Source organism: Psychromonas sp. L1A2, assembly GCF_009828855.1.
Lineage (GTDB): Bacteria > Pseudomonadota > Gammaproteobacteria > Enterobacterales > Psychromonadaceae > Psychromonas.
The window spans coordinates 1,960,828-2,018,498 of sequence record NZ_WUAG01000001.1 but is presented as its reverse complement, the minus strand read 5'-3'; the positions used below and the strand labels follow the sequence as shown (position 1 = coordinate 2,018,498).

Here is a 57,671-nt window from a genome sequence, read left to right as displayed (position 1 = left end):
GCTCCATTACATGAAGGCGCAATACGTTATTACAAAGAAAAAGGCTGGATGTAATTAATTAAGTTACTGTTTTTTAAAGTAAATATACCTAAGCCTCTTCTCCGTGTCATTTGGTGAGGTGGTTGGGTATCAATACAGATAAAGCAGAACTAATTGATAGCTACTCAATAACTAATCAAGATAGACACCATTTAGTATTATCATTCACCATTCACTATAAGCAATTAACAATAAAAGCAATAGCTACGTCTGCCATCAAGAAACTTTAGGCTGAGTATCAACACCGTTGGCAAAATAATACTGCTTAATACAACATAATAAGTACGATTAAAATTTCATTTTTGACTAAGAGAAAGTCATTACAGAACCACTTTACTTTCAATTAAAACGGCACCATCACCGAGTGTAGCGAGCTTATCGTTTTCGTTGTATAACGGACAAGCATCCATCGATAAACAACCGCAGCCAATGCAACCTGTTAAGTAGTCACGTAACTTTTGCATACTCTCAATGCGTTGATTTAAGCTTTCTTTCCAATGCATCGACAAACGTTGCCAATCTTTCTGGTTTGGGGCTGTTTTGCCCTGTAATGTATCTAATTGTTCTTTAATCTCCGATAGTGTTATTCCCATCTTTTGTGCCGCTTTAATGAGTGATACACGACGTAGTACTTGTCTGTTATAACGGCGTTGGTTACCAATATTACGAGTACTTTTAATAAGCCCTTTGTTTTCATAAAAATGTAACGTAGACACTTTTACACCACAACGTTTAGCCACTGCACCTACAGTTAGGGCATCTTCATGTACTAGTTTTTTATCCATTTTGTGCTCACTTCGTTCATTATTGTATTCATTATTCGGCGTTGAATTTAAATAACTAGTCCACCCGAAGATTGAAGTTCTGAAAGCACTTGATGCTTATACCAAGCACTTAGTTAATGTAATCAGTATTAAAACGATATCTCTATTTTAACATTATATTAATTAGGCCTTGACCTCAAGTTAGGTTGAGGATTTATAGTGTATGAAACTCAATACCTTTATGGAGAAAATCATGTACTTAGAACACTTAAATTTAACGGTTAGTAATATAGAAGAAATATTAAAATTTTACCGCGTTGCATTTCCTAATTGGTATGTAAGGGGAGAAGGTGACCAAATTTGGAATGGTAAGCCCCGAAAGTGGTTACATTTTGGTGATGATAATCAATACCTGACATTTTGTGATGATGGTGAAGGAAGTAATCGTGATTTAAGTGGCCACCAAGTTGGATTAGCCCACTTTGCATTTGTCGTGACTAATTTAGATGCTATGCAAGCACGTTTATTAAAAGCGGGCTTTAAACAAGCGAAGGATGGTGCAGGAGAACCTTATCGCTCGAACTTATATTATTTGGATCCTAATGGATTTGAAGTGGAGTTTGTGGAATACCACAGTGACTTGAATGAACAACGAAATGCGTATGCATCATAACAATTAGGTTAAAATAAAAGTTAAAATAAAAGTAAAAATACATTGCATTGAATTGTAATTATTTATGGTTCGATGGAGACTGCAATAAAACCGTGTAGATCATCAAGAGCATTAACGCTGCATTGAGCTAAGTAGCACAATGCAGCGTTAATTAAGCAATGTTAAAATGCAGTCTTATTAATTAGGTTGTTCGTTGAGTCGGGTAATAAGTACCAACACCAACATCAACATCAACAGAAAATTAAAAGTCTCTTTTGATAAAGAAATTAACGAGTTTCTACTTCGATAACTTTCAAGCTCAGTAATTTATTTGTCCAATTAGTTTTGTCGATTCCATCAACCCAAATAATACGACTATTTCGGGACTCACCTTTACGTAAATAAGTATCAGGTAATCTATAGCTTGCTTGCCAAACATTAATGATTTTTTCAGTTATTTTATTAGCATTATCATCATAAAAACTGACAGCGACCTTAACAATTACAACGCCATCAGCATTATCACTAGATAGGATAAACTTCAAACCAAGCGCTTGATCTCGCCACACAGAATCACTGTAGGCAACTTTTATATCATATTTTACCGCAGTATTTAATAAGCCAGAATGTAACAGGGAAGACTTATTTTTTGAAACTTGTACTGAATTAGAAGCGGTTATTGCAGTTAAATCAACAATGTCGTCTGACGGAATAGCATTATTTGCCTCTTCTACAATATCAGTATTAATAGCGATATATTCCCAAGTGTAATCATCATGCAGTAAGACTGTTGCGCCATTATCAAGCGTAACGGTAGAAACGTTAGCTGCGGATGAACCTAAAGTGACAGAGGCGAGCAATAAAAATAGTGAGTACTGTAGATAACGTAAAGACATAAATTTCAACTTTTATAATTTGATTTGGTATGAAGCATACAGGATATTTATATGAATAATCAAAGTCCTATATAACTATATAACTAGATGAAAATTGAAAAACCTGGAATATCTAAATCTTTGAAGGTTGATATTGTCAGTTATGCATTTATCTATTTATAATATCAAATCTATTAATGGGTGTTCTATTAGTTATTGGTTATTGGTTTTTTAGAAGCGATAGCGAGTTATGCAAGCAATAAAGATAAACCCTAGATGGCCAGTAAAAATCAATTACAGGGTCATTATGATGGCATTAACCAATCTATCTTTTCAATTAACAACCCAATAAATACGTTAATTAGCGACAGCTAAAATTTTTAATATTTGAAAAAAATGGTCATTTTGACAAAACTTCTATTAATTTTAATCCTGTCAATAATCCTGTTATCAATTAGTTTATTTTTATTATCTATTTAATTTTTCTTCACTAAGAAACAACGTTATTTTTAAATTTTAAATTCATGGATGTCTGAGTTTATTTAGCACTTTAAACACAAATACCTTAAAAAACTTTCAAATATGAAGTGTTTTAGGGATTAAACCAAAGTATTAACGTAAATAATGCATGCAAATTACTGTAATCTATACTGCAAAAGATATTGAAGAACTAGTTATGAAACTAATTTATTACGGCCATTATTCTTAGCCACATACAGCTTTTCATCGGCGAGTATTAACATAGATGTAATATCATTTTGTATTCCATGAAATAGACCAATAGATACCGTAATATTAATTTTAACACCCTCATTCTCATAAGGTGTTGATTCTATTTTTTATCTCAAATTTTCAAAAAGATCAATTGCTTTCTTTAATGATAAATCATCAAGAACGACACAGAATTCTTCTCCACCATTTCTCGTAATAAGATCTTTTTTTCTAAAGTTAGATTTTAAAATTTGACTCATTAATCTTAAAACATCGTCACCAATGATATGACCATAGGTGTCATTTACCCGTTTAAAATGATCTATATCTATCATAGCAACTGATAAAAGGCTGTTTGAAATAAGCGCTGATTGTATCATCTGTTTAGATTCAGCTTCTAAAGCACGACGGTTTTTTAATTGGGTAAGGGGATCAATTATCGCTTCAATATTTTTTTCTTTGATGGTATCTAATACTTCAAGAACTTGCATAATACGAAGGTTTAATTGCTCTTTTACAAATGGCTTAGTGATGAAATCATTTGCTCCTTTTTTTAAAAATTCAATAGAAAGTTGGCTATTATAACCATGAGGGGTGATCCCAAGTACTCCAAGTATGGTAGAAGGGAACTGTTCTCGTATATCTTCAACAAGGTCTATACCTTGAATATCACCGCTTATATCTAAATCAATTAAAACGAGTTGAATATCCGCATGAGTTTTTAATAACTCTAACGTCGTTTTTGCATCACTGCTTTGTAAAGAATTTAACCCAAACTGCTTCAAATTATTTGCTAATTTATTACGGAAAGTCTCAGAACCATCTACAATCAATGCTTTTATAAAACTATTTTTATAAACCCGTTCTATTAATCTTGTACTATAAAGTAGATCACTATTCGGCTTTTTGATTAGATATTCAAATACACACTTATCCAGTAATATTTCTCGAATTTCAGCAGAGTATTCTTGTGTATATACAATTGTTGGAATTTTATGTTCAAGTAACAAATCTACACTTTGTCCTTCCATTGCTCCATCAAGAAAATAATCAAGTAGGGCGATAAATACATTCTCTTTATTTATTGCTAGATATTCCTGTAACTGTTCAAAATTTTCTACGCTATCTATAGAATAAGTAAAATTTTTCCTTAGCTCTTCAATCTTACTTTTTAATAATTGAGGATTATCTTCTATTAATAGTATTTTTTTCATTTGAACCTTTTACTCAGTCATCAATTTTTTTTCATATTACATCAAAATCTCCATGGGTGTTACTCGTATGTAAGCTATTGATACATATTATTTAGTTATTAATTACAATAAAAATGGTTCCCCATTTACTTTAAATTATGGTAATCGGTAAACTATCTTTTAGGCATGCTATTTTGCATTTTAGCGGTGGTTTGTTATGAATCAATCTCGCCAATCACAAGTGCCGTTATCTGGCTCGCATGCATTACCTTGATCCAATTTTCAATATCTCTCTTAAAGCTCCCCTAATGAGGCGACTTTATTGGGGTTCACCAATAGAGCACTTATTCCGAAGTTTAAAGTATGAGTAATTGAACTATGAAATATTAAAAAAAAGAAAGCAGTTGAGCTAAGCATTTAAGATTATCTTGATTATCATAATGGTAAACACCCGCATTCAGCTAATGGGTATTTATACCAATCTAAGTAATTATCTAGTCATTTATGCTTGTTAAAATAAATGCTAGCTGCGTTGTTGATTTTATAATGAGAATACTAGTTACTGTAATCAACGTCTTGCTAACATCCATTTTCCCTAACGCAAGAATAGATCATTTATTTATCCAGATTGGTATTATCACCAATTTAATATGAAAATAAAGTCGCTAACTAAAATACTCGATTTTTATTGACCATTGACAAATTAACTAGATAGCTAGATGTAAAGAGTAAGTTGTAAACTAATTATTTAAAATAACGGTCGTTTTTTCACGCACTTGAAAAACGTAAGAAATAATTAATTTAGAAAGGTTTTTTATAAAAACCTTTTCAGAGGAAAAAGTGGCACGAATCTTCCTTAATTATATTCATATATAACATAAATGAGCATTCTGTATATATATGCACCAATTTGACACGATTTAAGAGCTAAAAGTGTGCAAGATATAAGCCTCAAGTAAAAATACATTGGTAACGAAGCCTAAAATAAAGCTATGACACAGCTTTATTTTAGGCTTTTTTTTTAATTTTTTTAGGGATACTTTTTGTATGGAAGACATTTCAGTAGGGCTATTATTTTCAACTGAAGGTTCATATCGTCATATGGGGCGTAGTGCGTTAGAAGGTGCTCTTTTTGCTATTGAACAAATAAATGAAAGTAAATCTTACCCTTTCAAATTGATAGGAGAGTCTGAAAACCCAAAAGGAATTGATGATTCATACATTTCTTCTATTAGACATCTTTTAGATAAAGAAGTGACTCACTTTTTTGGACCGATTACCTCTAGTGCTCGAAAAATATTACTGCCAGAAATTCAAAAAAATAAAGCGATGTTGTGGTTTAGTAGTCCTTACGAGGGGTATGAATGCGAAGAGCAAGTTGTTTATATCGGTCCATGCCCTAATCAAAATCTTATGCCTCTAATGAATTATGCTTTACCAAAATACGGTAATAAAGTCGCTTTAGTCTCTTCTAACTATGTATGGGGCTGGGAAAGTAGCCGGATTGCTAAAGAAATCGTGAGTGTTAATGCTGGAAATGTTGTTTTTGAGGGATTGTTTCATATGCAAGAGACTGATTTTACTCTTTGTATAAATAATATCTTAAAAGACAAACCAAGTTTTATTATTAATAACCTAGTTGGTGAATCAAATTACGCTTTCTTAAAGCAACTTAATGAAGCTTTAAAATATACAGTTATGACAGTGCTTAGCTGTAACTTGACTGAATGTGAACTAGACGTTTTAGGTGAATTACCTAATTTAGCGTTATTAAGTTCAAATCCTTTCTTTGAAACAACGATTCTGCCTGAATTATCTAATAATAATACTTTAACTTCACAAGTAAGGCGCTCTGGATATTTTTGGGCAGCATATCTTTCGATATTTGCATTTGCAAAAGCGATTAAATTATCTGCTTCATTAGATATTGAAAGGGTTCAATCAATTTTACCTGATATCGAATTGGTTAGTCCTAATGGCGAATTAATTAAAATAAATAAAAATCAACATACAAGTTTACCTTGCACTGTTGCCTTAAGAGTTAACGACTACTTTGAAAGCAGGTTAGAAACTCAAATCATAGACCCTAATCCATTTATGTCTTTTCAAAATATAGTCGTAAATCCTAAAGTTATTGAACTTTCAACTTATTCTAAAAGGTTAAAAGCTATATGAAATCTGGAAACCAAGAAATATACGTTTTATCCAACAAAGACCGAGACATTTCTAGCCTGAATAAAGTTGCTAATCGATTGGGTTTTGATATTACTCCATTTAGTCATGCCAATTTACCTAAGAATAATAATGCTGTCATTTTTGACGTTGCAACGGTCCTTGAGTTTAAATGCAAAGCTATTTTTGAGCATAACAGGCCATTAATTGCACTTGTTTCTCATGCAACGCCTTCTGAAATTCAACATGCAATGGAATTAGGTGCATATGCCGTAATAACAAGACCTATACATCAATTAGGGTTGTTATCAGCACTACAAGTTTCCTCTATTTTATCCAAAAAAACAGAGGAAAAAGAAAAGCAATATAACAATCTAAGGCGTAAACATTTATCACGTTGTTCAGTTATTAAAGCGGTAATTTCATTTATGGATGAATTTAACGTTAACGATCAAAAAGCTTATGAAATGATCCGTACCATTTCAATGTCAAAGAACATAGAAGTTGAAACTCTTTGTGAAAATTTAGTTAAAAGTACGAGTTGTAATGATGTTTACAACAAAGGAGCTTAACAATGTTCTTAAAGTTACTTTGTAATAGGCCTTCTAACATTTTTGCTTTGATTGTTGTAATGGTACTTGTTAGTTCTGCAATATTTGCTCCTTTGTTAGCCCCATTCGATCCAACAGAGCAATTCTTTGATGGATTAACTATTGAAGGGGCGCCTTTACCGCCGAATTCAAGGTTTCTTTTAGGTACTGATTTACTAGGTCGAGACCTCTTATCTAGAATTATTTATGGTTCACAAACTTCTTTAGTCATAGGGTTAGTTGCTAATAGTGTTGCCATTTTTATTGGTGTATTAGTTGGGGTAATTGCTGCATATGTAAAAGGTTTTGTGGGCTCAGCATTAATGCGATTTACTGACTTAATAATGGCATTTCCAGCCTTATTATTAGCTATTGCTTTAGCTGCGATATTTACTCCAAGCATCTGGATTGTAGCGATGGTAATTGCATTGGTGAACTGGGTACAAATAGCACGTGTCATTTACTCTGAAACATTAGCTATTAGTGCTAAAGACTTTGTAATGGCTGAAGTATCAATTGGTATTTCCCCTATTAAAATATTGTTTTACCACATACTTCCCCATCTTTTACCTACTATTTTAGTTTGGGCCACATTAGGTATTTCAACGACAGTATTACTTGAAGCAACGCTTTCATATTTAGGTGTAGGTGTTCAGCCTCCTACACCTAGTTGGGGAAATATTATTTTTGAAAATCAAACCTATTTTACTATTTCGCCTTGGCTAGTGTTTATTCCTGGTTCAGTGATTATTTTGCTTTCTTTGAGTTTTAATATTCTTGGGGATGCTTTACGTGATGCATTAGATCCAACACTCAATGGGAGAGATGACGCATGATTAAGTTTCTTATAAAACGAATTTTTTACGCATTTATTATTCTCATCGGTGTGTCAATGATTACTTATGCATTGCTATATCTAATACCCGCAGATCCTGCAAGACAAATTGCTGGGAGAAGTGCAACAGCTGAGACAGTCGCTAATATACGAAGTCAGTTAGGTTTAGACCTTCCTTTTTACCAACAATACCTTCAATACCTGCTCAATATATTACAAGGGGATTTTGGTAGGTCTTGGTTACAAAAAACTGAGGTGTCTACTTTAATCGCTGCGCGCTTACCTGCTTCTCTGGAGTTAATGGCAGCAGGAATTTTAATAGAGCTAGTTATTGGCCTATCACTAGGAATTGTTGCTGCACTTAAGCGAAACACTATTATTGACCGAGCTGTCATGATCTCATCATTTGTCGGTGTTTCGGCTCCTCAGTTTGTAGCTGCCATGTTATTTCTTTATATATTTTCCATAAAACTTGCTTGGTTCCCAATCGGTGGTTATGGAGAATTTAAAAATCTTATTTTACCTGCTTTCACATTGGGCATTTTAGGATGTGGTTGGTATTCACGTATGTTTCGCTCTTCAATGATAGAAGTGTTACATCAAGATTTTGTTCGTACAGCTAGAGCAAAAGGCCTGAGTAATTTTCAGGTAATAACTCGTCACATTATTCCAAATTCATTGCTCCCTATCATATCAATGATAGGGATTGATATTGGGATTTTTGTTGGAGGGTTGGTTGTGGTTGAGTCAGTTTTTGGCTGGCCAGGAATAGGTCAATTAGCATGGCAAGCAATACAGAGAGTAGATACGCCAATTATCGTTGCAGTAACGTTGGTATCAGCGTTTGCAATAGTAATTGGTAATTTAATTGCTGATTTGATTGCACCATTAATAGACCCAAGAATCGATATTAAAAGTATGTAAATTCAAAAAACAAGGAAGAACTATGAAAAAATCACACTTATTAAATACGTTGTTTTTATGTTTAAGCGTAGGTTCAGTTCAAGCAGCAGAAATCAAACAAGGTGGCTCTATGATCGTTACCTATAAAGATGATGTTTCAACTTTAGATCCTGCCATTGGCTACGATTGGCAAAATTGGTCAATGATTAAAAGCATTTTTGATGGTTTGTTAGATTACAAACCAGGAACTACTGAATTAGAACTTGATTTAGCTAAAAGCTATACGATCTCTGATGATGGACTAATTTATACGTTTAAATTAAAACCTAGTGTTAAATTTCATAATGGTAGAGAAATGACCGCAGTTGATGTTAAATATTCAATTGAACGAACAATCATGCCAACAACTCAAAGTCCTGGTGCGGGTTTTTATGGTTCAATTGATGGTTTTGATGAACTTAACCAAGGCAAAGTTAAAACACTTAATAGTATTAAAGTCATCAATGATCATGAAATTCAATTTAACCTTAAACAACCAGATGCAACCTTTTTACACGTGCTTGCCTTAAATTTCTCATCCGTTGTTCCAAAAGAAGAAGTTATTAAATGGGGGCTCGATTTCGGTAAACATCCTGTTGGAACAGGTGCATTTTTCCTCGATGAATGGAAAACCGGACAATCTCTATCCTTAAAACGTAATACGAGCTATAACAAAAATGGTTTACCTTACTTGGATGATATTAAATTTGAGTTTGGCCAAGAGCCTGTCGTTGCTTTACTACGACTTGAACAAGGAGATGTTGATTTAGCAGGGGATGGGATCCCACCTGCAAAATTTTTACAGCTTAAAAACGATCCTAAATATAAAGATTCAATCGTAGTCGGAGATCAATTACATACTGGTTATGTCACTATGAATGTTGAAATTGCTCCTTTTAATAAACTAGCTGTACGTCAAGCCGTTAACATGGCAGTTAATAAAGATCGTATCGTACGAATTATTAATGGGCGAGCAGTACCTGCAAATCAGCCTTTACCACCTGCAATGCCTGGTTACTCAAAAGAGTATAAAGGCTATGAATTTGATATAGATAAAGCAAAATCACTACTTAAAGAGAATGGTCTTAGTGATGGTTTTACTACACAACTATATGTTTCCAATACAGAGCCTCAACCTCGTATAGCACAAGCTATCCAACAAGATTTATCTAAAATAGGCATCACTGTTGAAATTAAATCGCTAGCCCAAGCGAATGTAATAGCAGCAGGTGGGGATAAAACCCAAGCACCGATGATATGGTCTGGTGGTATGGCTTGGATTGCTGATTTTCCAGATCCATCTAATTTTTATGCGCCAATATTAGGTTGTGCTGGAGCAGTAGAAGGCGGTTGGAATTGGTCTTGGTACTGTAATGAAGAGTTAGATAAGAAAGCAAATTTAGCTGATTCTATGGCGAAGCCAGAAGACCAAGATAAGCGTACTAAACTTTGGGAAGAAATATATTTAGAAGTGATGGCTGATGCTCCTTGGGTACCTGTATTTAATGAACGCCGTTTTACAATCCGTTCTCAACGTTTGGGTGGTGCAGATGCAATCTTCGTAGATCCAGTACATGTTCCTGTTAACTATGATCATGTGTGGGTGAAAGATGTGCAATAAATGTAATGATTTAATAAGAACAATCCATAGTGAGAACCATCACTTTGGTTGGGATAATAGTATTGAGCCTGTGCACAGAATAAAACCTGGTACGACATTGGAGTTCCAATGTTTAGATAGCTCAGGAGGGCAGTTAAATAAGCACTCAAATTTATCAGATCTTACTGATTTAGATTTTAGTCTTATAAACCCTGTTACAGGCCCCATTTATGTAGATGGGGCTAAACCTGGAGATTTATTAAAAGTCACCGTGCACGAGTTTAAAGCAAGTGGATTTGGTTGGACTGCTAATATACCGGGGTTTGGTTTACTGTCAGATCAATTTAAAGAGCCTGTATTAAATATTTGGGACTACGATGCAAATAAACCTACAACCAGTGCTTTTGGTAAATTTGCTAATGTGCCACTTAAACCTTTTGCTGGAACAATGGGAGTTGCACCAGCCGAATTAGGCTTACACTCAGTTGTACCGCCTAGGCGTGTAGGTGGTAATCTTGATATTAGAGATTTAAGTGCAGGAACAACGCTATATTTACCGATAGAAGTGGAGGGTGCTTTGTTTTCAGTCGGGGATACTCATGCAGCTCAAGGCGATGGTGAAGTCTGTGGCACTGCGATTGAAAGCCCAATGGATGTCGTATTGGAATTTGATGTCGTCAATAACAAATCAATAACATCACCTTTCTTTACCACGCCAGGTCCAGTTACTAGGCATCTTGATGGTAAAGGATACCAAGTAACAACGGGTATAGGGACTGATATGTTCGAAGGGGCGCGTAATGCTCTAATGCAAATGGTCGATTTGTTAAGTCATCAGCATAATATGCCTCCAGAACAAGCATATATGTTGTGCTCTGTTTGTGGAGATTTACGTATCAGTGAAATAGTAGACGCACCTAATTGGGTTGTCAGCTTCTATTTTCCTAATATTGTCTTTGAGTAAAGAAATAAGCGCATTGTTTTTCAATGCGCTTTTTTAATGGGATAACAATATTTATGGATAAATTATTATCAGTCGACGGCTTACATATTGGTGTAGGTAAAAAAGATAAATATATTGAAATCGTAACAGATTTAAATTTTACTCTGGAAAAAGGCAAAACCCTATGTATTGCGGGTGAATCAGGCAGTGGTAAATCATTATCAAGTTTAGCCATTATGGGGCTTTTACCGAAAGCGGTTAATGTATCTAAAGGATCAATTAACTTTAATAATAAAGACCTACTTAAATGTTCAGAGAAACAGATGCAAAAAATTCGTGGTCAAGATATTGCCATGATATTTCAAGAGCCAATGACATCATTGAATCCTTTAATGACAAATGGCTATCAATTGATAGAAGCGATAAGATCAAATCAAATCTGCTCATTTTCAGAAGCGAAACATAAAGCGTTACAAATATTTGATGCTGTAAAAATTCCACAAGCAGCTAAAAGGTTCAATCAATATCCACATGAAATATCAGGAGGAATGAGGCAAAGAGTGATGATAGCCATCGCTTTATCTTGTAATCCGAAAATCCTAATTGCTGACGAACCAACAACTGCGTTAGATGTAACAATTCAGGCCCAAATTTTAACGTTATTAAGGGAGTTACAGCAAGATTTTAATACTGGTTTGCTGATGATTACCCATGATATGGGAGTGGTAGCTGAAATGGCAGATGATGTCATTGTCATGAATAGAGGTATTGTTGAAGAAACGGGTAGTTTAACTAAGGTTTTTTCTTCACCCGATTCAAAATATACACAAAAATTATTGAACTCAGTGCCTAAATTAGGGGAAGCCCAACATTTAAAACAAATAGAACATCAAGAACCATTATTAGAAGTAAAGGATTTGTCAGTTAGATTTCCTGTAAAAAAATCTTTCTTAAGCCGAATAAATTATGAAGTAAGGGCGGTTAGTAATATTAATTTTAACATCATGCCAGGTGAAACATTGGGACTTGTGGGGGAAAGTGGGTGTGGAAAATCAACAACCGGCAAAGCAATCATGAACTTAATTGATTTTGAAGGAAGTGTTAAATTAGAACAATCAGAAATGAATGGTTTATTGGGCGCAACATTAAGGAATAAACGTAAAGATATACAAATGATTTTTCAAGACCCATATGCTTCATTAAATTCAAGAAAACGAATCGTTGATTTAATTGCTGAGCCATTATTACTACATAAAATAGTAACAAAACATAAAGTAAGGCAGCGTGTGTCAGAGTTATTAATTCAAGTTGGTTTAGATGACAGTGCTTTAGACAGATATCCCCATCAATTTTCTGGCGGTCAACGCCAACGTATTTCTATTGCTAGAGCAATTGCATCAGCACCTAAAATAATCATCGCAGATGAGTCTGTATCGGCTTTAGACGTAACAGTTCAGGCACAAATTTTAACGTTATTACATGATTTGCAAAAAACACTAGGTATTAGTTATCTATTTATTTCACATGATATGGCTGTTATTGAACAAATATGCCATCGAGTAGCAGTAATGGATTGTGGTAAAATAGTTGAAATGGGGCCCACTGAACAAGTTGTTCAGAACCCTCGACATAGCTATACACAAAGGCTCATGCAGGCGGTGCCTATCGCTAAATTGAATAGTAGACGTGATTTTAAGTCATTGCTAGATATTCATGAATTAGTGAATCCTATTTATTTGAGTAATGCAAAAGAAGAGTTAGTTCGTTATCAAATTTTCAATGGTAACCATCAAGTCGCAATTAATTAGTTTGTAGCTTATTTTGTGATGCTAATGATGCTAATGATGCTATTTTGCGACAGCTATCAACTAATCTATCGGTTCTAATAACAGGTTTAGTGATAATGTGACTTCAGAAATAAATTATTAGCAAGTTGTTAACATAGATAATGAAGTGATGGCAATGCTGAGCGGTAATAATCAATCAATATCAATTATTCTCCTTTTTATCAAATACATGAAGATGTTCATAAATGGATCATCGTGGTGCTAGCTGCACTTTTAATGCTCCTTATCTTCACTCAAATAAGCTATTTTTTGTACTCTTAATATATTGCCATTAATAATGATATTTCCTCATAAGTTGTTAATTTAAATAGCGTTGTTTTTAATTTTGTGAGCTCGTCTTTGTGTTGGCTCCAAATTTGCTTTAACAAAATAAATATGAAAAAACTTACAACAGAAAATTAAAAAAACAATAGCAAATTGTTAACACTCTCCAACATTAATAATGGAGTTTTGATAATGCTTAGATCAAACGAAAAATGAGACTTATTCTACTTATCCACCACCAATTTGACTGAATATTAGAGAAGTGAAATTCTTAATGATGTTCTTAATTATCAGCCAATAACTCTGCTCTAACTTTAATAAATCACTGAACTAACTGGAAACAAAGGAATGAACATGAAATCACTTAAAAAACTATTAACAATGTCATTAATCGCCACTGCGGTAATGTCTACTAGTACCTCCATTAGTGCTGCTGAAAAAGATTGGCGCATGGCAACACCATGGTCAGGCGGTCCTTGGTTAGAGCGTGATGCTCAAAATTTTGCAAATCACGTGAACATGCTGAGTAACGGTGACTTTAATATCAAAGTATTTCCAGGTGGCACCTTAGGCAGTGCATTAAAAGTGACTGAAACGGTAAAGTCAGGAGTCGCACAGTTAAGCCATAATTATATTAGCTATGACTATGGCGTAGATCCAACGACATCATTACTCGCTGGACACTCAAGTGGATTAACACCAGAAGAGTTTATGTTATGGATATATAAAGGTGGCGGTCTTGAACTATACGAACAATTTCGTTTAGAAAAATCTAAAGTTGTCGCGTTTCCTTGTTCAGTTTTAGGTACTGAAATTTTTCTTCACTCAAGTAAAAAAGTGCAAACGCTGGAAGATTTTCAAGGTTTACGTCTAAGAACGTCAGGTGCATGGGCTGAAATCGCCTCTCGCTTGGGAGCATCTACGGTTGTTATGGCAGGTAGTGAAATTTATAGTGCACTTGAACGTGGCGTAATTGATGCTGCTGAATGGGGAAGCCCAGAACTGAATAAGCCGACTGGTTTTCATGAAGTTGCTAAATACGTAATGGTTCCTGGTGTGCATCAATCTGGTGGTGTACTTGAATGTCAGGTAAACAAACGCAAATGGGATAGTTTAAACGAGCAAGAGCAAAACGTGCTACGCAGCTCAGCTAAACTCTCTGTATTCGATTCATGGCTTGCATCTTCATACGCTGATTTAGCCGCTTACCAAGAATTAAAAGATGGTAAGAACGAAATCGTTAATTTAGACCCTAGCTTTATCACCAAAATTCTTGAAGAAACAATGGCATGGGAAGACGAAAACGCTGCAAAAAATCCTTGGTTTGCAAAAGTGCTGACTTCTCAGCGTAAGTTTAAAGAAGATATGAATAACTGGTCAGAGTATCGCCTAAAAATTGGAGAATCAGAACTATAAAAAATAAGGGAAGTGGCTGAATTACGGTCTCTTCCCTTTTTTTCACCTATTCGGATCAGTCACATTAGGAATACCATGATTCATATCAAGATAATAAAAATAATAGAAATGACAACACGGTTTTTTGGTGGCATTGCAGCACTATTAATACTACCGCTTGTTGCTGCATTGATTATCGAAGTTTTTAGCCGACATGTTTTAGGCTCGCCGACTGTTTGGGCATTTGAAATTAGCTATATGGTAATGGGGACTCTTTTCGTACTTGGAATGGCGAATGCGCTTCGCCTAAAGCAACATGTAAGTGTAGATTTACTCACCATGAAAATGCCAATCAGAGTCGTTGCGTTTATTCGAATGGTATTTTACTTCATGTTGTTGCCAATCCTCATGTGGCTAACATGGGAGCTGGCTTATTATTTTTATGAGGCTTTTGAAAGTGGTGAACGTTCTGGACGCTCAGCATGGAATCCAATCGTTTGGCCTATTTACTTTACTTGGTTCTTAGGATTTTTATTGCTAGTTCTGCAACTGATTGCAGAGCTTATTAAAGCCATCTCCACCCTGACTAGTGGAAAAGAGGATGACTTAATATGAATGAGTTTCTACCTATTTTAATGTTTCCTGTACTTATCTTATTTATCTTTGCAGGTGTTCAGATTGCTTTTGCAATGCTTCTAACAGCCGCTATTTTCGGCTTAATAATGTTTGGTGACGTAACAGCCTATCAACTACTAACAAAAATTGAAGAAACTGCATCCAACTCTATATTGGCTGCGGTTCCGTTATTTATATTTATGGGGGCTATGTTAGAAAAATCTGGCATAGCAGAGCGACTGTTTCACGCTATACATTTATGGACAAAGCGTCTTCCGGGTGGAATTGGTGTAGGGACTATTATCCTTGGTGCTATATTTGCAGCGTCAAGTGGTGTTGTCGGTGCAACCGAAGCGGTTATTGGTCTACTGACTATTCCTGTCATGCTGAAACACCAATATGATAAACGCTTACTATCAGGGGTCATTTGCGCAAGTGGTTCGTTAGGTACTGCTATTCCGCCTTCTATTACCGTCATTGTGCTAGGGCCAGTTGCAGGAATATCAGTGGGTCAGTTATTTAATGGTTTGCTTATACCTGGCCTATTAATGGCTGCTTTATTTATTATCTATGTCATTGCCATCGCGTATTTTAAACCCAACATGGCACCAAGAGAAATAGATAATGAACCCGGCGTCTCATTGGCTGAAAGATTGAAAGTCACCGTTACAGCAATCATTCCCGCAGCTGCTCTGATCTTTACGGTTCTCGGTACTATTTTACTGGGGCTGGCAACACCAACTGAAGCATCAGCTTGTGGTGCATTAGGCGCTGTTATTTTGTCTGTTTGTTATAGAAGCTGCAAATTAAAGGTCCTTTGGGAATCGATGCTGAGCACCGTAAATATCACAGCAATGATTTTACTGATCGTAATGGCTGGTAACATGTTTGCAGGTATCTTCTTTGCGACAGGTGGCATGCAAACCGTGCAATCACTGCTAACAGGGTCTGGTTTCAGTCCAACTACCGTCCTTGGCTTGATTCTTTTCATTGCCTTTATTGCAGGTTTTTTACTGGATATGATGTCGGTTGTGCTGATCATTATTCCAGTTGCCATTCCAATTGTCCGTTTGTTAGGTTTTGACGACATTTGGTTCTGTGTTGCGTTCTTAGTGGTATTACAAACCAGCTACCTAACGCCGCCACTCGCCCCGTCAATCTTCTATTTAAGAGCTATTTCACCGCCGAGTATAACGCTAAAACACATGTACGCGGGTGTCGTTCCTTTTATCTGTATTCAACTGGTTGTTCTATTTGTCATACTCGCTTTTCCAGAAACAGCACTCTGGTTACCGCGTATTCTTGGCGCTAAAGACTGGTAATTTAGCAAAAGTATAACCCAGTAGCCATGTTGCTCTGGGTTATACAAAAGCTGAACACCATGACGAATAACTAAGTTGATGTCTCTATACCAATACAACATTCCCATAATTTACGACATGCTAGGCATTCAATTCATATTAAAAATATTGCTCTAGCAAATATTCGTGAGAACCACGTACACAATCATCCCCTGTGTCAGCATCAATTAACTATTGCGAAGTGCATGCATTATTTAAATTGATGGTGAAAATAGCGTGACGAATAATCACTATGCATGCCTAGTAGCTGTCAGTAAAACTCATTTGTAAATAATTATTTATCAAAGGAAATCATAAAATGCATGTAATCGAAGCGTCTGAAGTTCATCAGACAATGAATTTTGAAGAATTGATCCCTGCAATAGAGCAAACGTTTGCAGGTAATCACGGTATGCCGCAGCGTAATGTATTTTCTTTGGAAGAGGGCAATGACCATGGTGATGGATTTGCCGTATTACCCGCTTGGAACAACAAAGCAATTGGCGTTAAAGCCTTTACCCATTTCCCTGAAAACGGTCCTAAGGGGCTAGATCGCTTATATTCAAAGATTTTAATGTTTAAACGCGAAACTGGAGAGCCTTTAGCTTTAGTTGACGGTTCCAGTGTTACTTACTGGCGAACCGCAGCCGTCTCTGCTTTGGGTAGTCAATATCTGTCACGTAAAAATGCTAGCCGTTTATTAGTTTGTGGTACCGGTTATCTAGCGTCGTATATGGCATTAGCTCATTCTAGCGTTAGACCCATTACCCATATAAATATTTGGGGGCGTAGTTTAGAAAAATCTGAAAAAGTGGCAGAGCAGGTACGTAAAAAACGCCCAGACATAACCGTTGTAGCCATTACCGATCTTGAAAGTGCGGCAGGTCAAGCAGATATCATTAGCTGTGCGACGGGTGCTGGCGAGCCATTAATTTTAGGTGAATGGGTAAAACCGGGTACGCACACGGATTTTGTCGGAAATCATTCACCAAACCGTCGTGAATGTGACACAACTTTAATTACCAAAGCCAATGTTTTTGTTGATAGCCGCTTAAATGTATTAAGTGAAGCAGGTGAGTTATTAATACCTATCGAAGAAGGTGTGTTTAGTAAAGGTGATGTCAAAGCTGAGTTGGCCGAACTTGCCAGAGGTCAACATCAAGGACGACAAACAGAAGAAGAAATTACCGTTTTTAAAACCGTCGGGACTGCACTGTCTGATTTAGCGGCGGCTTGTTTAGTCGTAGATAAATTAACCCATTAATATGTTCAGGTGATCAAGGAGTGACTGGAATCAGCCATTCCTTTATAGAAAAGCGCTAATGGGTGAGCCCATTGAGATGTTGATAATAAAAAATTATTTTATTTGTTAAATAAGATAATTTAAAGATTTAGTAAATTTAAAACCTTAAAAAGATACTTTTATTATATCTTTAGTGATATTAAATAAGCGAGCTATGTCACATTTTTAATGGTAATGATTATTGTTGCTTAATTTGAGTAGGTAGTATGATCACGCTCTTTTAAGAGTATCGACCTTACTTATTAAGTTTTTTGATAAATGAGAATCATTTTTTAAATATATGAGTCTATTATGAATATTACAAAATTGTTAGGAGGAGGCCTCATCGCGATAGCCTCTTTTTCATCCAATGTTTCTTTTGCTGCTAGTTCAGTGCCTCACGATTCTCTTGAGCCGATATTTGGCCTTACAAATACACTTACACAACGTTATCTACCGTTATTAAATATTGGCGATGGTTGTCACCCTTATACGGCTGTTGATGCCGATGGTAACTGGAATGCAGGGCTAAAAGATTCGGGTAGTAATGGCGGGAATTGTAGCTTAGATACCAAGCAACAAGTTTATGTGCGTGGTGTTGAAATAAACGATACGGTAACTGCAATTATGTATGCCTATTACTTTCCTAAAGATAATGGATATTTAGTTGCCTCAATCGGTCATCGTCATGATTGGGAATATGTGATGGTGTTTGTTGAAAATTACAATGATACTTATAACTCAAGCAATGAAAAAATAATAGGTGCAGTGTATTCAGCCCATGGCGGTCTTTCTGCAAGCACAAACCCTAATCGTGGTGGCAATAACAATACCCATATATACATAAACTATGATTTTCATGGGAGTGTTACGCACAGCTTTGCTGAAGGGTCTAAAGGTTCAGTTGATAAACATAGAGCTATTATCTGGGGATTGATGACAGATGCTGCTAGAAATTCCTTAAATATTAGAGATTTTGGAAATGCGGTAGTACCAGTAAGAAATAGAGATAATAAATTTCAAAATGAAGTAGAAAAAGCGAAAGATGCTCTAGGGTTATAAGGTATTTTCGTAATAATAACTCACTCATTATATTTACTATTTACTATTTACTACTAAATGTTTGAATGATTTTTTTTGAGTTCAACACGCCTTAAAATCTACTCATGTTTTAAGGCGTTTTCAATCATCGACCTTAACTATTAAAGTGATGCTATTTTGATTCTTTCTCGTCTTATTAAAACGCTATTCATAGTACTGTTAACTACTTTTTTACTCATTGTATTACTTAAAAACGTCATCTTTGATGAGTCAAAAAAATCAACTATATCAACTACTCTTAATCATCAAACTACCTCAATGCTGCCTCATAATGAAATGAATCATAATGATAAAAATCGTTATCAAAACGTAAGTGATAGTTCGGAACCAATCACCTTACTTCAACAAGTTATTGTTGCTGGTAATAAGCAATACACAGAGACTCAATACAAGGCATTCTTTGTGCTATGGATGTCGAAAGAGCCTGAAAGTGTAATGGCTTATCTATTAAATTTAAAAGATGAGAATTTTCGTTTCTCCATGTTGTTATTAGCGATGACGGCTTGGTCTGATAGCGACTCTGATGCCCTCAATACATGGTTATTAACGACGAAGACGGGTACTACATTAGACTTTGTGATTGTTGAGTTGTCTCAGAATATTAGTATTTCACCGCAGTTGGCTATTCAATATACTGAAAAAATAAATGAGATTGATTTACGTAATAAATCAATCTTTAATATCATACAAAAATGGGTAGACACGGATATATTTGATGCAGTTGGCTGGGTTAGTCAAAACAATGTCGCATATCAACAATACGGACTACCAATATATAGTCTAGTGATTGAAGAGGATATAGATGTTGCACTTTCATCTTTGTATTTATTATCAGATAAAGACCCGTCAATTACTGCTGCCATCATCGATGCAATCACCACTAAAACATTTCAATTAGTTAGCGAAGAGGGATTTGATGCTGATAATATTGCTTTAGCGCTATTGTCATTACCCCATAATGACTTCAATGACACTATTATCGAAGCTATTTTGCCACTTATTTTATCTCATAGTACGACCGACAATACGATATCACTTATCGATAATATATCGAATGATGAAGTTCGTGATGCGATGCAACAAAAGATGGTAGGGATATTAATGCGTAGCGATATTCCAACAGCTTTAAATTATATTGATTATTTTGAAAGTGATGACAAGCGTCAGCAAGCATTTGATACGATCATCTATCATTGGGCGGAACAAGACTTGTCTGCAGCCAGTGATTGGCTATCATCCGTTGATATAGGTAATAGTGACGCAGGATTTTCTTTGGCTCAAATCGCTGTACAACAAAATGACATTAACATTGCTCAAAAATGGATAAAAGAAATTAAAAATAATTATGATGTAGACGAAATGCACTATCTTATTTTTACTCAATTATACCAAGAGAATACAGACTCAGCGTTAGATTATCTTAATGATCAGACTGATTTTTCTGAGCAAGAGATACACACGATTTTAAGCTCTATGAATAGTAACTAAATTACCTATTATCATGAGTGATTAAAGAGTATTTTGCATAGCACGATTGCTCATAAGGCTTCATCAGTTTGGTTAGGAACAGATGAATTGTTCGCTCTATTTTCAAGTTGTAGTGACAAAGTAGGCAAAGTAATACCGCTACAGCGCAAACTATTTTAGTTAGTTTCTTGATGTTCTTCGTGCAGCGAAGGGACTTTGTGGTTGCTTGTTGTCTTTTAAAATCAAAAACCGATTTAACCACGAAGGCTTTAAGGGTGGAGAAGGTTAATTCAAAACATTTATTGTAAGGGTTTTCTTCGTGTCCTTCGTGCAGCGAAGCTACTTTGTGGTTGCTTGTTGTCTTTTAAAATCAAAAAACTATTTAACCACGAAGGTTTGAAGGGTGGAGAAGGTTAATTCAAAACATTTATTGTAAGGGTTTCTTCATGTCCTTCGTGTAGCGACTTCGTAATTACTTGTCATCTTTTGAAATCAAAAATCGATTTAACCACGAAGGTTTGGGTTAATTCAAAACATTTATTGTAAGGGGTTTCTTAGTGTCCTTCGTGCAGCGTAGCGGCTTCGTGGTTACTTGTTGTCTTTTAAAATCAAAAACCGATTTAACCACGAAGGGTGGGGAAGGTTAATTCAAAATAGATATACAGAAAAAACTACCAATTCGAGTCTGAAAAATGAGTAAATACGATCAAGCGAAAAGTACTGGACACTCAGTGGATTTAGATCGTAAAAGATTGATTTTGTTGCGATCAACTATTGGCTGTCCACAACTTTATTTATAGACAGGCATAAAAAAGGCTACCGTTTAGATAGCCCTAATTACTGCGATTAACGCATGTTATGACAATAAGGAGTTATTTATGCGCTATTACTGAAATTTCAATTTGCGCTCCGAGTGGTAACTCTTTTACTGCTAATGCAACTCTAGCAGGATATGGTTTACTAAAGTATTCTGCGTATACTTTATTCATTTCTGAGTAAGCTTTAATATCTTCAAGATATACCGTTGCTTTAACAACATTACTTAAGTTTAACCCTTCTTTTGTCAAAAGCATTTTTATTTTATCAAGCACAATACGTGTTTCTTTTTGTATTGTAGGTTTTTCACCTCGTTCTGCTTTTAAAGCAATCTGCCCTGAAAGGTAAACTGTATCACCAGCTACTCTATAAGGTGAAAAAGGAAGTTCAGCAGAGACAACTTGTGAACCAAACAAAACCAACATTAAACTAAAAATAACTTTTTTCATAAAAAATCCTTTTTTAAAGGGGATATGCATGACGCATAAAAGAAATTTATACTATCTTAGAATAAGCATGATGTTAAGTATATTGTCGCCCCCATTGGAGTTTGTACAACCCTTTAATCCCATTTATGGCTCAATTTAATCAATTAGTTAATAAAAAAATAACCTATTTAATCTCAAGTAAATGTAAGTTACTGTTAATGTTATTTTTATTTAAATAAACAGGCTGAAAATGAGAAATTCTATAGCCTCGTTATGCAACTTAAAGGTAAGTGAGCATGAATAAATCAGAAATAATAAAAGAAGTAGCTAAACGAACAGGTTTTCCAATATTTGAAGCTAAGGTAAAAAAATGTTGGAGATCCAGTGACTTTAGATCCTAATAGATTGATTTTGTTGCGATAAACTATTGACTGTCCACAACTTTATTTCTAAATGGAACAGAAATATAAGATTGTTTATTTGTTCAAGTAGATAAAGGAAGTGACGGGTATATTAGTTAACGGTTACTTCAATTTTAATTGGATTGCTTAGATATCGCTCTGTTAGATGTTATCGAGTTAACAGCCCATTACAACTTAGAACCCTGTAAGTTATTGAACGATATGATTTGTCCATTGCAAAAAAATGATGTGATGAGTATGGTTTGATATGTTTGTGATGATCAATTTTTGAAATACAAGGTAGGATAGGGGGGGTTACTATCTTCGAATCGTCTATAGATTTAACAAAAACGTTTTTAAATATCCATTGCGATAGTAATACGTAAATTATAGTCTTTAAACCTAATCAAATGAATGCATTGAAAACATAAAACAGGTTGTGAATAATGAAGTTTTTTATACTCGTACTCGTTACACTTAACTTATTAATTTCACTTGCATTTGCGCAAGAAAATACCCTAGAAAAACAAGTAGTGGATGCAATAGATAGTGTTGAGCAAAACACAGAATTAGTTGAGGAACAAAAACAACAAGTTCTCATAACTCTTAAAGATGCACAAAAATCACTTATTGATGCAAATGAGCAAGTCAAACTAGCTGAAAATTTTGATGAAATAGCCACTTCCACACCACAACAAATATTAACTATTCAAAATGAAAATGAGCGTTTAAAAAATAGAACAATTGAAATTGATTCATCGTTGCCTGTTAATCAATTACAAAATCAGCTTTTACTAGAGCTTGCAGATCAAGAAAACCGTTTGAACAGGTTAAAAGAAAAGCAAAAAGAACAAAGTGATCTAAGTGTCCGTGGGAGTGCAGTTGCCAATGAGCTGAGCGAAGCATTAGCAAATAAAAAAATAATTAGTGAGGCGGTTAGTAAACAATCAAGTCAAAATACCAACCCCATTGAATTAGCAAATTTCTTAAAACAAAGTGCAAATGTAGATAAATATACTGCAACAATAAATAAACTAGAACGCGAACTCGATACTATATCGACAAGGCAAACTTTAGTGAATGCACAACTTATCCAGTTGCGAATGCAAAGCGAATTTTATGAAAAAAAAATTACGGCACTTAGTGATTATTTATCGCAGACTCGTAATATGGAAGTACAAGAGACGGTTAACAAAAACAAAGAAACGCTTGCCGAATTTGAGCCACAATCTCCACTTTATACTATTGCCAGTGAAAATATTTCACTGGCCGAATTGCTCATAAAAATGCAAGCCGACTCAACCAAAAACAAAGAAAATATTAGTACGCTAAGGAGCCAAAAGCTTGAAGTACAACAATCATCAGAAACAGTTGAACGTGTACTGGCAACTGGAAGAGTAACAGATGAATTAGGTGAATTATTACGTAAGTTGAGAACGTCTTTACCCAATGATAGTTTGATTGAGCAACGCAAATATACCATTGAGGAAGATGCAATTCGAAATCAACTTGATGTGATATTGTGGCAGGAAAGAGTACGTAATATCTCTGACGTTTCGGTTACTGCTAGACAGTTTCTGGAAGATGCGATGAAAAATAATCAGGAGAGTTTAGTCAAGCAACAAAGTGATAATAGCACGTTGTTTACCTACTCTGATATCGAATCTGCGCAAAAACTGGTTGAAACACGCCGTGAGTTATTAAGTTTATTAATTGAAGCATCAAATGAAAAGTCTGATGGTATCAATGAAGAAAAGTTACTTATTAATCAGCTTTTATTATCAAGCGCAGAATTAAGAGAACTCTTAGATCGTAGACTTATTTGGTTACCTTCAAACTCAGGAAATATGAGTAATCTTGTCAATAATTTTATTAACAATATTAAATGGTATGTTTCGCCAGATTCATGGTTAAACTCATTTAATCTTTTATATTCAGGCATGTTAAAAACGCCGACTTTGTTTTTAATCTCACTTATCATCCCAATTACTATTTTAGTCTTAAAATCTAAAATTATTCATGTTTTACAATCATTAGTTAATCAAGTTGGTAAAGTAGGAAAGGATACCTATTTTACAACGCCACTTGCTCTATTGTTAACGTTTGTTTTAGCGTTGCCTGTTCCCCTTGCTTTATGCGCTCTAGCAGGTTTTATTTTAAATAATGCTGAATCTAGCAGCTTTTCAGCTGCGATTGCTACAGGCTTAGCATTAGCTTCTTCAGTCAGTTTGATTTTACTTTTCTTTCGGTCAATGAGTCGCCAAGATGGTATATTTGATAAACATTTTGGATGGAGTGATATTGCACGAAATAAACTCAGAAAGATGTTAACGTGGTTTGTGCCGACACAATCCTTAGTCACTTTTGTATTTGCAAGTGCAATTGCGAGTGGTGAGCCTGAATTGCGTTATGGCATAGCTATTATTGCTTTTATCACTGGGTCGCTCTTTATTACCATATTTACCTACCAATTTTTTCAACCTAATAATGGTGTAGCAAATAGTGTCGAAGGCGATTCATCTACCAGTACATTTATGTATTTATCATTTCCTTTTATTGTTATTTCTCCATTTATTATAGGTTTACTTCCGTTATTTGGTTTTTTTGATACTGCAGTCGAATTACAATCAAAGATCTTCCTATCAGGTATATTATTGGTATTAGTAGCAGTTGTTTATGGCATTATGTTACGTATCTTTTTAGTTACTTTTCGTCGCCACATAATGAAAAAGAAACGCTTAGAAGCGAAGCTTCAACAAGAGGAACTTTTAGCACAAAGTCATGATGATTCAAATCCACCTCAAACTATAAACAATGAGGTAAATAATGAGGTAAACAATGATGAAGTAATAAGACAAAGTCGATCAATCATACTTTGGATCTCTCGATTAATATTTATAGCTTGTCTTTGGTTTGTCTGGAAACCTTTATTACCAGCATTAGGTATTGTTGATGATATTGTTCTTTGGCAAGAAGTGACTGTAGTAGGTGGTGTAGAGTTAGCTAGCGATGTGACATTGTTGCAAATTATTCTAGGCATCAGTTTTATAACAGGTGGGGTGGTTGCGGCTAAAAATATTCGTGGTGTTATTGAAATTGGATTTTTTGAACGATTCAAAATGGATAACGGGGCTCGTTATGCTTTAATTACTATTTTAGGTTACATCTTAGTAGGCACCGGTTGTGTTGTTGGTCTATCTCTATTGGGTATAGATTGGTCAAAATTACAGTGGATTGTTGCGGCTTTAGGTGTCGGATTAGGATTTGGCTTACAAGAAATTGTTGCTAACTTTGTGTCGGGTATTATTATCTTGTTTGAAAGGCCAATTCGGGTAGGGGATTTAGTCACTATTGGCGACCAATCAGGTACCGTGACTAATATTTCAATTCGAGCGACTACGGTTACAGATTTTGACAATCGAGAGGTTCTGCTTCCAAATAAATCGATTATTACTGAAAATGTAACGAACTGGACTTTAAACGATGCAGTGACTAGGGTTGTTATTAAAATTGGAGTCGCTTATGGCTCTGATGTGGAACAAGTTCGTGATTTATTAATGCAAGAGCTTAAAAATAAAACAGACATATTAACGCAACCAGCGCCGCAAGTTTTCTTTTTAGAGCACGGTGATAGCTCACTTAACTTTGAAGCCCGTGTCTATGTAGAAAAAACTGAATATCGCCTTCCAGTCACACATGCTATTAATAGTAGTTTTAACCAAGTGCTTGCAGAAAATAATATCTCTATACCGTTCCCGCAAAGAGACTTACATATTGTTTCTAATCAACTGGTCCCGTAATTGTGGTTGTCTAGTGTTAAGAATATCAAACGTTGGTTACATATTGCTTCTAAGCCTTACAACGTTAGATTCTATGCATTATAAATTTATCAAAGTGAGTTGGGTTAATGAGAAATATGGATTATAAAAATATTGAAAAGTGCTAGACACCCAGTGACTTTAGATTTTTTGACTCGCTTTGGGGCACAAAGCGAGTTAGGAACAAAATTAATTATTAAAAAGTAAGATGAAAGGTCTACCTCTCTAAACAATTCATTCTCAATTACTCTACCATTGACCCATATCGGAAAAATAGTAGAGTAGTTGTACAAAATCATTTATAAATTGCCCACCGTTTTTGTAATACTATCTGCGTTTTTTTAATGCCTTAAAGTAGACATCAAGTACTGTAATATCAGCCAATAATTCATCAATATCTGGCATTTCCGTAACACCCAAACCAGTAGCGGTATCGTGACCTTCAAAGTAAGTACTACATTTTCCCATTCCAGCATTAATGGTAGCTACATCCTCTGGTGTACTATCGACTATATATCGGATATTTTGCGTTTGAACAGTGCGGCTAAACCGCTGCACGACATTTCTAATTAGCCATTCTTCAACTAACCTTTCCCAGGTTTCACGTATTTTCCCATAGATATGTTTAGCATCTCGACTATACGTATCTTCAATAAAGTCATCACGTTTAGTGTATCGACGAAGGTCTACTTCTAACTGTTTCAACCGGCCTATCCTGTCTACAGTTTTTAAAGCATCCCAAGGTGGACTCCCTTGAGGGAACCCAGATAGCTTCCCTCTACGAGTGATAGACTGGATATTAATCGGGTTTGAGGATTCCTCACTCAACATCATCAAAAATGGCAAGTCGTGCGTAAGCACAATCACCTGCCTATGTAGTGCTTCATCTGCAATACGTTTAGCAAACTTGCGCCTCCACTTATGATCTAAGGAATTAACAGGATCATCAAAAATAATGGCAGACTTTCGGTTATCAATCGTTAACTCAGCCATAAAACCTGCTAGAGCTATACATTTTTGCTCGCCCTCACTGGCGATATGTCCTATCTTTGACACATTCCTTGAGATCTGTAGAGTCAATTTCTGTTGACCAGCAGAACCTTGAGTTTTAGTTTCTACATCAAAACTTTTAAAGTTCAACGCCGCTAACTCTTTGGTAAATGAAGCATTAATTAACCCCAAACTGCCAGTTTTAGCCAATTCGGATATAAATCGCGTAATAAGTGAAAGGTTGGTTGTAGCTAAAGCTGAGTTATAACAGTCAAATATCTTAATACGGTTTATTTCATTAAGGATATTAGCTTTATGTGCAGATAACCTTTGTCTATCTTCAAGCTCTATCAACCTGACCTGACTAAGCTTAATTGTCTGAGCTAACGTACCGTCATCAGCAACACCATTCCTTCTTACTTTTAGCGTTTCAACTTGCTGAGATAGTCGTTGTACAAATCTCATATCGAGTGCTGGATAAGTAAATGTTGGATTAGCAGAAATTAGGTTATTCTTTCTATCAAACAACTGCTGTATACATAAGTTGAATTGCTCTATGGCATCAGAAGTAGATTGCCGTATTTCCTCAAAAATACCATCATATGGTTTAAGGTCAAAACTCAATTGAGTTATGGTATTCGTCTGTAAAGTTAGAGTAGTAGTTGCCTTATTTGCATCTACTTGAGACTGATTCGTAATATAATCATTGAACCGAGCCATCCTTTCCGCAGCTTGACTTCCTATCGATTGTAAGCAAGTAGGACAGTGTTCATTTTCAACTGGCGGGAAAGTTCTATCATCACCATTACCAATTATGAAGTTCTGCACATGGCTCCACATTTTTTTCCAAGCATCATTGCCGATACCTTCAATTGGTAAACCATTTAAAGTGTTCTGCCTTACTTGTTCTGCAACTTTTAATTTGGTTGACTTATCATCATACAACGCCCCAATTTTAGCCACATTAACATCACCCAATTTTGCATACCGGTTGTTAAGGAAATCCAGTAACGGTTCACGGTGTTTTAATTTCGTTGCATAAAAAGCTTTTACTTGAGCTGGTGTTTTACCACTTAGATCTGCCACGTCTTTTTTTAATCGAGCGATTTCTTGCAACTCACTTTTATCACCACATTGAGTATCTAATGTAGCTTGAGTAGCAGTAACGAGGGAGTTACAGAAAGCACTCACCTTAGATAATGGATTTAAATCAGGTATTATGTATGGTGCGCTAAATGGAACCATTTCACGTGCCAATTCATCTTTCACAAATTGACAAGCACTACTCAACTCATCCAATAATTTTACTTCTGCTGGTTTATACTCAACACTATCTGTTTTTGAGATGTAGTTTGTTGCTGAATGAGAATCAAAAATTCTTATAGACTTTAACTCAGGACTTGGTTCTGCACCAATAGTCCAGATATTTTCAACTACAGCGGCACCGTCAACTGACACACCTAAGGTAGCTTGTGATGGAATAGCAGAAGGATTAAAAGCATTGGTCGAAATAACAGGAACATCGCCACGCGTTAAACACGCACTTTTCAATATCTTTGCATAACTTGATTTACCTGCGCCATTGTCCCCATATACAGCTGTTAATCCCTCAATTGGAAAGTTTAGTGTTACACCTTCAATTAATGATGAGACATTTTTAACATTACCTATACTTGCTAGGGTAACGGGTGCTTCTTCGGCTTCAAATCCAGCAACTGCAACTTCTTTTGTGTAATTAGGAAAGTTTGCGTCTTCGGGAAGTAAACCAAACTCCATTTTGGCGATTTGGTATATAAGCTGAAGGTCTTGCTGTTGAAGATCTCCTTGTTCCATTACCCTGCGAACTACCTGTCTCCACCATAGTGGCTTATTAGCACTATTTACCCACTTAACAACTTTCGCTATTTGTGTCATACAATCCCTATTTGTAAAATGTGTCCGCATATTAATATGTGGCTAAAAGTAAGTAATTGCTTTGATTTTAAACAACATCACTCATTTCTTAAATGAGTGATGTCTTTAATCTTAAATTCTCTAAAATTGTAAGTCGCTATGTGCTCCTTTGTAGGACATGGCAATAACTTTTTACTCCCTTTTCCTCAGCTCATCAAATAAATAAGAAAGTGATATAATATTAGCTTCTAGCAAATCGCATCCTGAACTCTTTAGGCGTTAACCCCATAGTTTTAATAAATACTTTCCTACAGGCGCTAGTGTCTCCGTAACCGACTTGATTAGCTATCCACTCAAATGAGTACTGCGAACTTTCTAGTAAATCACATGCTTTTTGAATTCTTAGTCGTTGTAAATAGTGGTTAGGGTTGTAGCCTGTAGCTCTCAGGAAGCGTCGTTGCATAGTACGCTCAGTAAGATTAACTTGCTTCGCTAATTCTTGAATTGATACTAATTTCGTATAGCTCAAATTGATTGTCTGCTGAATTACAATAATAGCTTGATCACCATGTAGAAGTAATGGGTTAAATTGCTGATAAAAGCGCTGTTTCCTTGATGCAGTATCGACAACAAGTACCTTTCCAAGTTGCCTCATTACATTCAAAGATGAATATTTAGCCACCAATTCAAAACTCAGGTCCAACCAAGACATCATCCCACCCGCACTAATCACATCGCCGTGATCAATTAAAATTTCATTCGTGTTGAGTAACATATTGGGAAACTGCTTTTGGAATAAATTCGATAAGCCCCAATGTGTAGTTATAGAGCGGTTTTTAAGCAACTTTGTCGTTGCTAGAATAAATGCACCTGCACAGGCTGAAGCAATAATTGCACCTTGGTAATGCTGTATTTTAAGCCATTCAATGAGATCTATTTGAGGGTTAAGGTAATCATCACTCTGCGAACTTGGGGGTAATAATATTACAGCAAAATTTTGTGACAGCTGCTTAGTATTATTGAAGATCATAGGTTCAAATTCTATTTCTATTTTTTGATCTTTACATACTCTATTCGCCATTAGAAACATTTCTTCTAAACCATAGACGGCTGATTTTAAAGCATTAGGATAATGGCAAATACCTATTGAAATCTTTTTCATTGATTAAATACACTCGCTGTCTATTTTGACTTGTTTTTAGTCACTTTAGACTCTAGCAGGATTATTACAAGTTAGCGATAATTACGATATACAGACAATAAATGCAATTAATGGAGAATTAAAATGAACAAAAAAGCACTACTTGTTATTGACCCACAAAACGATTATTTTCCAGAGGGAAAGTACCCGCTTTGGAATACAGAAAAAACACTCAGTAACATCATAATAGCGATTAAAAAAGCAAATGAAAAAGATATCCCTGTAATTTACATTCAGCATATTGCAAAGCCAGCAAAAGGTCTGGCACCATTTTTTAATCAGGGAACCGAGGGGGTAAAAATTCATCCCTTAGTCATGGATACTGCTCCAAAGCTTGAAGTAATAGTAAAAGCTTTTGCGGATAGTTTTGAAAAAACAGATCTAGAAGCAACACTCAAAAATCAAAAAGTAGATGAGCTACTAATATGTGGGATGATGACTCAAAACTGCGTGACACACACTGCAATATCTAAAGTAGCTGATAAGTACAAAGTATCAATTTTAATGGATTGCTGTACTACAGTAAATGAAATGGTTCATAATATCGCTTTGAACGCTATATCAACGAGAGTGCCACTAGTTACGATTGATGGAGTACTTTAGGCTTAATGTATTCGTGGTATTAGAAAACTAATTTTACGAATATTAATGAATAATTGTTTTAAAGTAATTTAACTAAAATGGGCTAGTTAATTTGGTGTTTTCCTAACTCGCTTTGGGGGCGAAAGTGATTTCGATACATATTCATAAAAAATTGTTTTGTTATGTCACTTTTAATTCATCAACAGTTACAAATGCTTTATATAGTTTGAAAAAACTATATGAATGAACATTGAAAATAGGTAACCATAAAATGGTTACCTATTTTTTAAATCTTAATAATTTGCCACAAACTTAATCTTCCATATAGCTTTCAATATTCGGACATGGACGAATCAAGTTGCGATCCCCAAACACATTATCTACACGATTTACGATCAGCCTGTATTTAGCGCCTTTACTGTATTCATTTTCATATTATATATGTTGTCTAAATGAATGAAATTAGTCATATCTCCGTACAGTTTCTATTGGTTTTTTAGGCTTATACTTTCTTAATTGCATAAGTTTTCCGTACAATAAACAGGAGAAAATTATGGTGACTGCACGGTTAGATATTAGATGAAAACATAAACAAGCTACTGATTTTTTTATTTTATTAATCATAATTCATTTCGTTTATCGGATGTTATCTAGCCCTAAAGCTCAGATAACATCGTTAGTAATACTCTTTCAATTAATGTTTTAGCATTAGCCATTCACCTGTTTATTTACCAAACACAACGGTTTTATTGCCATGAAGAAATATTCTATTTTCAATATGGTAACGCACAGCACGAGATAGGGTTAAGCATTCTATATGGCGTCCTTTTGCTGCTAGGTCTTCTGGGTAATAACTGTGATCAACCGTGTCTACGCTTTGCGTGATAATGGGACCTTCATCTAAATCGTCACTGACATAATGCGCAGTTGCGCCAACTAACTTTATACCGCGATCGTATGCCTGATAATAAGGTTTTGCACCTTTAAACCCCGGTAATAAGGAATGATGTATATTAATTGCTCGACCAGATAATTTTTTAGACATGTTATTTGAAAGTACTTGCATGTAACGTGCTAGTACGACTAAATCAGATTTACTCTCCTCAATTATTTTATAAACTTTTGCTTCCTGTTCTGGTTTCGTTTCTTTTGTGATCGGTAGGTGGTAATAAGGGATACCATGCCACTTTGCTAATTCCTCTAAATCAGGATGATTTGAAATAATGGCCGGTATTTCGATATTAAGATCACCCGTACGGTAACGATATAAAAGGTCATTTAAACAATGGTCATGTTTTGACACCATAATCACGACTTTTGATTTATAAGGTCTTGGTGCTAGTTGCCATTTCATTTCAAACTGACTCGCACGTTGCTCAAACTGCTCTGTGAAGTCATCTTGGTTAAATATTGCATCTGAATCGAGTCTAAATTCCACACGAATAAAAAATCTATTTTCTGTGGTGTCTACAAAAGAATGAATTTCGTTAATATAACATTGCTGTTCAAATAAAAAGCGAGTCACCACATCAACGGTACCCGTTCGACTTGGGCAATCTGCAGTGATGATGTAGGTTTGTGCTGCTGATTCAATATCCTTCATTTTAAATCCTTTTGGTATTTCAACAAAATTTGATGATTAAGAAGTATCTTCCGATGTATTTTAATTGTGTTGCTATAGAGATATTTTTGTCATGAATAGTGGTGAATAGACATTTTTTAACGTGTTAATGAATTGCTGTTTGAAATAATTGATATGGAAATCAATGAACTATATTTAACTGTTATTTAGAAAGTTCTATTTATGGAGCTATGTTTAGAGAATAATGTTTAGTAAATTATGTTTGAGAATAGTGTCTAGATAATAATGTTTAGAAAGGTCGATTAAAAATAACGGCTAGTAAGTCATTAGAGAGCTACATCATATTCAATGATTAACATGTAGCTCTCTTATATGCATATTGGTGATTGAAAGTATTAAGTTAACGATGTTTAATATTAAAAACCGTTAACTAATAGATTTCTAATCTTCCATATAGCTTTCAATACTTGGGCATGAACAAATCAAGTTGCGATCCCCAAAAACATTATCTACACGGTTTACAGTCGGCCAGTATTTAGCGCCTTTGCTGAATTCAGTCGGGAAACAAGCTAGTTCGCGAGAGTAAGCGTGTGTCCATTCAGCGTCCATTAGGTCGACTTGAGTATGTGGTGCGTTTACTAATGGGTTATCTTCTAGTGTCCATTCACCTGATTCAACTTTGCTTGCTTCATGGCGAATAGCAATCATTGCATCACAGAATCTATCTAACTCAGTGAGGTTCTCAGATTCAGTTGGTTCAATCATGAGAGTGCCCGCCACTGGGAATGACATGGTTGGTGCATGGAAACCGTAATCCATTAAACGTTTAGCAATATCCTCACCTGAAATGCCAGAAGCAGCTTCAATAGGGCGGATATCGATAATACATTCATGCGCTACTCGACCACCTTTACCACGGAATAAAATAGGATAGTGTGGACGTAAACGTTCCATTACGTAGTTGGCGTTTAAGATAGCCAGTTTAGTCGCTTCAGTTAACCCTTGCTCACCCATCATTGCAATGTACGCGTATGAAATAGGAAGAATTGACGCTGAACCTAACTCGGCTGCTGATACTGCGTAATGTTTGTTGTCTGCAGATTCAGTGACTTCGATGTGTCCTGGTAGGAACGGAATTAAATGTGCTTTAACACCGATAGGTCCCATACCTGGGCCGCCGCCGCCATGTGGAATACAGAATGTTTTGTGCAAGTTAAGATGTGATACATCAGAGCCGATAAAGCCCGGTGTGGTTAACCCTACTTGTGCATTCATGTTTGCACCGTCTAGGTAAACTTGGCCACCAGCTTCATGTACCCATTCACACACTTCTTGAATTGATTCTTCGTATACGCCGTGTGTAGACGGGTAGGTGATCATGATACAAGATAGGTTTTCACGGTGTTTTTCGATTTTAGCTTTAAGATCAGCGTGGTCGATATTACCTTCGGCATCACAACCGACAACAACTACTTTCATTGAAACCATGGCAGCAGAGGCTGGGTTAGTACCGTGTGCTGAGCTTGGAATTAAACACACATTACGGTGCGCATCGCCATTGTGTTGATGGTAGCGTTGAATCGCGATTAACCCTGCGTATTCACCTTGTGCACCTGAGTTAGGCTGTAAAGACATACCGTCGTAACCGGTTATTTCACATAACATGGTTGATAGTTTTTCAGCGAGTTCTTGATAACCAAAGCTTTGCTCTGTTGGTGCAAACGGGTGCATTTGACCAAATTCAGGCCATGTCACAGGTAACATTTCAGCGGCTGCGTTTAACTTCATGGTACAGCTGCCTAATGGGATCATACCGTGTGTTAATGAGTAATCTTTGTTTTCTAGTTTTTTCATGTAACGCATCATTTGTGTTTCACTGTGATGCGCTGAAAATACTGGATGTGTTAGGTATTGACTCGTACGACGACATGCTTCTGGAATCGCTGCAAATTCATCTTTTGCAATGGTGTCACTGAATTCACTAACTTGAAGTGCTTTGCCTGTGATCGCTAGTAATAGATCTTCAACATCTTTTGCAGTGGTTGTTTCATCTAAGCTGATGCCTAATTGCACGGGTGCATTGTCTGTTGTTGCATCTAATGATGGGAACTTACGTAGGTTCATACCTTCTGCTAATGCACGGTGGTAAATTGCTTTACTCTGTTCATTGGTATTAATGGTGATGGTATCAAAGAAAGCTGTATTTTCTAATTCAATACCTTCACTTTGCAAACCCGCCGCTAAAATAGCCGTGTAATGATGTACACGACGACCAATTTTCAATAGACCTTCAGGTCCGTGGTATAACGCGTAGAATGCCGCCATATTGGCGAGTAATGCTTGAGCAGTACAGATGTTTGAAGTGGCTTTTTCGCGGCGAATATGTTGCTCACGCGTTTGCATTGCCATACGTAACGCTTGCTTGCCTTTACTGTCTTTTGACACGCCAATAACACGACCTGGCATAGTACGTTTAAATTTATCACGTGTTGCCATAAAGCCGGCATGCGGACCACCAAAGCCCATTGGTACACCAAAACGTTGTGCGCTACCAATGACAACATCTGCACCCATTTCACCTGGCGCTTTTAATACAGTTAAGGCTAATAGGTCTGATGCTACGGTCACTAATGTCTTTTTAGCATGTGCTTGAGCAATCACGTCTGTTAGGTCTGTGACATTACCGGTTGTGCTTGGGTATTGTAGAATGGCACCGAATACGTCGTGGTTATCTAGCTCTTCACTTGAACCAGTAATTATTTCATAACCAATGTATTCAGCACGTGTGCGGATAACGTCTACAGTTTGTGGGTGTAGTTCATTACTGACGAAGAAAGCATTACTTTTGCTTTTACTTGCGCGCTTACATAAGGTCATTGATTCTGCAGCTGCTGTTGCTTCATCTAATAAAGAAGCATTTGCTAAGTCCATTGCCGTTAAATCCATCACTGCTTGTTGGTAGTTTAATAATGACTCTAAACGACCTTGTGAAATTTCTGGTTGGTAAGGCGTGTAAGCCGTGTACCAGCCTGGATTTTCTAAAACATTACGTAAAATAACGTTAGGCGTTAGGGTGTTGTAATAACCTTGACCTATAAAACTACGATTAACGACATTTTTTTGTGCAATGGTTTTTAATGATGCCAACATAGCCGATTCACTTTGTGGCTCTTCTAGGTTCATTTTCTCTGGTAGACGGATTGCCGCGGGTACGGTTTGGTCTATCAGTTGTTCTAAACTAGTTGCACCAATCGTCTCTAACATTACTTGCTGTTGAGCTGAGTCGGGGCCATTGTGGCGAGTTGCAAATTCTTGTTGGTCACTTAATAAATCGAGTAATGATTTGGCAGTCATATTAATCCTAAACAGTTGCAGTTATAGAAAGGTTGTTTTCTTCTTTTTATAAGCCATTACTAAGCATGCACGAAGCAAGTAGTAATTAAATGCTTTATAAAAAAAAGGCGAATTCAAATGAAGTCGCCTTAATAAAGTTAATGGTTCTTTTTACTGTTGATGCAATGTGTTGAGAAAAGCAAAATGCTTATTCCTCGTTCGCTGCATGGTAGTCTTCGCTTGATAGCAAGTTATCTAACTCGCCAGCGTCTGCTAGTTTGATTTTAACAATCCAACCTGCAGAATAAGGTGATTCGTTGATTAGCTCTGGGCTACCTTCAAGTTCTTCATTAATCTCAATGATTTCACCTGTTACTGGTGCATAAAGATCTGATGCTGCTTTAACTGATTCTACTAACGAGAATGCTTCACCTGCTTCTGCTTCATCACCTACGTCTGGTAAGTCTACAAATACTACATCACCTAGTAATTTTTGAGCTTGGTTCGAAATGCCCATAGTGATGGTACCGTCACCGTTGTCTAGTACCCACTCATGTGATTCTGTGAACTTTAATGCACTTTCCATAGTTAAATCCTTAGCTAGTAAATGGTGTTTAAGAATAAATGTTGTGCAATGAAGCATAACACTCACTTAATAAATTTTAATCAGTCATTAAGATATCGTTAAATAAACTTGTTTCCAATAGTGGAATTAGTTTTCTTGCATAATTAAATTGAAAACTTAATGTTTAACATGTCAATAACAAGCTTAAATAATAGGCTTAATGCATGTTTATCTACAATATATAACAAAGCAATAACAATTGGCGAGCATTATATGGTCTAATTTTGGTTAAATTAAGCAAAAGTTTCCAAAAGGAAACTTTATTTCTCGAATGTGATCTAGATCGTAATTTTAAGGTGCGCTTTTATTTTTGCAGGTTAATATAGAGAACATTAACAGGAGAGCAGTAATGACTGATCAGCAACACCAAGATATTTATCCATCAATGACCATTTCTACCGATCAGCAAACACAAAAGATTGCGCCTATTAAGCTAGGTGAGCGTTTAAAAGAGATACGCACTTCGTTAGGGTTAACTCTAGAAGAAGCCAGCCAGAAGACAGGCTTAGCGCGATCTACTTTGTCTAAAATAGAAAACGAGCAAATATCTCCTACGTTTCAAGCAATGCAAAAACTGACCAATGGATTGCAGATTAATATTCCACAATTATTTGCTGCACCTAAGCAAGTGAATACAACTGGTCGTCGTGACATTACGCGTAAAGAGGAGGGCAAAGCTCACCCTACATCAACTTATGAACATGAATTATTGGCTACTCAGCTCACTAATAAAAAGATGATGCCGTTTAAATCATTAATTCGAGCTCGTGATTTTGATGCTTATGCGGATTGGATACGTCATGATGGTGAAGAGTTTTTATTAGTGCTCAGTGGCGAGCTTACTTTTTTCTCTGAATATTATGAACCAGTGAATTTAAAGGAAGGTGATTCTGTTTATTACGATGCCAATATGGGACACATGCTTGTTTCAGTGAGTGAGGAAGATGCCTCAATTATATGGGTAACGGCTTCTTAGTTGCTTCACGTTTCACTTTTAACAGTAAATATTTTAACCATTAACACTTTATGAAAAACAATATAAACCTTATTAATGACTAAACGTTAGATGACGTTTAAACCTTACAGCCTTTGGAGTACAACCTGATGTCAGAACAATTATTAGTTACACCTCTTCATGCTTTACACATTGAAATGGGCGCGAAAATGGTGCCTTTCGCTGGTTATGATATGCCAGTTCAATATGCATTAGGTGTAAAAAAAGAACATTTACATTGTCGCCAATCGGCAGGGTTATTTGATGTGTCGCACATGGGGCAACTTCGTTTAAAAGGCGAAGGTGCAGCCAAAGCATTAGAAAAATTAGTGCCTGTTGATATTATTGATTTACCTGCAGGTAAACAACGTTATGCCTTTTTTACTAACGAACAAGGTGGCATTAGTGACGATCTAATGGTGACTAATTTTGGCGACCATTTATTTGTGGTGGTTAATGCGGCTTGCAAAACTCAAGATATCGCACACTTAAAAACTAACTTACCTGCCGATGTTGAAATAGAAATTATTGAAGATCGTGCTTTGTTAGCACTTCAAGGTCCTAAAGCGGTCGATATGTTAGCGAAGCTGAACCCGAGTGTTAGCAATATGGTGTTCATGGATGCCGAGAAAGTAGAGCTTGTTGGTGTTGAATGTTACGTCAGTCGTTCTGGTTATACCGGTGAAGATGGTTTTGAAATATCAGTGCCTGCTGCACAAGCTGAGCAATTAGCTCGTGAGCTATTAGCTAACGATGAAGTTGAATGGATTGGCTTAGGTGCACGTGATTCTTTACGTTTAGAGTGTGGTTTATGTTTATACGGTCATGACCTTGATGAAACTACAACACCTGTTGAAGCGAGCTTATTATGGGGTATCAGCAAAGCACGTCGTGCCGATGGTATTCGTGCTGGTGGCTTTATCGGTAGTGAGTTAATACTTGAACAAATAGCGACTAAAAATGTATCACGCAAGCGTGTTGGTTTAATTGGTAAAACTAAAGCGCCTGTTCGTGAAGGTGCAGTATTATTTGATGCCAACGACAATCAAATTGGCGTGGTTACAAGCGGTACATTTGGTCCGTCAAAAGGTATGCCGGTTGCAATGGGTTATATCTATACGGCATTCACTGCTATCGGTACTGAAATTTTTGCTGAAGTACGTGGCAAAAAACTAGCCATGACAGTAGAAAAAATGCCTTTTGTTGCGCAAAGTTACTACCGAGGCTAAACCTTTTATTAAAAACCTTAATGAAAGTTAATATTTTATGGAGCAGGCTATTGCCTGCTTTTTTTATGCTTATTTGTGGTGATAATGTCACATTTAAAATTTAACTGTATAAAAAGCCAGTATATTGTTATTCGCAGACTGAGCCAAAAACCAGACATATATGCTTGTGTTGCTCGATTAATAACCATCCCTCCTTGTTTTAAACGTATTCATGGTAATTTCTTTGTAATATTCAACGTTAACTGTATGTATATACAGCTATCGTTTTTAAATGTGAATTTTTAAGTATGAGTTTTTAAGCAGTGCTAATTTGTAAGCAGTGCTAATTTGTAAGCTGTGTTAATTTTTAAGCATTGCTAATTTGTAAGTTCTGAGACTTTGTAAAATAAGCGCTTCAATTGAAAAGAATTAAATATCCCAACAATTTAGGCTTAAATAAAAAAGGAGCGCTTACTATTCATGATCAGGTTAATTTGGTTTTATGCCAATGACATTAAACGACATTAGAAAATATTAACATAAGATTACCCCAACTCTATCTTGTATCTTTGTCACTCACCCCTGATACTAACCATTCAATATTGGTAAAGTTAACGGAGCAAAAATAATGGAACTCGCAATATATGTGGTAGATGCGTTCACCGAGCAGCAATTTAAAGGCAATTCTGCTGCTGTTGTGCCGTTGACTGAATGGATCGCTGATGAGTTAATGCAAAATATTGCCATTGAAAATAACTTATCTGAAACCGCTTTTATTAAAAAGATTACGCCTAATCGTTACGAAATACGTTGGTTTTCTCCGTTAACTGAAATTGATTTTTGCGGACATGCTACGTTAGCGTCTTCATTTATCTTGTTTAATCAGTTTGATGTTCAAGGTGAAATTGATTTTGTGACGCTGGAAGTAGGGACTTTATCGGTTCAGCAGTTAGATAATGGACGTATTCAAATGAGTTTTCCTAATCAATTGCCTGAGATCGTGAAAGATATTCCACCAGCGGTACTCGATGGTTTATCTATAAAACCGTTAGTAGTAATGAAGAATAGACAAGCTTATTTTGCTGTTCTAGCCTCTGCAAACGACGTATTAAACGTTGAATATAAAGCAGAATGTCTTAAGTCGCTAGCGCCATATGACTTAGTGGTGACATCTAGTGTTATAAATAATTCTGAGTTGAGTGTTAATGTTGCCAATAAGAGTAAAGGTAAGGGTAAGGATATAAAGGCTGACTTTATATCTCGATACTTTTGGCCTGCCAGTGGTGGAGATGAAGACCCAGTAACAGGTTCTATTCATGCCGGGTTAGCACCGTACTGGTCAAAGCAACTAAATAAAAATTCGATGAGCGCTTACCAAGCTTCAAAGCGAGGTGGCATGCTTTATTGTGAAATGAAAGACGATCGAGTGTTAGTGTCTGGTTCTGCGGTTTTATATCTTCAAGGTAAGATATTTGTATAAGCAGTTCAACTTATATTGCTGATTCAAATGGTTAGTTAGCATTCTTCACTGAAGTAGTTCGTTGGAATGATTAGCTGAAATGATTAGCTAAAATGGCAGCAGTTAAAGTCGTTAATGGAATGGTTTGTCACGTTATTGGTTAGAGTGCCGTTACACATCGTAATTCACACCACGACTATGCTAACAATATTATTAGCGGCAACATGACTAACAGCAGCATTAGCATTCACTACAATCACCATTTTACTATCAGCGATAACAACGATAAAAATAACTAGCAGAGCAATATCGATTGTTAATTGCATCACCGTTTACAAGGTACGTTTTATATTATGCGTCTAGATAAATTCATTTGTAAGAGTACGGCCTTAACTAAAGAGCAAGTAGTTGAAAGGCTTCTTAACAATCAAGTGGCGGTTAATAAGGCGATTGTTAGCGATGCAGCTTTTCAAGTACATGAAAATAATCACGTAACACTCGACGGTCAATTGTTAGTTTGTCGTCCATTTCGTTATTTGTTAATGAATAAACCTGCTAATACCATTTGTTCTAATGTTGATGAAGTTTATCCTTCTGTTTTAAATCGTTTAACTGATTTAGATAATGAAGTGGGCAGCTGTGATGTGAATGAATCTGGCATAGACGCACCCAACATAGACACACCCGATATAAATACAACCGACATAGATACACACGACATAGATAGGCCCGATACACCAAAAATACTCGAAACAACAGAGTTGCATATAGCAGGGCGCTTAGATGCCGATACGACTGGGCTCATTTTAATTACTGACGACGGCCGTTGGACATTTAACATCACTTTACCGACGAACGATTGTAAGAAAGTATATCGTGTGGGTTTATCAAAACCTTTACACCCGCATCTTATTGATCAATTTAATCAAGGTATTCAGTTACAAGGAGAAGCTAAGTTAACTTTACCTGCGACACTTGTTCAATTAGCAGAAAAAGAAGTGTTATTAACCATTACTGAAGGTAAATTTCATCAAGTTAAGCGTATGTTTGCGGCTGTCGGCAATCGAGTTGTTAAATTGCATCGAGAGCAAATAGGCGAAGTGATACTAGATGTGGAATTAGGAAAGTGGCGTTATTTAACACCACTTGAAGTTGCTTCTTTTGTTTAATCTTTCATCTTTATCTTTTAATCTAGATTTTTATCTTAAAGAAAGAAGCAACTAGTATGTGGCTAAACGTTTAGCTATTTAGCTACTTCAGGTAAATGGATTTGTATTAGGTAATCTAAGGCTGATTCAATCGCGGCAACTTGTGCATTATTGCAGTCTTCAGGTGTTGCACTGTCACTATCGGGATAAACTTCTGTTGTCGTTGTAAATATCGCATTAGTCATGCCGGCACATAACCCTAATTTTTTAACTGGATAATAAATGACGCCTTCCGCTTCTGCTTTAGAACCAATAATTTCACCCTTATCATCGGCGGGTGCAATATGAGTCACTTGTTTAACGGCTTTAATGATAGAGTTCTGGAAATCAACGCATTTATTCTCTGAGTCGCCGACTAAATAGAAACCATCTGGAATAGTATCTACAATATACTGTTCGCCATCTCTTGCTGCTAATGCAGGTCTGAATTCACTTTCATCGGTATCGGTTGTTTCATGTAAATCAATATGTAAAAGAATTTCACCCTCTAAATCATTAACGAAATTTATTGCGTGTACGGCTTCTTGGCTTTGGCTATCGGTAGTAAATGAACGGTTAGGATCAACTGCATAAGGATTCCAACGAGCTATATGTTCATATCCCCAGGGACTAATACAAGGTAAAACAACAAGGTTAAAGTGAGCGAGGTAATCTTGAGCTGACGTATGTAAGAACTGAATCGCCCCCTGTACACCGCTTGTTTCATAACCGTGGACACCGCCAGTGACTAATATGACTGGTTTTTTTATATCCCAATTTCTACTTTGTAGTGCGAATAAAGGATAACTATTAATGTCAATACTTAAGGTACCGTATTGTAATAGGTTAAAACCATGGGATGAAAGTGACTTAAGTTTCGTTATCACTTCATCCACGTAAGAGCGAGATTTAACCGCGGCATCATGCCATTGCTGTTTTTGCTCATTCGACCAAGCAGTGCCTGGCGTACCAATAGGGTAAAATGTATTCTCTGACATAATATTTTCCTTAGTAATTATTTATTTTAAGTGTGAGATACGCCATTTAAGTCATACTATGGATGAACTTAATATCCTATCATTAATAGAAAGGTTTTTATGTATTACGGCGAAAAACTCAATAGTATTACCCATCTAATTGGTGCCATCTTAGCTTTAATTGGTTTTGGCACATTATTAACGATTGCTTTTCAAGAATATAATTGGCGAATTATCGTTGGTTTTATTGTGTTTGGAACTACCTTGATCATGCTTTATACAATGTCGACTTTATATCATAGTTTCCATCCACCTAAACTTAAAAAAATTTTTCAACAGCTAGACCATGTTTCAATTTATCTCTTGATTGCAGGGACTTATACGCCTTATATGTTACTGACATTACAAGGTAACGGAGGCATGTTAATGCTCGCCTTAGTGTGGGGGCTTGCTGTGATAGGTTTATTGATTGATGTGTTAGTGGTTAAACGAATAGAGTGGTTACAAATCGTTATTTATTTGGCGATGGGTTGGATATGTGTTTTTAAGTATTCTGCATTACAAATCGCTATACCGGGTGCTGGCATCAGTTGGTTAACTATTGGTGGAATTGCTTATACTGTGGGTATTATATTTTATGTATTAGATGATTTGACTAACATGAAGCATGCACATGGGATTTGGCATCTGTTTGTGTTGATGGGATCTATTAGTCACTTTATCTCGATAGCATTCTACGTTCGATAGTTATTGATAGTTATTGATAGTTATTGATAGTTATTGATAGTTAATGACTGCACCTATGCATTGAGACTTCCATCAAGATTGTTATTAATAAGGGGGATTTAAGTCCCCACTTTATTAGTCGCTTTATTGTCTGCTCCATTATGCTCATAAAAGCTAAGCCGTTTTTGCTTTAGTACCTGTCGAAATAGTTTTATTTTTAATGGTTTCAACTTTACGTTGTTTTTCATATAAGAAAGTTAATACCTCAGATCGTAAACGGTTGTAATGTGCATCTTTTGATAAACTTAATCGATCACGAGGGCGCTCTAAATCAACATGAAGAATTTCACCTACCGTTGCGCTTGGACCATTGGTCATCATTACTATACGGTCTGATAACAATACGGCTTCATCAACATCATGCGTGATCATAATGACGGTATTGTTCAATTCGTTTTGAATTTCCATCAATGAATCTTGCATATGTGCTCTTGTTAATGCATCCAGAGCACCAAATGGTTCATCCATTAATAAAACCTCAGGTTGCATTGCTAACGCACGGGCAATGCCGACACGTTGCTTCATACCGCCAGATATTTCATTAGGACGCTTATACATAGCATGGTCCATATGTACTAGTTTCAAATTATGTTCAATCCATTCTTTCTTTGCTGGCTTGCTCATTGTTTTACCAAAGACTTGTTCAACAGCAAGTTCTACATTTTGATACGCTGTTAACCAAGGCAGTAATGAGTGATTCTGAAAAACAACAGCACGTTCAGGGCCGGGTTCAGTGACTTCTCTACCACTTAAAATAACACCGCCTTTGGTTGCTTGGTATAAACCTGCGACGACGTTTAAAACGGTTGATTTACCACAGCCGGAATGCCCGATCAGTGAAACAAATTCACCTTTTTTTATTTTTAAATCAACGTCTTTAAGCGCTGTGAAACCACCTTCAGGTGTTGGGAAAACCATATCTATATGGCTTATATCAAGTAAAGTATCCATGTTTGTTCCTTTATCGCTTTAAAATCATTAATTGCTGTAGTGATTTAATTGCATTTTTGTTTGTTAACGAACAACTAGACCTCTAGTTGTTCGTTGTTCTATTAAATTAACTGCTTACAAAATAACGCCAAGCGACTGTCGTTAGCGCTATTTTATTGTTTACTGTTAAGCGAGTTTCGCACTGTTAAATTTAAACCGTTGTCGCTGATTTATCCCAAGATGCGATACGTTGTAGTTGCAACATGCCTCTATCAAGAATGAATCCAATAAAACCAATAACGATAACCGCTGCCATGATGCGTGCTAAAGAATCTGAACTACCATTTTGAAACTCATCCCACACAAATTTACCAAGGCCTGGATTTTGTGCCAACATTTCTGCTGCGATTAATACCATCCACGCCACACCAAAAGATAAACGCATACCGGTAAATATCATGGGTACTGATGCTGGTAAAACAATTTTCTTAATATGTGTGAATAGCGGTAGGCGTAAAACGCGACTGACATTTTTTAAGTCTTGATCTAATGATGAAACACCAATTGAAGTATTAATAACCATCGGCCATAAGCTACAAAGTGTTACCGTTAATAATGAATTAACAAATGATTTAGACACTAAAGGATCATCTGAAACATAAAGAGCACTAACCACCATAGTAACTAGTGGTAGCCATGCAAGAGGTGAAACGGGTTTGAATATTTGAATAATCGGATTCACAGCTGAGTTGAGGTTTTTACTTAACCCCATCGCGATACCTAATGGAATCGCAATGATTGCGGCTAATAAAAATCCACTGGTGACAGTGATTAAGCTAGTGATGATTTGATCTAAAAATGTTTCTTTACCGGTGTAGTTTCTAATTTTTACTTCATAAGTTGGGTCAGCGGCTAATCTCGCATCATTACGAACTTCTTGACGTAGATAAAATTTATCTGCTTTTGCTCTTTCTGCTGTGTGCTCGTCATATAATGAGTGAAACTGTTGGTAAACAGCATTAGGTCCAGGGAAATCACCTAATGAAGTGTGAATGTTTTTAGCGGCAACACTCCAGAAAAATAGAAATATCATGATGCCTATGCACGGTAATACTAATAATTTACAAAGTGATTTAAACCAACCTTGTAATTTTTGACTTGTTATCGATGAAAATTCTAACTTATTGCTTAGTGAGCTTGTTGTCATTGCGACTATTCCTTATTGAACGCTGTTTTGATACCCGAACCAAAACTAGGAACGGGTATCAATTGCTTTTTTAAAGACTAAATTTAAATTTTATTTATGTACTTTTTCTAGTAACAGTTAAATAACCTTAAATCTTGTCATCTTTTTTAAGTCCAATTTTGAAAGAGTTGATGTAGGCATTTGGTGTGTTGCCGTCATAAACTAAGTCATCAATAAAGTGTGTTTGTGGTGCTCTGAAACCTTTTTCTGTCGCAAAATCTGGGAAATCTTTTGCATCAGCTAGTTTTTCATCAATTAAAGATTGTGCTGCTTGTTGGTAGATATCTGGACGGTAAACTTTTTTCGCTAAGTCTTTGTACCATTCATCTGATTTAGCTTCTGAAATTTGACCCCAACGACGCATTTGCGTTAAGTACCAGATTGCATCTGAGTAGTATGGGTAAGTCGCATTATGTCTAAAGAATACGTTGAAATCAGGCACGTCACGTTTGTCGCCTTTTTCATATTCAAATGTTCCCGTCATACTGTTTGCAATGACTTCATAATCGGCACCAACATAGTTAGATTGCGATAATATTTTTACTGCTGCAGGGCGGTTTGCATTATCTTTTTCATCTAACCACATAGCGGCACGAATTAACGCACGTGTTAAACGTATCGTAGTATTTGGGTATTTTTCAGCAAATTCAGCGGTTAAACCAAATACTTTCTCTGGGTTGTTTTTCCATATTTCGTAATCAGTGACTACTGGTACACCAATACCTTTAAATACAGCTTGTTGATTCCATGGTTCACCTACTGAGTAACCGTAGATAGTACCGGCTTCTAATGTTGATGGCATTTGCGGTGGTGGTGTCACAGATAAGATAGCATCGCCATCGATATGACCGCTTGTATCACCTTTATGTGGTGCATAAAAGCCAGGGTGAATGTCACCAGCAGCTAACCAATATCTTAATTCATAGTTATGTGTTGATACAGGGAAAACCATGCCTAAGTTGAACGGTTTACCTTGTGCTTTATAAGATTCAACCACTGGTTTTAAAGCATCCGCTTTAATTGGGTGAACAGGCCAGCCATCGGCTTGTTTAGGAATGTTTGGTTTCATCTGTTTCCAAATTTCATTAGAAACGGTGATTGCATTACCATTTAAGTCCATTGAAAAAGGGGTAATGATATGGGCTTTCGTACCAAAACCCATTGTTGCTGCAATTGGTTGGCCTGCTAACATGTGAGCACCATCTAGCGTGCCATCTATCAAACCATTTAGCAGAACTTTCCAGTTAGCTTGTGCTTCTATAGTGACGTATAAACCTTCATCTTCGAAATAACCATTTTCATAAGCAATGGCAATGGGTGCCATATCTGTTAATTTAATAAAGCCAAATTTTAGTTCTTCCTTTTCCGGGTACCCTAACTTTTCAGCTTGTGCAAAAGAAATCACTGTTGCTGATATTGCGATGCTTAATGCCAGTTTTTTAGCGACAAATTTGACTGGTTTAATCCAACTCATTATATAAATCCTTTTATTTTGGTTATTTTGATGCAAAAAAAAGCGCTCATTAGCCTCCTTACAAGAAGGGGGTTAATGAGCGCCATTGCTCTTTTTAAATGCTTAAACGCCATTGTTTAAGTTTAAATTTTTATTTTCATTATCGCCGTTGATAATAAAAAAGGGGTAACTTTTTAATTTACATATTTTAGCTATGTCGCTGTTATTAACGACACGTTGTTTTATAGCTGTTTTTTAATGAGTAAAAACAGTAATAATGTTATGTGAAACCTCTGCTAATGTTTGCCCATTATTCATGGCCATTTTTCGCAATAAAGTAAATGCTTCTTGTTCAGTTATTTTTCTCTGCTGCATAATATAACCCTTTGCTCGCTCAACAATTTTACGGTCAGCTAACAAGGTTTTTGTTTGCTTTAACTCTTTAACTAATTTTTGATGTTGTGCAAATCTTTCGCAGGCAACGTTGATCAAACTATTTAAACGATGAGGTTGAATGTCATTGACGATATATGCACTCACACCTGCTTTGATAGATGATTTAATTAATGATTGAGTTTCTTGTTTTGCAAAAACCAATACAGGCAAAGGCCTTAGTTTATTGATGTTGCTTATTTCTTTCAATATTTCAGCAGAAGGCTCATTTGTATTGATGATTAAAATATTATAAGAGCCTTGTGCACATTTTTCAGATAACAACGCTGCATTATCGATGAAGCTAATGACATCGAAATCAAGATCGATAAGTGATTGCTTTAAACTTACAGAGGATTGTTTAATACTATGTTTCTCAATGTTGTAGTTTTGAACACGATCTTCTTCGACAAGCAATACAGAGCTTTTATGTGTTGGTTTCAACTGCTCAATTTGTATTGCGACCATTGTTGCGACTCCTAGAAAATAAAATTTTGTTAACATCCATTTAACAATGTAGATATAGCACATAGGGTGCCATGTTTATTATTTTCAATTAAATCAATTTGTTACGTATTTTTCGGTGTGTTTTTTATTGTTTTTAAAGGGTAAATATTGCACCAATCAAGCGAATTAATTGTCATTTTGCACTGAATTGGTGCGCTATGAATGGGTATTTGAAGGACATATTAATGACATTTTTTAAACGATGAAATAGATAACTATTAAAAATAATTGTTATTTATTTCTCAATAACATTTTAATTTTTTTAATCCATATTTGTATTTATGACTTGATAAGGTAATATCTCGCCCCTTATTTTTTTTCATTAGGTAAACCTATGACAACTGATTTTATTGGCATTGATTTTGGTACGAGTAATTGTGCTGTTGCAGCACTAGTTAACGACTTACCAACACTGATTGTTGTAGATGAGAACAGCGAAAACCCTTATAAAATACGCTCTGCAATTTACCTTGCTCACGATGAATCTGGTGATGATAGTCTAGATGCTAAAGCAAATGAACAAACCTTAAATGATATGTTAGCTGCTGGGGAGATATTATTCGGTGAACAAGGTTTTAATGCTTTTTTGCAAACGCCACATGAAGGCCGCTATGTTAACAGCCCTAAAAACTTTTTAGGTGCAAAAATTCCTAAACGTTTATTAGATAGTTTCGAAAAACTGGTCGTGCGTTTTCTTTCGTACTTAAAAAAATGTGCTGAAAAACAACTTTCCGTTATTATCACTAAAGCGGTAATTGCCCGTCCAGTTAATTACCATTCAACGATGGGGGAGCTAGGCAATAAGCAAGCTGAAGCATTAATGTTACGGGCCGCTAATAAAGTCGGATTTACAGAAGTTGAGTTTATCCATGAACCTTTAGCTGCTGCTTATCACTTTGAGCAGAATATTGATAAAGCAACTGATGCGATGGTAGTCGATTTAGGGGGCGGTACTTCAGATGTTACGTTCTGTATGTTAAGCAAAGAAAATGCAGAGAAACTGGATCGCAGTGCTGATATCTATTCAACCGTAGGCATTCGTCAAGGTGGTATCGTTTGCGATAAATTATTAGCGAGTGGTATTGTTTCGCCTTTATTCGGTAGAGGTACTCGTACTAACAGCGGAAGAGCTATTCCAAATATGCTGTTCTCAGGTGTTTACGATATCGATAATATTCCATTAATGAGTGATTTTTATTCTCCTGCCCGCAGTAAATCGATTACTGAATACATTAATGAAAGTGAAGATCCCATTCCGTTAATGCGTTTACAACAAGTTCAAAAAGAAAGGCTAACACATCAATTAATGCATGCGATTGAGTTAGCTAAGATTAACTTAAGTGATACCGAGACAGCTGAACTGTCTTTATTATTCATCGACGATTCACTTGAGCTTGATATTGAGCGTCAACAAGTATCTGAAACCATGGTTAATTGGTTAGATAAAATGTTTGTGATGATTGACGATGCAATAGAGCAAGCACAGAGAACACCTGAAATTATTTATTTGACAGGAGGAATGGGGTTATCTCCTTTAGTGCAACAAGCGTTAAGTGAGCGATATCCTTCTGTTTCTATCTCTGTTGCCGATGCATTTAGCTCAGTTGTGTTTGGTGCATTACTAAAAGCGAAGCGTTTATATACTTAATGAGTAGATATTTCAGAAATGTTTACGAAATATGCTTTAATGATTTATATTTGACTAGATAAATAGGTGATATAATGCGCTATATCAACGACTAAGCTTGATGTTTAGTCATGATTCTTTTTATTATTCGTTGTAATTATATGCTCATTATTAACCATTCACTTTCCGTGAGCTAAGTTAATATTATAAATTAAGGAACAATTATGAAATTAAAACACTGGATTGTATTAGCTGCTTCAACAGCAATGATGCCATTAGCATCTGCGACTACTATTGCTTTTGACGGTTTAGATAACGGAACGATTGTCGATGACGAGTACTTCGCTGATTATGGCATTACTTTTAATGGTACTAATGCTTTTCAAAATGAAAGCAATCTAGCTGTCGTTTTCGACAGTAGCCTAAGTAATACTCAAGATGGTGATTTAGAGTCGCCTTTTACGAATATTAATAATCCAAATTTGGGAACTTCAAATCCAGGTAATATTTTAGTAATCCATGAAAAACCTGCTACTTGTGATGCACTGACTTGTGCAAATCCAGATGACGAAGGTAATCGTCCAGCGGGATATTTTACAATTGACTTTTCTGAAGCTATTACGCTAAACAGTATCGATTTCTTTGATATTGAGTCTGAAGAAGCAACTGAACATAACGAGATTAATTTATACGATGTAAATGGCGATGAAATTAGTGCAGGTACTTTTTTCACTCCGGGTACTGGCGGTAACAATACTTGGGATCGTTTATTATTTGATGTAGCAGGTGTTTACTCGTTAGAAATAAATCTTAATGGCTCTGGTGCTATCAGTAATTTAAATTTTGATTATGCAACCGTTTCTGTTCCTGAGCCTTCAACACTAGCTGTTTTCGGTTTAGCATTGTTAGGTTTTGCAGGTTCAGCTCGTCGTAAAGCTTAATATGAAGTTTTAATTTAATTTAAAACTTATCTTTTAAAGAGGTCACTTCAGTGGCCTTTTTTTATGCCTCATCAAAAATTTATCTAACGCCTTTAGCTATATTTCTTAATTATCCTACTTAGTTGCCTTTCTTCGCTATATTCCTAACTTACCTATTTTAGTGATTTTCTTTACTCGCTTTTTATATAGCACCTCTTCATGTTCTGAATTTTTATATAGTGAAGTGGATATAGCTTCTTATATCAAAATCATAAAATGGCGGCTTTTGACTCATTGTTTATTTTTTAATGGGTAGATTTCCCCCCATTCTATCAATGATACCTTTTCTTTAAATACAAACACTTCGCTGTGTTCCTTACTATCAGTGCATTGTTAACATTAATTTAACATTGGCTCGCCCCTTGCTATATCAATCCATACGATAGAACGCTTTCGTTATTAATTTATACAGCAATATTGTGAAAGCAATTTTTACTCAATATACGCAATCAACGCGTACCAATATGGATATAGGAGCTCAACATGTTTAAAAAATTAACGGTTATGTCTTTATGTAGTGCAGCACTTTTAAGTGGTGCTAATGCTTATGCTAATTGTGATCCAGGTGAGATGGTGATCAAGTTTAGTCATGTTACTAATTCTGATAAGCACCCTAAAGGAGTTGCTGCATCATTATTAGAGCAACGAGTGAATACTGAAATGAATGGTAAAGCGTGTATGCAGGTTTTTCCAAATTCAACTTTATATGATGACAACCAAGTATTAGAAGCCTTGTTAAATGGTGATGTGCAACTCGCTGCTCCTTCTTTATCTAAATTTGAAAAAATAACTAAAAAATACCGCATTTTCGATTTACCGTTTCTTTTCACAGACGTTGCTGCTGTTGATAGATTTCAGAACTCTGAAGCGGGCGATAAGTTAAAAAATGCGATGAATCGTCGAGGTCTAAAAGGATTAGAGTTTTGGCATAACGGCATGAAACAAATGTCGGCAAATAAACCTTTGTTGTTACCAAGTGATGCTAAAGGGCTTAAGTTCCGTGTACAGGCATCTGACGTGTTAGTTGCGCAATTTGAACAACTAGGTGCTAATCCTCAAAAAATGTCATTTAAAGAGGTTTACGGCGGCCTACAGACTAAAGTTATCGATGGGCAAGAAAATACTTGGTCAAATACTTACGGTAAAAAATTCTTTGAAGTTCAAGACGGCGTAACAGAAACGAATCACGGTATTTTAGACTACTTAGTCGTAACGTCAGGTGAATGGTGGAATAACTTACCTGACGATATTCGCGATCAATTAGGGACTATCTTAAAAGAAGTGACTGAAGTTCGAAATGCTGAATCAACGGTCGTGAATGAAGCTAACAAGCAAAACATTATTAAAGCGGGTGGAGTTGTTCGCACTTTAACAGCAGAACAACGTCAAGAATGGGTTACTGCGCTTAAACCTGTATGGAAAAAATATGAAAAAGATATTGGTAGTGACTTACTTGAAGCAGCACAAGCATCTAATCAGTAACTATTAGAATTTAGCCATTGCTTGCCACGTTTGTTTTTTTTGATTGGTAGGTAATGGCTTTACTGAATAGCGTTAAAAAAAGTGAATAAGAAAGGGATAAACAAATGGAAAGCGGATTTTTTGCCCGAGTAGGGAAAATCACTGACTATGCAGAAGAAACATTAATTGCAGCATTCTTAGGGTTAATGACACTACTAACCTTTGCTAATGTTGTAGTGCGTTATGTTTTTAATGACAATATTTTATGGGCATTAGAACTGACCGTATTTATGTTTGCGTGGATGGTACTGGTAGGCGCTTCTTATGGCGTTAAAAAGCATTTTCACATTGGTGTTGATGTGGTGATTAATATTGCACCAAAAGGGTTGAGAAAGACCTTTGCTTTGGTCGCTGTGTTCTTTTGTTTATTCTTTTCTGTTTCATTATTAATTGGTTCTTGGAATTATTGGGTGCCTTTTATTACTGACCGAGCTTGGTATGAAACTGAAGATATTCCAATGCCTGATATTTTACAGTTTCTTTCAAGTTGGTTTAATGAGGGCGAACGGTACGAAAGATTACCTCGCTTTATTCCTTACTTTGCTCTGCCACTAGGGATGGCATTGATGACGTTTCGATTCCTACAGATAGCTTGGTTAATCATGACCAATAAATTAGATCGTATGATTGCTAGTCATGAAGCAGAAGAACAGCTTGAAGAGTTTCATCAAGAGCAGGGTAATAACGAACTAAAAGAGATTAAACAAAGCTTTGCAAACAAAAACTATGATCATAAAAACGATGGGCAAAGTGATAGTGAGCAAAAAAATAAAGCTGAACAAGCTAATGTTAAAAAGGAGGATAACTAATGGCTATGTTAATGCTTTTTATTATGGTGATCGCTTTGATGATCATCGGTGTGCCTATTGCTATTTCTCTAGGGGCTTCAAGTATTGTCTTTTTGATGGTGCATTCTGATGCGTCGTTAGCGTCTATTGCCCAAACGTTACTTAATGCGTTCACTGGTCATTATACTTTATTGGCTATTCCATTCTTCATTCTTGCTTCTAGCTTTATGGCTACGGGTGGTGTGGCAAAACGTATTATTCGCTTTGCGATTGCATTGGTTGGGTCACTACGTGGTGGTTTAGCGATGGCATCCGTAGTGGCTTGTATGATGTTTGCTGCTTTATCAGGTTCTTCACCTGCAACGGTTGTTGCGATTGGTGGGATTGTTATCGCAGGCATGGTTAAAAATGGTTACACAAAAGAGTTTGCTGCTGGTGTTATTTGTAATGCAGGTACGTTAGGTATTTTGATTCCGCCTTCAATTGTGATGGTTGTTTATGCTGCGGCAACCGATGTATCAGTAGGGCGAATGTTTTTAGGGGGCGTTATTCCCGGTCTGTTAGCCGGAGTGATGTTGATGATCGCCATCTACATTTATGCGCGTTACAAAAATATTCCTGCACAGCCTTTTGTTGGTTGGAGGGAGGTATTCCGTTCTGCTAAAGATGCGGGTTGGGGATTGTTACTGATTGTTATTATCCTTGGTGGTATTTATGGCGGCGTCTTTACACCTACTGAAGCTGCTGCTGTTGCTGCTGTCTATGCCTTTATTATTTCAAACTTTGTTTATAAAGATATGGGGCCATTATCAGATAAGGAACCTGCAGAGAAAAAGGCTAAAGCTTATTGGTTTAAAGCGATGCATGTGTTCTGCCATGAAGATACGCGTAAGACATTATATGATGCGGGTAAGTTAACGATCATGTTGATGTTCATTGTTGCTAATGCATTAATCCTTAAACATGTGTTAACCGAAGAACGTATTCCACAAATGATAACAGAGTCAATGCTGTCAGCAGGGTTAGGCCCAATAGAATTTTTAATTGTGGTTAATCTATTATTATTGATTGGCGGCCAATTTATGGAACCGTCTGGTTTGCTGATTATTGTGGCACCTTTGGTATTTCCAATTGCCATTGCTTTAGGCATTGATCCGATTCACTTAGGTATTATGATGGTGGTGAATATGGAGATAGGGATGATCACACCGCCCGTTGGTTTGAATCTCTTTGTCACCGCAGGGGTCGCCAAGCTCTCGATGATGAAAGTGGTCAAAGCGTCATTACCGTTAGTCGGGGTGATGTTCTTGTTCTTGATGATTGTGACTTATGTACCTGCGGTATCTACGTGGTTACCGAACATGATGATGGGACCTGAGGTGATTACTAAGTAGTTAATCTTCATATTATGAAATTATTGCTGGTGGACTAACCCGCCAGCAATTATTCAACTCATTTAATTTCTTTTTCTTTAATTCTTTAATTCAACTATTCTTCTCGCTTTCTATATATTCCTTTGTCACTTATTCCATTAGCTCATTATGCTCTGCTTTAAAACTTTGTTTTTCGATACCGTGCTTTTGCATTTTATCGTATAAGGTTTTACGTGGGAGGTTAAGCGCTTGCATTGCATTTTTGATACTGCCATTAGTTAAGCTCAAGGCTTGTTCTATTAAGGTTTTTTCAAAAGCATCAACTTGCTCAGATAAACTTAAACCTGCGTTAACATCGTTCTCTGCATCGTTTAGGTCAGATAGCGAACCTAATAAAATAAATCGCTCTGCAGCATTTCTTAATTCCCTAACATTGCCTGGCCAATCATGGCTCAATAGTGCTTTTAATGAATGAGCGGGTAATGCCGGTGCTGCTTTTCCATATCGAGCGGCTGCTACTAATAAAAAATGATGGAATAGCTTAGGGATATCTTCTTTACGGTGACGTAAAGGTGGTAAGTCTAGTGTTACCATATTTAATCTATAATAAAGGTCTTGCCTAAAATTGGGCGCTTCTTTTAAGTCAACTTTAGTGGCAGCAATAATTCTGATGTCTAAGTCAATGGGTTTGTTAGACCCGACTCGTTCTAAACTCCTTTCTTGTAATACTCTTAATAAACGTACTTGTGCTTGCATTGGCATTGATTCAATTTCGTCAAGAAATAGGGTGCCTCCGTGAGCATATTCAAATTTACCAATACGTTGTGAATCTGCACCTGTAAAAGCACCTTTCTCATGCCCATATAATTCACTTTCAATGAGATTTTCTGGTACAGCGCCACAATTAACGGCTACAAAGTTGTTAGAACTTCGCTGGCTTTGTTCATGCAACGAGCGAGCGACCAGTTCTTTACCTGTACCTGTTTCTCCATACAGTAGTATGTCTGCATGGCTATCTGCAACACGATATATCATTTGCTTTAATGAGATAATGCTGGGAGTGTTGCCAATAATCCTTGGACCTAATGTTTCTTTACTCTGTAATGCTTTCTTTAACTCTCTGTTTTCAAGCGTAAGTTGTCTTTTTTCAATGGCTTTACGCGTCACTTCTATTAATCTATCTGATGAAAAGGGTTTTTCAATAAAATCATAAGCACCATTTCTAATTGCTTCAACTGCCATTGATATATCACCATGCCCGGTGATCAAGATAATCGGTAAATCAGTATCTTGTTGCTGTAAAGTATTTAACAACTGCTGACCTGTTATACCAGGTAGTCTGATATCAGAGATCACCACTAATGGTAATGATTGCTTGGCCGCTATGAGTGCCGATTCCGCGTCTTCAAAGAATGCCGCATCAATACCGGCTAGTGCAAAGGTTTGTTCGTTTGATAAACGCATGTCGTATTCATCATCAATAAAAAATACCAAACTCATATTTACTCCCTTATCTTATTGCTTATGCAACATAACATTCTAATATTCGCCATGTCTAAGTTAATGTTTTATTCGTTTCTAATTATTTAATTGTTAAATATGCCTCTCATCAGAGTGATACTAAGATCAATGATTAATGTTCAATTCTCTGTTTACCCTTTTAAATACTTGTATCACTTAATAGGCTGTCATTGACTAAGGGTAAGGTAATGGTAAATTCAGCGCCAGCTATTGGCCTATTTTGTGCTGATAAAGACCCTTGCATATTACTGATAATTTGTTGTGAAATAGATAAACCTAACCCTAATCCACTTTCTTTGGTGGTAAAGAAGGGTTCAAATAAATGAGGAAGATGCTTTTCATTAATACCTGTTCCTTTATCCAGCACTTTAATAATAGCCAGTGGCTCTTTATCACCTTGCTTATCTTCTAGTTGAACGGCTAGTTTAATAATGATTTGTTTATCGTCACTGTGTTGCATTGATTGCAAAGCGTTAGAGAGCAGGTTAACAATAATCTGCTCTAGTTGAATAGGCTCAGCTTTAACGTTAACAGTGACTTTAGGTAATTCTATCGTTAAGTTAACTTTTTTGGCTTTTAATTGTGGTTTTAGTAATTCATGCGCAGCGAAGATAACGGGTTGTAACGCGATGACTTGTAATTCTCCATTAGGCTTTCGTGCAAATGATTTTAGTTGTGAGCTTATTGTCGCCATGCGTTCGGTTAATAACCCAATGCGAGTTAAATTATTACTAACATGATCTAACTGATTTCTCTCTAGAAATAACACTGCGTTTTCTGCGTAAGTGCGTATAGCCGACAAAGGGTTATTGAGTTCATGGCTTATACTGGCTGATAATTGGCCTAATACAGCTAATTTAGCTGATTGAATTAATTCTTTTTGTGTTGAACGAAGGGCTGATTCTGCTTTATGTCTTTCTTCTACTTCAGCTTGTAAGGCTGAGGTTCTTTGCATTACCGTATACTCAAGTTCTCGCTTAGATTTTATCGCCAACATAGCTTGTTCTTGAAGTCTGTTTCTTTTTTGTTTAATCAGAATATAAGTCAAATAAAGAAGTAAGAAGAGTAGAGAAATAAAAGTAACTAATATTAAAATATCGATGATGATTGGAGCTATAGGCGCAAACACTCTAATACTCCAATCTTTGCTTTGTGAAACGCTTAATAGAGATAAATAATAATTTGAAAAAGGTTTTTTATTTGGCATGCTTAAGACGCTAGCGTTTTGTTGTAAATCACCATTAATGGTAACTGACTCAATGGGTTCTTCTAAGTATCGGCGACTCTTTAATATTGTTTGTTTTTGGTTATCAGATAAAGGAGATAAACTCTTAAAAAGCCATTTAGCTTCAGAAGATATAAAGACAATATTATTCATATCAGAGACTAAAAAGTGCTGCTCTTTGCCTATCCAATCTTTCTCGATTAACGATAGGTCCATTTTGACCACTACAACACCAATTACTTCAGCTGCATACATTACGGGATAAGAAAAATAATAACCTCTTCTGCCAGAGGTTGAGCCTAATGCAAAATATTGACCTTGTTCACCGCGCATTGCATCTTGATAATAAGGACGGAATGCATAGTTATCGCCTATAAAAGAGGCTTCTTTTAACCAGTTACTCGCTGCAATGGTATTTGCTTTTGCATCTAATAAATAGGTATCAGATGCGCCGACTATATTGTTGATCGATCTTAAATGGCGATTGGTTAAATCTAGCTGGGCTGTATTATGTGGCGACATTAATGCGTCGATGATTATACCTTGTCGAGACAGCAGCTGTGGAATGAACGCAAAGTGACCTAACTGGCTGTCTAGATGCCGACTAAAACGATCAAGCTGTTGTTGGTTACTTGATTGAAGTTGTTGGAAGCTATGTTGCCATAGGAGGTTAATACTGACGGTTAGCGAGACACAATATATAAAGAGATAAACAGTGGTTATATGTTTACTCAGTTTGGCTATGATTAACTGCATTGTGACTGATCCTTATCCATTTACTTATTCACTTCCTTATTTATTTCCTTATCATTCAAGGTATAGCGAACACTGTTTATTGAAACATGTCTATTATACTGAACTAATTTACCTTAACTTGAGGATTTAAGCTGTATGCTTGCTCATGGTTCTATGTTTAATGTATTCAGAATGAGTATTATACATTAAAGAAGTGACTGATAATAAAGCTGAAAATGACTAATGGTTACGATATATGCTATGTTATTAACACATTTTATTTTATGACATGACTTATGAAGCTACCTGAACTGATATTAGATAAAGCACTTTGCAAAGTCCGAACCATTACCACCTTTATTCATTTAGATTTTGATCAAAGCCAATGGCCTTCATTAATTAAAAATGCGAATGATTTTTGTCAAT

The 57,671-nt window shown here is 36.1% G+C and carries 44 protein-coding genes and 1 pseudogene (2 of these 45 only partly in view); 28 read left to right on the top strand and 17 right to left on the bottom strand.

Features of this window, described 5'->3' with window-relative positions; all coding sequences use genetic code 11:
* Nucleotides 1–54: the final stretch of a TAXI family TRAP transporter solute-binding subunit gene (locus tag GQR59_RS08635; RefSeq protein WP_160061651.1), read on the top strand. Its footprint begins 912 nt before the window's first position; the window shows 54 of its 966 coding nt (coding positions 913–966); its start codon lies off the left edge, out of view; it ends in the stop codon at nt 52–54.
* 305 nt (nt 55–359) lie between these two features.
* Here GQR59_RS08635 and soxR read toward each other — a convergent pair whose 3' ends face one another.
* Nucleotides 360–824 carry a redox-sensitive transcriptional activator SoxR gene (gene soxR, locus GQR59_RS08630; protein WP_160061649.1) on the bottom strand — a complete coding sequence of 155 codons (465 nt, stop codon included), beginning with the start codon at nt 822–824 and terminating at the stop codon, nt 360–362.
* 229 nt (nt 825–1,053) lie between these two features.
* Between soxR and GQR59_RS08625 the strand changes: the two genes are divergently transcribed.
* Complete coding sequence (locus tag GQR59_RS08625; RefSeq protein ID WP_160062518.1) at nt 1,054–1,476, top strand: VOC family protein; 423 nt, start codon at nt 1,054–1,056, stop codon at nt 1,474–1,476.
* Nucleotides 1,477–1,742: 266 nt separating this feature from the next.
* Here GQR59_RS08625 and GQR59_RS08620 read toward each other — a convergent pair whose 3' ends face one another.
* Both GQR59_RS08620 and GQR59_RS08610 read right to left on the bottom strand, forming a co-directional pair.
* Nucleotides 1,743–2,351, bottom strand: coding sequence for a DUF3157 family protein (locus GQR59_RS08620; RefSeq protein ID WP_160061647.1), 609 nt, complete (start codon nt 2,349–2,351; stop codon nt 1,743–1,745).
* A gap of 653 nt (nt 2,352–3,004) precedes the next feature.
* Nucleotides 3,005–4,072: pseudogene (locus GQR59_RS08610) on the bottom strand (GGDEF domain-containing response regulator).
* 1,209 nt (nt 4,073–5,281) lie between these two features.
* On the opposite strand from GQR59_RS08610, the gene GQR59_RS08605 reads away from it, so the two are divergent.
* The 13 genes from GQR59_RS08605 (at nt 5,282) to GQR59_RS08545 (ending at nt 20,648) form a co-directional block, all read left to right on the top strand.
* Nucleotides 5,282–6,409 carry a transporter substrate-binding protein gene (locus GQR59_RS08605; RefSeq protein WP_160061643.1) on the top strand — a complete coding sequence of 376 codons (1,128 nt, stop codon included), beginning with the start codon at nt 5,282–5,284 and terminating at the stop codon, nt 6,407–6,409.
* A complete protein-coding gene (locus GQR59_RS08600; protein ID WP_160061641.1) occupies nt 6,406–6,978 on the top strand; it encodes an ANTAR domain-containing response regulator in 573 nt (190 codons plus the stop codon). The genes GQR59_RS08605 and GQR59_RS08600 overlap by 4 nt, the downstream gene beginning before the upstream one ends.
* A 2-nt stretch (nt 6,979–6,980) precedes the next feature.
* Entirely contained in the window at nt 6,981–7,832 is an 852-nt protein-coding gene (locus GQR59_RS08595; protein WP_160061639.1) for an ABC transporter permease, read from the top strand.
* Nucleotides 7,829–8,755, top strand: a complete 927-nt coding sequence (locus GQR59_RS08590) for an ABC transporter permease (protein ID WP_160061637.1) — start codon at nt 7,829–7,831, stop codon at nt 8,753–8,755. The genes GQR59_RS08595 and GQR59_RS08590 overlap by 4 nt, the downstream gene beginning before the upstream one ends.
* 22 nt (nt 8,756–8,777) lie before the next feature.
* Nucleotides 8,778–10,394, top strand: coding sequence for an ABC transporter substrate-binding protein (locus GQR59_RS08585; RefSeq protein WP_160061635.1), 1,617 nt, complete (start codon nt 8,778–8,780; stop codon nt 10,392–10,394).
* Entirely contained in the window at nt 10,384–11,337 is a 954-nt protein-coding gene (locus GQR59_RS08580) for an acetamidase/formamidase family protein (RefSeq protein ID WP_160061633.1), read from the top strand. The genes GQR59_RS08585 and GQR59_RS08580 overlap by 11 nt, the downstream gene beginning before the upstream one ends.
* 53 nt (nt 11,338–11,390) lie before the next feature.
* Nucleotides 11,391–13,124 carry an ABC transporter ATP-binding protein gene (locus GQR59_RS08575; RefSeq protein ID WP_160061631.1) on the top strand — a complete coding sequence of 578 codons (1,734 nt, stop codon included), beginning with the start codon at nt 11,391–11,393 and terminating at the stop codon, nt 13,122–13,124.
* A 657-nt stretch (nt 13,125–13,781) separates the two neighbouring features.
* Nucleotides 13,782–14,843, top strand: coding sequence for a TRAP transporter substrate-binding protein DctP (dctP, locus tag GQR59_RS08570; protein ID WP_025563024.1), 1,062 nt, complete (start codon nt 13,782–13,784; stop codon nt 14,841–14,843).
* Nucleotides 14,844–14,918: 75 nt separating this feature from the next.
* Nucleotides 14,919–15,437, top strand: a complete 519-nt coding sequence (locus tag GQR59_RS08565) for a TRAP transporter small permease subunit (protein ID WP_037048033.1) — start codon at nt 14,919–14,921, stop codon at nt 15,435–15,437.
* Nucleotides 15,434–16,759 carry a TRAP transporter large permease gene (locus GQR59_RS08560; RefSeq protein ID WP_160061629.1) on the top strand — a complete coding sequence of 442 codons (1,326 nt, stop codon included), beginning with the start codon at nt 15,434–15,436 and terminating at the stop codon, nt 16,757–16,759. Before GQR59_RS08565 ends, GQR59_RS08560 begins: the two co-directional genes overlap by 4 nt.
* 337 nt (nt 16,760–17,096) lie before the next feature.
* Nucleotides 17,097–18,041, top strand: a complete 945-nt coding sequence (locus GQR59_RS08555; RefSeq protein WP_160061627.1) for an ornithine cyclodeaminase family protein — start codon at nt 17,097–17,099, stop codon at nt 18,039–18,041.
* A gap of 330 nt (nt 18,042–18,371) precedes the next feature.
* A complete protein-coding gene (locus tag GQR59_RS08550; RefSeq protein WP_160061625.1) occupies nt 18,372–19,121 on the top strand; it encodes an NPP1 family protein in 750 nt (249 codons plus the stop codon).
* 156 nt (nt 19,122–19,277) lie between these two features.
* Complete coding sequence (locus GQR59_RS08545; RefSeq protein WP_236546694.1) at nt 19,278–20,648, top strand: hypothetical protein; 1,371 nt, start codon at nt 19,278–19,280, stop codon at nt 20,646–20,648.
* Between the two features lie 851 nt (nt 20,649–21,499).
* On the opposite strand, the gene GQR59_RS08540 is transcribed toward GQR59_RS08545, so the two are convergent.
* A complete protein-coding gene (locus GQR59_RS08540) occupies nt 21,500–21,892 on the bottom strand; it encodes a RidA family protein (protein WP_160061621.1) in 393 nt (130 codons plus the stop codon).
* Nucleotides 21,893–22,718: 826 nt separating this feature from the next.
* On the opposite strand from GQR59_RS08540, the gene GQR59_RS08535 reads away from it, so the two are divergent.
* A complete protein-coding gene (locus GQR59_RS08535; RefSeq protein WP_160061619.1) occupies nt 22,719–26,072 on the top strand; it encodes a mechanosensitive ion channel domain-containing protein in 3,354 nt (1,117 codons plus the stop codon).
* A gap of 345 nt (nt 26,073–26,417) precedes the next feature.
* Here the strand turns inward: GQR59_RS08535 and GQR59_RS08530 are convergent, their stop codons facing one another.
* Nucleotides 26,418–28,994 (bottom strand): AAA family ATPase, encoded by a 2,577-nt coding sequence (locus GQR59_RS08530; RefSeq protein ID WP_160061617.1) that lies wholly within the window; start codon nt 28,992–28,994, stop codon nt 26,418–26,420.
* A 220-nt stretch (nt 28,995–29,214) separates the two neighbouring features.
* Nucleotides 29,215–30,135 carry a GlxA family transcriptional regulator gene (locus GQR59_RS08525; RefSeq protein WP_160061615.1) on the bottom strand — a complete coding sequence of 307 codons (921 nt, stop codon included), beginning with the start codon at nt 30,133–30,135 and terminating at the stop codon, nt 29,215–29,217.
* Between the two features lie 123 nt (nt 30,136–30,258).
* Between GQR59_RS08525 and GQR59_RS08520 the strand changes: the two genes are divergently transcribed.
* The gene (locus GQR59_RS08520; RefSeq protein WP_160061613.1) at nt 30,259–30,777 is read left to right on the top strand and encodes a cysteine hydrolase family protein; all 519 of its coding nucleotides are present in this window, start codon (nt 30,259–30,261) and stop codon (nt 30,775–30,777) included.
* Nucleotides 30,778–31,480: 703 nt separating this feature from the next.
* Here GQR59_RS08520 and purU read toward each other — a convergent pair.
* From purU to gcvH, 3 genes are all read right to left on the bottom strand, one after another.
* Nucleotides 31,481–32,359 carry a formyltetrahydrofolate deformylase gene (gene purU / locus GQR59_RS08515; RefSeq protein ID WP_160061611.1) on the bottom strand — a complete coding sequence of 293 codons (879 nt, stop codon included), beginning with the start codon at nt 32,357–32,359 and terminating at the stop codon, nt 31,481–31,483.
* 420 nt (nt 32,360–32,779) lie between these two features.
* Complete coding sequence (gene gcvP, locus GQR59_RS08510) at nt 32,780–35,692, bottom strand: aminomethyl-transferring glycine dehydrogenase (protein WP_160061609.1); 2,913 nt, start codon at nt 35,690–35,692, stop codon at nt 32,780–32,782.
* Between the two features lie 187 nt (nt 35,693–35,879).
* Nucleotides 35,880–36,257 (bottom strand): glycine cleavage system protein GcvH, encoded by a 378-nt coding sequence (gcvH, locus tag GQR59_RS08505; protein WP_025563429.1) that lies wholly within the window; start codon nt 36,255–36,257, stop codon nt 35,880–35,882.
* A 388-nt stretch (nt 36,258–36,645) separates the two neighbouring features.
* On the opposite strand from gcvH, the gene GQR59_RS08500 reads away from it, so the two are divergent.
* From GQR59_RS08500 to GQR59_RS08490, 3 genes are all read left to right on the top strand, one after another.
* Complete coding sequence (locus GQR59_RS08500) at nt 36,646–37,272, top strand: helix-turn-helix domain-containing protein (RefSeq protein WP_025563428.1); 627 nt, start codon at nt 36,646–36,648, stop codon at nt 37,270–37,272.
* A 128-nt stretch (nt 37,273–37,400) separates the two neighbouring features.
* Nucleotides 37,401–38,519, top strand: a complete 1,119-nt coding sequence (gene gcvT / locus GQR59_RS08495) for a glycine cleavage system aminomethyltransferase GcvT (RefSeq protein ID WP_160061608.1) — start codon at nt 37,401–37,403, stop codon at nt 38,517–38,519.
* 607 nt (nt 38,520–39,126) lie between these two features.
* A complete protein-coding gene (locus tag GQR59_RS08490; RefSeq protein ID WP_160061607.1) occupies nt 39,127–39,978 on the top strand; it encodes a PhzF family phenazine biosynthesis protein in 852 nt (283 codons plus the stop codon).
* Between the two features lie 164 nt (nt 39,979–40,142).
* Here GQR59_RS08490 and GQR59_RS08485 read toward each other — a convergent pair whose 3' ends face one another.
* Entirely contained in the window at nt 40,143–40,283 is a 141-nt protein-coding gene (locus GQR59_RS08485) for a hypothetical protein (RefSeq protein WP_160061606.1), read from the bottom strand.
* Nucleotides 40,284–40,310: 27 nt separating this feature from the next.
* Between GQR59_RS08485 and GQR59_RS08480 the strand changes: the two genes are divergently transcribed.
* The gene (locus tag GQR59_RS08480) at nt 40,311–41,126 is read left to right on the top strand and encodes a pseudouridine synthase (RefSeq protein WP_236546693.1); all 816 of its coding nucleotides are present in this window, start codon (nt 40,311–40,313) and stop codon (nt 41,124–41,126) included.
* A 74-nt stretch (nt 41,127–41,200) separates the two neighbouring features.
* Here the strand turns inward: GQR59_RS08480 and GQR59_RS08475 are convergent, their stop codons facing one another.
* Nucleotides 41,201–42,142: a M14 family metallopeptidase gene (locus GQR59_RS08475; RefSeq protein WP_160061605.1), complete on the bottom strand. Its 942-nt coding sequence runs from the start codon at nt 42,140–42,142 to the stop codon at nt 41,201–41,203.
* A gap of 99 nt (nt 42,143–42,241) precedes the next feature.
* Here GQR59_RS08475 and trhA point away from each other — a divergent pair, with 99 nt between their 5' ends.
* Nucleotides 42,242–42,868, top strand: a complete 627-nt coding sequence (trhA, locus tag GQR59_RS08470) for a PAQR family membrane homeostasis protein TrhA (RefSeq protein ID WP_160061604.1) — start codon at nt 42,242–42,244, stop codon at nt 42,866–42,868.
* A gap of 153 nt (nt 42,869–43,021) precedes the next feature.
* Here the strand turns inward: trhA and GQR59_RS08465 are convergent, their stop codons facing one another.
* The 4 genes from GQR59_RS08465 to GQR59_RS08450 all read right to left on the bottom strand — a co-directional run bounded on the left by GQR59_RS08465 (nt 43,022) and on the right by GQR59_RS08450 (nt 47,436).
* Entirely contained in the window at nt 43,022–43,858 is an 837-nt protein-coding gene (locus GQR59_RS08465; RefSeq protein ID WP_160061603.1) for an ABC transporter ATP-binding protein, read from the bottom strand.
* Between the two features lie 190 nt (nt 43,859–44,048).
* Nucleotides 44,049–45,044, bottom strand: a complete 996-nt coding sequence (locus GQR59_RS08460; RefSeq protein WP_160061602.1) for an ABC transporter permease — start codon at nt 45,042–45,044, stop codon at nt 44,049–44,051.
* Nucleotides 45,045–45,171: 127 nt separating this feature from the next.
* Nucleotides 45,172–46,557: a CmpA/NrtA family ABC transporter substrate-binding protein gene (locus tag GQR59_RS08455; RefSeq protein WP_160061601.1), complete on the bottom strand. Its 1,386-nt coding sequence runs from the start codon at nt 46,555–46,557 to the stop codon at nt 45,172–45,174.
* Nucleotides 46,558–46,791: 234 nt separating this feature from the next.
* Nucleotides 46,792–47,436: an ANTAR domain-containing response regulator gene (locus GQR59_RS08450; RefSeq protein ID WP_160061600.1), complete on the bottom strand. Its 645-nt coding sequence runs from the start codon at nt 47,434–47,436 to the stop codon at nt 46,792–46,794.
* A 373-nt stretch (nt 47,437–47,809) separates the two neighbouring features.
* Here GQR59_RS08450 and GQR59_RS08445 point away from each other — a divergent pair, with 373 nt between their 5' ends.
* From GQR59_RS08445 to GQR59_RS08425, 5 genes are all read left to right on the top strand, one after another.
* Nucleotides 47,810–49,123 carry an Hsp70 family protein gene (locus GQR59_RS08445; RefSeq protein ID WP_160061598.1) on the top strand — a complete coding sequence of 438 codons (1,314 nt, stop codon included), beginning with the start codon at nt 47,810–47,812 and terminating at the stop codon, nt 49,121–49,123.
* A gap of 203 nt (nt 49,124–49,326) precedes the next feature.
* A complete protein-coding gene (locus tag GQR59_RS08440; protein WP_160061596.1) occupies nt 49,327–50,043 on the top strand; it encodes a PEP-CTERM sorting domain-containing protein in 717 nt (238 codons plus the stop codon).
* 522 nt (nt 50,044–50,565) lie between these two features.
* On the top strand, nt 50,566–51,564 hold the full coding sequence (locus tag GQR59_RS08435) for a DctP family TRAP transporter solute-binding subunit (RefSeq protein WP_160061594.1): 999 nt from the start codon (nt 50,566–50,568) through the stop codon (nt 51,562–51,564).
* A gap of 104 nt (nt 51,565–51,668) precedes the next feature.
* Nucleotides 51,669–52,412, top strand: a complete 744-nt coding sequence (locus GQR59_RS08430) for a TRAP transporter small permease (protein WP_160061592.1) — start codon at nt 51,669–51,671, stop codon at nt 52,410–52,412.
* Nucleotides 52,412–53,785, top strand: coding sequence for a TRAP transporter large permease (locus tag GQR59_RS08425; protein ID WP_160061590.1), 1,374 nt, complete (start codon nt 52,412–52,414; stop codon nt 53,783–53,785). Before GQR59_RS08430 ends, GQR59_RS08425 begins: the two co-directional genes overlap by 1 nt.
* A 129-nt stretch (nt 53,786–53,914) precedes the next feature.
* Here the strand turns inward: GQR59_RS08425 and GQR59_RS08420 are convergent, their stop codons facing one another.
* On the bottom strand, nt 53,915–55,264 hold the full coding sequence (locus GQR59_RS08420; RefSeq protein WP_160061588.1) for a sigma-54-dependent transcriptional regulator: 1,350 nt from the start codon (nt 55,262–55,264) through the stop codon (nt 53,915–53,917).
* Between the two features lie 160 nt (nt 55,265–55,424).
* Entirely contained in the window at nt 55,425–57,266 is a 1,842-nt protein-coding gene (locus GQR59_RS08415) for a sensor histidine kinase (RefSeq protein WP_160061586.1), read from the bottom strand.
* 275 nt (nt 57,267–57,541) lie between these two features.
* Here GQR59_RS08415 and GQR59_RS08410 point away from each other — a divergent pair, with 275 nt between their 5' ends.
* A protein-coding gene (locus tag GQR59_RS08410) for a DUF711 family protein (RefSeq protein WP_160061584.1) crosses the window boundary here: on the top strand, nt 57,542–57,671 show its beginning. Its footprint extends 1,139 nt past the window's final position; only the first 130 of its 1,269 coding nucleotides appear in the window; it begins with the start codon at nt 57,542–57,544; its stop codon lies beyond the right edge, outside the window.

Bases quoted from the DNA above. Each gene is read 5' to 3' on its own strand.
- soxR (WP_160061649.1), bottom strand. From the start codon at position 824: ATGGATAAAAAACTAGTACATGAAGATGCCCTAACTGTAGGTGCAGTG.
- GQR59_RS08620 (WP_160061647.1), bottom strand. From the start codon at position 2,351: ATGTCTTTACGTTATCTACAGTACTCACTATTTTTATTGCTCGCCTCT.
- GQR59_RS08605 (WP_160061643.1), top strand. From the start codon at position 5,282: ATGGAAGACATTTCAGTAGGGCTATTATTTTCAACTGAAGGTTCATAT.
- GQR59_RS08600 (WP_160061641.1), top strand. From the start codon at position 6,406: ATGAAATCTGGAAACCAAGAAATATACGTTTTATCCAACAAAGACCGA.
- GQR59_RS08595 (WP_160061639.1), top strand. From the start codon at position 6,981: ATGTTCTTAAAGTTACTTTGTAATAGGCCTTCTAACATTTTTGCTTTG.
- GQR59_RS08590 (WP_160061637.1), top strand. From the start codon at position 7,829: ATGATTAAGTTTCTTATAAAACGAATTTTTTACGCATTTATTATTCTC.
- GQR59_RS08585 (WP_160061635.1), top strand. From the start codon at position 8,778: ATGAAAAAATCACACTTATTAAATACGTTGTTTTTATGTTTAAGCGTA.
- GQR59_RS08580 (WP_160061633.1), top strand. From the start codon at position 10,384: ATGTGCAATAAATGTAATGATTTAATAAGAACAATCCATAGTGAGAAC.
- GQR59_RS08575 (WP_160061631.1), top strand. From the start codon at position 11,391: ATGGATAAATTATTATCAGTCGACGGCTTACATATTGGTGTAGGTAAA.
- dctP (WP_025563024.1), top strand. From the start codon at position 13,782: ATGAAATCACTTAAAAAACTATTAACAATGTCATTAATCGCCACTGCG.
- GQR59_RS08565 (WP_037048033.1), top strand. From the start codon at position 14,919: ATGATTCATATCAAGATAATAAAAATAATAGAAATGACAACACGGTTT.
- GQR59_RS08560 (WP_160061629.1), top strand. From the start codon at position 15,434: ATGAATGAGTTTCTACCTATTTTAATGTTTCCTGTACTTATCTTATTT.
- GQR59_RS08555 (WP_160061627.1), top strand. From the start codon at position 17,097: ATGCATGTAATCGAAGCGTCTGAAGTTCATCAGACAATGAATTTTGAA.
- GQR59_RS08550 (WP_160061625.1), top strand. From the start codon at position 18,372: ATGAATATTACAAAATTGTTAGGAGGAGGCCTCATCGCGATAGCCTCT.
- GQR59_RS08540 (WP_160061621.1), bottom strand. From the start codon at position 21,892: ATGAAAAAAGTTATTTTTAGTTTAATGTTGGTTTTGTTTGGTTCACAA.
- GQR59_RS08535 (WP_160061619.1), top strand. From the start codon at position 22,719: ATGAAGTTTTTTATACTCGTACTCGTTACACTTAACTTATTAATTTCA.
- GQR59_RS08530 (WP_160061617.1), bottom strand. From the start codon at position 28,994: ATGACACAAATAGCGAAAGTTGTTAAGTGGGTAAATAGTGCTAATAAG.
- GQR59_RS08525 (WP_160061615.1), bottom strand. From the start codon at position 30,135: ATGAAAAAGATTTCAATAGGTATTTGCCATTATCCTAATGCTTTAAAA.
- GQR59_RS08520 (WP_160061613.1), top strand. From the start codon at position 30,259: ATGAACAAAAAAGCACTACTTGTTATTGACCCACAAAACGATTATTTT.
- purU (WP_160061611.1), bottom strand. From the start codon at position 32,359: ATGAAGGATATTGAATCAGCAGCACAAACCTACATCATCACTGCAGAT.
- gcvP (WP_160061609.1), bottom strand. From the start codon at position 35,692: ATGACTGCCAAATCATTACTCGATTTATTAAGTGACCAACAAGAATTT.
- gcvH (WP_025563429.1), bottom strand. From the start codon at position 36,257: ATGGAAAGTGCATTAAAGTTCACAGAATCACATGAGTGGGTACTAGAC.
- GQR59_RS08500 (WP_025563428.1), top strand. From the start codon at position 36,646: ATGACTGATCAGCAACACCAAGATATTTATCCATCAATGACCATTTCT.
- gcvT (WP_160061608.1), top strand. From the start codon at position 37,401: ATGTCAGAACAATTATTAGTTACACCTCTTCATGCTTTACACATTGAA.
- GQR59_RS08490 (WP_160061607.1), top strand. From the start codon at position 39,127: ATGGAACTCGCAATATATGTGGTAGATGCGTTCACCGAGCAGCAATTT.
- GQR59_RS08485 (WP_160061606.1), bottom strand. From the start codon at position 40,283: ATGCAATTAACAATCGATATTGCTCTGCTAGTTATTTTTATCGTTGTT.
- GQR59_RS08480 (WP_236546693.1), top strand. From the start codon at position 40,311: ATGCGTCTAGATAAATTCATTTGTAAGAGTACGGCCTTAACTAAAGAG.
- GQR59_RS08475 (WP_160061605.1), bottom strand. From the start codon at position 42,142: ATGTCAGAGAATACATTTTACCCTATTGGTACGCCAGGCACTGCTTGG.
- trhA (WP_160061604.1), top strand. From the start codon at position 42,242: ATGTATTACGGCGAAAAACTCAATAGTATTACCCATCTAATTGGTGCC.
- GQR59_RS08465 (WP_160061603.1), bottom strand. From the start codon at position 43,858: ATGGATACTTTACTTGATATAAGCCATATAGATATGGTTTTCCCAACA.
- GQR59_RS08460 (WP_160061602.1), bottom strand. From the start codon at position 45,044: ATGACAACAAGCTCACTAAGCAATAAGTTAGAATTTTCATCGATAACA.
- GQR59_RS08455 (WP_160061601.1), bottom strand. From the start codon at position 46,557: ATGAGTTGGATTAAACCAGTCAAATTTGTCGCTAAAAAACTGGCATTA.
- GQR59_RS08450 (WP_160061600.1), bottom strand. From the start codon at position 47,436: ATGGTCGCAATACAAATTGAGCAGTTGAAACCAACACATAAAAGCTCT.
- GQR59_RS08445 (WP_160061598.1), top strand. From the start codon at position 47,810: ATGACAACTGATTTTATTGGCATTGATTTTGGTACGAGTAATTGTGCT.
- GQR59_RS08440 (WP_160061596.1), top strand. From the start codon at position 49,327: ATGAAATTAAAACACTGGATTGTATTAGCTGCTTCAACAGCAATGATG.
- GQR59_RS08435 (WP_160061594.1), top strand. From the start codon at position 50,566: ATGTTTAAAAAATTAACGGTTATGTCTTTATGTAGTGCAGCACTTTTA.
- GQR59_RS08430 (WP_160061592.1), top strand. From the start codon at position 51,669: ATGGAAAGCGGATTTTTTGCCCGAGTAGGGAAAATCACTGACTATGCA.
- GQR59_RS08425 (WP_160061590.1), top strand. From the start codon at position 52,412: ATGGCTATGTTAATGCTTTTTATTATGGTGATCGCTTTGATGATCATC.
- GQR59_RS08420 (WP_160061588.1), bottom strand. From the start codon at position 55,264: ATGAGTTTGGTATTTTTTATTGATGATGAATACGACATGCGTTTATCA.
- GQR59_RS08415 (WP_160061586.1), bottom strand. From the start codon at position 57,266: ATGCAGTTAATCATAGCCAAACTGAGTAAACATATAACCACTGTTTAT.